Raw genomic sequence first — 57623 nt, 5'->3', positions numbered from 1 at the left:
TATTGTTTGAAATCACTCTTTTTCAAGAGTGGAAAACTTTAGCTGCTCAATCACTTCAAAGAACGCTGTTCGTATATGGCTATATGAACAATTCCTTATTCTTGCGGGGTTCCGATCGCTTCTCTCAGCCCTCCTTCGCCCCTGGACTGACCGCCGTTTTTTCAGCGGAAAGTGGTGCAAAGATAAACACTTTTTTTGAAACCTCCAAATCTTTTTTCAAGATTTCTTTTCGATTCGAAAACTTCCAGAACCCTCTCACTCGCATCTCGGCCATCGCTGACCTAAGCGCGGACTGCAAAGGTAAGAACCTTTTCCGAATCTTCCAAATCTTTTCGAAAGATCTTGTCAAAACGTCTCAGAACCTCGTCACTTCGGTCGAAATCCCGCGGCTGCAACCGCCGTCTCTCTCAAAGCGGGTGCAAAGATAAACACTTTTTCCCGTCCCCTCCAAATATTTTCCACACTTTTTTTGCCCCTCCTTTTGCCCAAATCGCAAACTCCCCTATCATTCAAATAGTTACTTATGAAAAAATTTTAGAAATGGAATCGACTACGAAGAGGCCAAAATCAGGATCGTATACAGGGAATCCGGGAAAAGGTTCCCTCCGCCTGTCGTCCGACTGCGTATCAAAAACGGAAGGGGCCCCAAATAAAAAAGGGATACAAACCAGTTGCACCCCTTTGCAATACGATCTCAAAACCTTAAAAAGCGGCTTGACGACGTCGCCAATTCAGCATCGGCTGCTAACGGATTCCGGTAGCGACAATGCAGTTGGGCACGCCGCGTTCTCCGGCATGGTCGAAACGGTGATTGTCGTACGGATGGTTGAGCACCCCTTCCCGCGAGGTCCAGAGGGTCGACGAGCCTCCGCCGTCGAGATTCAGCGCCTCGACCAGCCCCAACTGCCGCGCGATAAAGGCCTCTTCGGCAATCGTCACACCGTCGGCCTGTCCCTTGAAACGACCGTCGATGACTGCCATGACGACAGTACCGTCCGCCCGCTTTCCGATCAGCGTCCGGGGATTACGGCCCGTATAGAAGGGATCCTCCGAATCATAAACGACCACTCGGCCGTCAGCCACCAGCACGGGTCCGGCCGCCAGCGCCGAGCGGTAACGACGCATGACCTGGTCATAGTCGGCCGTATCGCAGCGGAAGATCTCCATGCGACGCCCCTTCCGGTCCTTGAAAGCCACCACTCCGTTTGTGCGCATCAGCTCTTCGGGAGTCGTGCGCCCCATGATCCGACCCTCGTTCCAGACGAAGGTCACCGGTTCGAAGGTCTTGACATTGAAATAGCCGCCGTTGACAGCGATATCGGCATCGGCCCCGCTGCCCAGTTTACTCGTGATTTCGGCCCGTCGTTCGAGGCAAAGAATCCGGGTCTTAAAACGCCGCGGCGGGTAGCTCACCACGGCAATACTCTGCCGCGAATCGAAAAGATCGACTTGCGCATAGCGGCTTTCAGCGCCGTTTCCCAGATCGGCAATCTGCCAGGCGGCCGACGCCAGGGCTGCCGAGTCCGCCGGAGTCTGGGCCTGCATCGAAAAAACGGAGAGGAGCGCCAGGGCTCCCAGGAAGAATCGCATCATGATGGCTGAAGATTTGGATATTAACGTCCACAAATTTAGGAATTAAAATGAATCCTCCAAATCGGCCGATTTTCCTGAAACAACCTTCGGAGCTGGCAACGCACCTATTGTCAACGGCTTGCACGCCTCGTTACAAAACCATGAATCCTGTCCTGACACCTCCATCGAGGCTGTGATCCGGTTGTCCGTCGGCCTTCGGGTGAAGAAAAACGATGCGGCGCGATCTTCGCATGGGAATTTTGCGTACTTTCGGGGAGCGAAACGACACGCCCCCCACAACGAGATGGACAACAAGATCGAAAAACTCACTTTTCATGCGCCGGATCTCTCCACCCGGCAGGAGATCCCCGTGGCGGGCGGCGAAGTGAAGGCCGGCTTTCCTTCGCCGGCCGACGATTTTCTCGACTCGCCGCTCGACCTGAACCGCGAACTGGTCCACAATCCCGCCTCGACCTTCTTCGTGCGGGTCTCGGGCGACAGCATGGCCGGCGACGGAATCGGCGACGGTGACCTGCTGGTGGTCGACCGCTCGGTGGCCCCCTACGACGGCTGCATTGCGGTCTGCTACGTCGACGGCGAGTTCACGGTCAAGCGCGTGCGACTCGAAAAGGGGTGTGCCTGGCTCCTGCCCTCGAATCCGAAATATCGTCCGATCCGCGTTGATGCGGGCAACGAATTCCTTGTCTGGGGCATCGTCCGCCACGTCATCAAAACCTTCAAATAGGCAACCATGTACGGGCTCTGCGACTGCAACAACTTCTACGCCTCCTGCGAGCGGCTCTTCCGGCCTGATCTCGTGGGACGTCCCGTCGTGGTGCTCTCGAACAACGACGGCTGCGTGCGACTTGTTGCCTGTGAAACAGATAAGCAGGCGTTTATCGACTCTGGTTGATGAATAACTGATAATCTGGTGTAGAGTGCGATTCTCTATCGTCTTGATGAGCGGACGAAAACACTTTCCCTATTGGTACAGGATGGCAACCTGTATCGGTGAAGCGGGAATGAAAGCGGGTAAGGCGTAATCCGGACGACGATCCCCGCAAGTGTGAAAGTATGCGTAAGAATGCTGAATCCATATAATCATCGATACGTTGACCAAGCCTACCCGGAATATCAGGCTTGCCCAAAATGGGAACGATTGCTGGACTGTGATAATTGCATGACCGATTACAGTCGCTCATCCACACGGCGATCCGGTGAACAGTGGGACGCTAACCTTTCGTCAAAACAGATTGTCGGAACAAGTTAACCATACGTCGGTTCTGCCCTTGGCAGTAGGCAGCCAGCCATATACCGGCGCAAGGGAGGATGGGGTAAGAAGCTAACGCTTGCGGGAAAGCCGCAGAATATGCAGACGTACCCCCGTTGTGTTTTCATAAATCTATCAAGTACCAGTTAAAACGATGAACACGGATACACATCCGATGTATGAATGGAAAACATTGCCTTGGAGTAAAATCGAAAGGTGTGTTTTCAAACTGCAAAAGAGGATTTACAAGGCATCTCAACGCGATGACATCTATCAGGTGCACAAACTTCAAAAACTTCTTATCAAATCCCGTTATGCCAAGCTATTGGCAATACGGAAAGTAACTCAGGATAACCACGGTGCGAAAACCGCCGGAGTGGATGGTGTAAAATATCTGACCGGCAAACAGCGCATGAGGCTATCCGAAGAACTCGGTCTGCATCATCGCGCCAAACCGCTACGCAGGGTATGGATACCCAAACCGAACTCGACCGAAAAGCGTCCTCTCGGCATTCCGGTTATGCGAGACAGAGTGCTTCAGGCGCTTCTGAAACTCGCTCTGGAACCAGAATGGGAAGCGAGATTCGAGCCAAACAGCTATGGTTTCCGCCCCGGGCGGTCGGCACAAGATGCGATCGCAGCCATATTCAACTGCATAAATCAACGTGCGAAATGGGTCCTCGATGCTGATATTGAAAAGTGTTTCGACAGGATAAACCACCAAAAATTGCTGGATAAGGTCAATACAATACCTTTATTCCGTCAAATGATTAAAGGGTGGCTGAAAGCCGGGATACTTGAATCCGATGTTTTTTCTGAAACCGAAGCCGGGACACCGCAAGGTGGGGTTATTTCTCCTTTACTTGCAAATATTGCCCTGCACGGAATGGAAGAATATCTTGGACGAATATTCAGGATCAGGAGGATCGGAAATGGCAAATTCAGTCAGAAGATCACATTTATCCGTTATGCCGATGATTTTGTGGTGATACATCAAGACCGGGAGGTACTTGAACAATGCCGTAAACTGTTGGATGAGTGGTTGGCAGAAATCGGACTGGCGATGAAACCGTCCAAAACACGATTAGTACACACCTTGCATTCAATAGACGACAGTAAGCCTGGCTTTGATTTTCTCGGAGTGACCGTAAGGCAGTTCCCTGTCGGACGTACTCATACCGGAACGGATCAGTGTGGCAATCCTCTGGGGTATAAGACGATCATCAAACCCTCGAAGAAATCCCAAACGCGACACTATCAGCGTATGAAGGAGATTATTTACCGGCAACGGGCATCTCCACAGGAATCACTTATACACGAATTGAATTCCGTAATACGCGGATGGTCGCTATATTATGCAGGACAGGTATCGAAAGACGTCTATTCCCGCATGGATTTTCTGTTATTCAAAAGTTTATACCGCTGGGCTACCCGCCGCCATGGAGGTAAACACAAGAAACGGATTGTCCGTAAATATTGGAGACTCGAAAAGGGACGATGGCAATTTGAAACCCGAAAAGAGGTTAAATTACAGTACCATAGTTCGACACCCGTTGTCCGTCATGTGAAAGTAAAAGGGAACCGTTCTCCGTTTGACGGAGATTGGATTTACTGGGGCAAACGACTCGGTAAATATGGCGGCCTCACGTCACGAAGGTCGTCGCTACTTAAACGGCAAAACTTCAGATGTGCGTATTGTGGGTTATCGTTTACGGCAATGGATTTGATAGAAGAAGATCATTTGTTACCTAAAATAGTGGGAGGTAAGAATGATTTGCGTAACTGTCAGTTGCTTCATCGCCATTGCCACGATCAGAAAACAACGGTCGATGGCAGTTATGAAGCTCGCGGTAGCGGAATACAACGAGGAGCCGTGTGAGGTGAAAGTCTCACGCACGGTTCTGAAGTGGCAGTCGGGAGAGTGATCTCCCGACTGACCATAACATCATCGCCCGATCTAACGAGGCCAAGGCCCTCGGCATCGGCATGGGGCAGCCCTTCTACCAGATCCGGCCGCTCGTCGACCGCGGGCAGGTCACGGTCTTTTCGGCCAACTTCGCCCTCTATGGTGACCTGTCGCGCCGCGTGATGGCGACGCTCCGCTCGCTGGTACCCGGCATCGAGGTCTACTCGATCGACGAGGCGTTCTTCGATCTGCGGGGCATGGCCGAGCCGCTCGACGAACTGGGCCGCACGATCGGCCGCACCATCCGCCGGAACGTCGGGATTCCCGTCAGCATCGGCATCGCCCCGACCAAAACGCTGGCCAAGATCGCCTCGAAACTGGCCAAGCAGTATCCACGCCTCAACGGCTGCTGCTACATGCACCGGGAGGAGGACATCACGAAGGTGCTGCGAAAATTCCCGCTGCAGGAGGTCTGGGGCATCGGCCGGCGTCATGGACGGATGTTCGACCGCATGGGGTTGCGCACGGCGCAGCAGTTCGTCGAACTGCCGCAGGAGTGGGTACGCGCCCGCATGGGCGTCACCGGGCTGCGCACCTGGAGCGAACTGCAGGGCGCGGAGTGCATCTCGTTCGAACATATGCCGCCCCGCAAACAGCAGATCACCATCTCGCGGAGCTTTCCCCACGAAATCTACACCCTCGAAGAGCTGGACCGCATCGTGGCCGAATTTGCGTCGATGTGTGCCGAGAAACTTCGTGGTGAAGGTTCGGTCTGCTGTGAAGTGCAGAGCTATCTGTTGACGAATCGGCATCGTGAGGATCAGCCGCAGCGCTATGAGACGAGCCTTCAATTGTTGCCGGAGTCAACCAACAGTACACTTGAAATTGTGCGACAGGCCCGCATTGCCCTGCGACAGGTCTTCCAGCCGGGCTACGGATACAAGAAGGCGGGCGTGATTCTCTCGCAAATCACACCGGCTACGGGAATGCAGCGGTCGCTCTTCGCCGGGGATTCGCACGAGAAGCAGGCGCGGCTGATGAAGGTGCTCGACACGGTTAACAAGAGCTACGGCAAGGGGAAAGTCGTCGTGGCGGCACAGGGGACCGAGCCCTTCCGCATGAACCGCGAGCACCTCTCGCCGCGCTACACGACCTCCTGGGACGAGCTGCTGGTGGTGAAGGCCTGACGGCCGCCGTCCGGGACCGTTCAGCGTAACCGCTCTCCATCGCGTCTCTCCTCCGACCATACCGATCCGCCGCCCCCCTCCACGCCGCCGCCCTCCACGAACGAGGCCGGCCCATTGCAGGGCCGGCCTCTGCCGTCTCCGGTCAGTTCTGCGGGAACCTGTCGGGATCAATCAACATATTCGATCTTGGCCGTATAGTCCTTGTCCACCGACACAGTCCCTTCCTGCGCACGACGCATCCTGATGACCATCTTGCCGTACTTGCAGTAGCGGGCCTTCACCGTGGTCAGGGCCGGACAATCCGAGACGTCGAGCAGCGTCAGCTGGGAGTTGTTCGACACGTCGACGGTCTGGAGTTTCGACGACGACACCCGCACGCCGCTGGAGTAGATCGGCGGACGCCCCTGCGTCATCAGGCTGCCCGACAGGCTCAGCGTCGTGAGGTTCACATCCCCGAGGATGATCTCCTCGAGCGGGTTGTAGGACATCACGACGGTCTGCAGTGCCAGGTTTTTGCTCAGATCCAGATGCGTGATCTGGTTCATGGCGCAATAGAGCGTTTCGAGATTCTCGAACGCCTCGATACCGGTCAGATCGGCGATCTGGCATCCCGGGATGAAGTTGATCGAGGTGGCGGCCAGACCGACCTCGGTCAGTTCGCACGAGGTGCTCGAGGCATCGAGGATGAAGCCTTCGCTGAACAGCGCATCGCGGAAGTTGGCATCGGGGATCTCGACGAGCTGCGCATTGGGGTTGAACTGGCTGATGAAGAGCGAAGCCTCCAGGTCACCGTCCGTCTGCCGGAAGGTCACCGTGGCATTGCGCGACGACTTGCCGGCCGCCACATCGAAGGTCAGCACTTTGGACTCCAGCGCCCGTGTTCCGGGCTGCTCGACGAGCGTCACCCAGTCGCACGTCTCGGGAATGTCGATCGTATAGGGGACATTGGCCAGCACCTTGACCTCGATCCGATGCGCCTCAATGTCCTGGAACTCGAAACGGTCGGGCGTAAGACGGATCCCGACATTCTGCTCTTGAGAGACATCGACCGTCACCGGCTCCATCCCTTCGGCCTCAAAGATGATCCGCGCCTCACGCGGCCCGTAGGTGTCGTTGGCCGGCACCTCGAAGTAAAGCCAATCCTCCGATACGCCGCGTGTCAGGTCGCCATTGTGGTCCACCAGCCAAGGAGTCTCGCTCTCGACGCGGTAGGTATAGTCGAGATTCGACGCTACGACCAGCGTCACGTCGCCGCCCTCGGGTCCGAATCCGAACTCGCGCTGCGACCCTGCATCGAACAAACTGCTCGGCTGCTGGCTGACGGTCAGATCGACCGTGCGGCTGCCGCAGACGAACGTGAAGGTTTCGCTGCGCAGGTCGTAACCGGAATTGGGATCGGCCGTGAAGGTGACCACATCGCCGTTCTGGCCGCGCTCCACCGAGGGGTGGCACCAGGTTTTGCGGCCGGCGAGCCGCCACTCGCCCTCCGACTGAACCGTGACGTCGAACGATTCGCCCGCCGCCTTGAAATTCAGCTCCGTACAGTCGATCCCCACCCGGCCGCCATTGTCGTTGGCGACCTTCGAGTCATCGTTGCCGCAGGCGGTGGACAGAAGCGCCGCGGTCAGGAAAAATATCCATTTTTTCATTGTCATTCGCAGTTTTAGGTCATTACTCCCAGTCTTTGGTGAACAGTTCGCCCGTGAAGAGGATCTCGTCGTCGTAGAGCTCCGCGGCCATCATGCCGAACATCTCCGTATAGTCGTAGGGGCGCATGTTGTAGAGCAGATTGACGCCGTAGCCGTCGTTACGGAGCTGACGCATGCGCAGTTCGCTCGGGATCTGGTTCGAGGCGCCGCTCGTGATCGAGATGTCGTACGGGAAGGGGCCCCACTGCGACTTCTCCATGCCGAGGAAATCCTCCCAGCCGTCCAACAACGTATTGCCGTACATCGAATAGTAGGCATAGTCGACAAAGTCGCCGGGGGTCATGCCGCCGATCCGCTCACTGAAGTCCATGTAGCGGCCGATGTGGTAGACGGTCAGCAGTTTGTCGGGCATGGCGCGCTTAACCTCATAGCACAGACGCGCGTAATTGGCGGCCGACGGCTCCTCGAGGCCCTCGGGAGCGGTCCAGTTCGAATCCTCGTAGTAGCTGGCATACTCGTCGTCGAAGTCAATGCCGTCGAGCCCATAGGCGTCAACCACGCTGCGCAGCTGGGCCGCAAAGTCGGCCGCCTGCGCGGCCGAAAGGTTTGCCGGTCCCACATCGGTGTGGTTGCCCAGAATCGAGAGGCAGACCTTGATGCCCAAACGCTGCAGCGGAGCGATGTAGGTCTCCCGATTTTCGAGAACATGGGTCACATTCTCGTTCATATGGATGTAGGCCCGCTTCGAGACGGCATCGTAGTTGATGTTCGCCGCGAAGATGTTGACGATATCGACGATGGGCTTGCCGCTGTTTTTCAGCGTATACTGGGCAGCATTGAGCGGCGAGCAGTCGTTGACCTCGACATAGACGATCGTCCGTATGCCGCTCTCCTTGGCGCCGTCGGGACGGGCGCCGCCGTTGCGCACGACAAGCAGATGCCAGTCGGCGCCTTCATCCATGGCCACCCCGTCGGTTGAGACACTCGCACGCAGCGGCACGGCATACTCCACGGCGGGATCCACCCGCTCGTCCGTACGAAGCGTCACCGCCATCGGATGGGGCCGTTTGCCGGGAGCGACAACCAACTGTCCGTCGTCCTCGATCGAGAGCAGCTCTGCGGGGAAAAGTTCGTAATCGGTCCCCTGCTCCTCGTTGTAGCTTTCGAGCAGAGAGGGGTCGAGCTCGAGGCTCGCATCCACGGCCTTGCGGGGATTGCCCGTCAGACCGAACTGGAATTCCACGACGGCCTTTCCGTCGTAGACCTCTACCGACGAGACGCTCTGCGAAGCATCCGAACGCCGCAGATAGCCGAAACTGCGATCCGTTTCGTTCCATCCCGCCGTATCGCCGCCCGGGAGCTGAATCTCCTCCGAGCAGGCCACCATCGCCACGGCCAGCAGCAGCATGAACCGCGCTGCTGCCGAGACGATTGCATTCTTATCTATTCTGAAGATCATGTTATGCTGTTTTAGGAAGTTTCCGACACACTATTTTTCGGGCAGTTCGACCTGCGTCCACTTCATTCCTTCGGGAGCCGTGGCATCGTTGCCGTAGGGCGACCAGTCGCGGACGACATTGCCGGCTCCGTCGTTGAATTTCCAGTAGGCCACCAGATTCTCCGAGGCGGGATCGACCGTATAGAAGTGGTCGGGCGCCGCGATCTCGTCGGCCGTGAGCACGCGGTTCCAGATGCGCACCTCGGCAATCTCACCGGCCAGTTCGCGTTTCCGCTCATAGGAGTATCCGATGTGGAAACCGCGCGTGGACTGCTCCTGATCGATGGCGGCATAGGTACCCCAGTTGACGGCGCCGTATCCGCACGTGCCCGAGGACTGGAGTTTTCCGTTGACATAGATGCAGAGCCTGCCGCTGTCGTAGGTCACGGCGATGTGTACCCACTCGTTGACCGGCAGGGCATTGGCGGCATTACCCACGGTGGGGAATTTGGCATAGGAGCCGTTGGTCACCTGAATCTGGTCCGAAGGGAACGAACTGTCACCGACGCGGATCAGGAACTTGCCCTCGACACCCATCAGGGTGGTGATCTCGCGGTCGAAGTTGCGGAAGCGGACCAGCGCCTCGGCCGTCATCTGCGTCATGGACGAGACGGGCGACGGATCCTTCCATTCGACATCGAGATAGCTGCCCTCGATATCGCCGACGACATTGATGAGGGCCGCTTCGCGGATCACGAAGAAGTTCACGCTGCGCGACGTGAGGATGTCGACGCCCGAGGCTTCGGTCAGCCGGACGGGAAGCACATAGGTCTGATCCTCGGAGAAATCCAGGGCGTCAAGGCCGACGAAGTTCACCGTACACTCCGAGGCGGAGACTCCACCGGCGGGGATCTCGGCCGTAGGATCGTCCATCCGGAAGTTCTCGGCCGGCAGCGGCAGGGCCGCGGCGGCATTTGCATCGTTATAGAGAGATACGAGGCTCTCGTCCGCGCTGTAGGTGAGCGCCACGGGCTCGTCGACGGGCTTGGCCGTGCGGGCAGCCAGAAGCCCCTCCAGTTCGGAGGTCTCTCGCTCGACGAGCAGCCGGACGGGCGTCACGTCGGTCATGAAGACGCGGTTGTCGAATGGCGTACGATCGGGATCCTCGCGCTTGCACCCCGACGCCAGCACGGCGGCCGTCAGCACGACCGTGCCACAAACAGTTGCATAGGATGATTTCATCGGATGAGTCAGTTATTGGGTGAAGGATTCAGGATGTCGATCGCCTTCCGCGTATTGCGGAAGATGAGTCCCGTATCGAAATAGTCGTTCTGGATGTTGTCGATCAGCATGCCGCCCTTGCGTCCCGTGCGGGAGGGTTCGAGCAGCCATTCGGCCGTAGCCGTCAGGGCGCTCTGCAAGCCGAACTCTCCGCCGGCGCCCAGCGCATCGGGAGCCGACACGGCCAACAGGATGCGGTCGGCCGCAAATCCGGCGTTCTCCAGCCGGAAGAAGGTCTCGGCGGCCGATCCCATGGCAGAGGCACCGCGGCCGTCGGCCAGCAGATAGTCGCAGCCGTCGGTCAGCGTGCGATCGTCGAGCAGATCAAGGCTGCCGCCCAGCAGCAGCAGTTTTGCGGCATGACCTTCGCGCCACCGGGTTACCGGACCCAAGAAGGCCTCGCGGCGCGCCTCGAGACGGGCTCGTTCAGCCTCGCCCACGAAGTCGAGCGACGGACCGTCGAACCAGACCACCACGCCGTCGTACCCCCACTTGTCGCACAGACCGAGCGCATAGTCGACATACTCCGCACAGAAGGCCGGGAATCCGTCCGTCTGCGGCTCATCGGCGGTCGGCCCGCCTTCCCCGTCTCCGTTCTCTCCATCGGCCGCGGACGTTTCGCCGTCGGGCTCCTCACCGGCATTCTCTTCGGGCTCTTCGGCCGCCTGAGAGTCGTTCCAGAGGGCCTCGACGTAAGAGTAGGCCACCTCGCAGAGATACTTCGTGGCATAGGCCTCGCGCATTTCGCGCATTTCATCCAGCTCCCGTTCGCACAACGAGTCGGGACGGGCCAGGATAACCATGTCGATGCTGTCGGGCAGCGCGTCAATATGCTGCGGACGCAGCGAAGGCACCTTCACCGAGTTGTCAAAACGGCCGAGCACCAGCTGGTGGTCCGAGGCGCGGAATTCGCGCACGGCCGCCTCGTACATGGCCTCGGTGGCCGCATCGGGGCGCTGCGATCCGGTATCGAGCGGACGGATCTCCGTCCAGTCATCACACGCGGAGAGGGCGACCGTCACCGCGAGCAACAGCGTTTGAGATATGATGTGTTTCAGATTCATAAGGGCAGAGTTTTATTGCTTGTTGGTCGTATCCCACCAGAGTCTCGTGGCCAGGTTGTCGGGACCTTTCAGGTACTCCGAAATGGCCTGCATCAGATACTGGCGGTTCTCCTGATATTCGCTCTCGGGGTAGCGCATCCGTCGGGCTCCGGCCTGTTTATCGGTAATCTCGCTGCCATAGCTGTAGACGGCCCCCATCAGACGGGGATAGCCCGTACGGCGGAATTCGGCCCAGCCTTCCTGCCCCAGCGGGAAGCAGGCGATCCACTTCTGGGTGATAATGCGTTCGAGATTCTCCTGCAGGGCGGCCTCATCGTCCCACTGCACACAGATCGACGTGCCGGGAGTACCGTTGTTGGCCGGAGTCTTCGGATCGATGTAGGCCTGGGGGGCCGTGGTCCCTTTCAGATAGTTGTCGGCACCGGCACTGCCCCACTGCTCGAACGAAAGCCGGACACCCGTCTCATACCAGTCCCGGGCGTCGGACGGAGTGCCATACCAACCGCGCAGCGCCGCTTCGGCCTTGAGGAAGGCCACCTCGGCGGCATTCATCCACAGCAGATGCGTATAGAGGAACGAGCCCTCCTCGATATTGACGTTCGAGAAGCTCTTGGCCTCGGAGTAGGTCGGCAGGCCGGTGCGCACCCCAATGTAGTCGTTCTCCTCGTCGGTGAAGGTCGAAAGGGTGAAATACTGCTCGCGGCGCGGATCGTTGTAGCCGTTCATGAAGGCCGTGATGTCGGCCCCGACACGCGAGTCACCCTTGTTGTACTCGTAGGCCACCACGCGCAGCGGGTGTTTGGTGACCGACATCCAGGCATTGTCGTCGTTCGAGCTCATCGTTCCGACCGAATGGGTGATGGCAGCCACGGCCTGGGTCTTTGCAGTCTCGGGCTCCACCGAGGAGAGACGCATGGCCAGCCGCAAGCGCAGCGAGTTGGCCAGCTTGATCCACTGGATAATTTTTCCCGAATAGACCTTGTCGGCATAGGCGCTGAAGGTTTCGTCCTTATGCGCGGTGAGGACCTCGATGGCATGGTTCAGCTCCTCGAAGAAGCGCAGGTAGACGTCGCGCAGCGAATCGTAGGGGGCCTCGGTCTTGCCATCGGCACCGATCTGCGAATAGGGAATCGGGCCGTAGATATCGGCAATGCGGTGCATGGCGGCGACCTTCAGGATGTCGGCCACGGCCAGCAGCACCTCGTTGTCGGTTCTCGACTGGAGATTGCCCAAATTGATGAAGACGTTGGGAATGGTGTTGTTGAAGGTGTACTGCACCCAGAACTGCTGCGGGTCGAAGGTCGAGAACTTGCCCGTCCAGGCTCCCGAGTCGGCCAGATAGCCGCTGTAGGATCCGCCCATCAGACACTCCACATACTGATAGTGGTTGGCGTCGGTGGGGATCACGCATCCCTGCATGGCTACCAGCGTCGAACGGAGCATGTAGTCGTCCTTGGCCATGTCGTCGGCCGTGGCCTCATAGGGATTGGTATTGTCGTCCTGATAGTTGGCCGTGCAGGCGCCGAGCAGCATCGCCGCACAGCAACCCGCCAGGGACCAACCGTATAATCGTTGTTTCATGGTCCGGAAGGTTTAGAATTTGAGACGGAGATTGAAGCCGATGTTCCGCAGCGAAGGCATCATGAAATAGTCGATGCCCTGGTAGTAGTTGCCCGTGGTGGCCACCGATTCGGGATCAAACGGCGCCTGGCAGTAGATCATCCAGAGGTTGCGGCCCACCAGCGACAGGGTGATTTCGCACACGTCGCCCAGCTTCTTTTTCGGGATGGTGTAGCCGATCGAGGCCTCCTGCAGGCGGAAGTTCGTAGCCGAGTAGGTATAGTACTGCGGTACGCCGTCGCCCTTGGCCACCGTATCATACCAGACGAAGGGCGAGATGCGGTCTCCGCCGTTGATCTCGACATAGCCCCGGTCGCGGGCCTCGGCCGAGGACTCCGAAACGCCGTAATAGTCCATGGCAGCCTGCGTACGCGAGAAGACCACGCCGCCCAGACGGGCCGAGAGCATGAATCCGAAGTTGAAGTTGCCCCACTTGAAGTCGTTGCGCCAGGCCATGTTGGCCTTCGGGAAGACCGAGCCGAGCTTGATGTCGTCGACGTTGTACTCCACCTCGATCGAGCCGTCGGCGGCCGTGTAGATGTTTCCGTCGCTGTCACGCTTCAGGTCGGCAATCGAGTAGAGGTCGCCCAGCGAACCGCCCTTCTTGAGGATGAAGCGGGCCTGTCCCAGACCGCCGATGTTGAGCCGGTCCTTGGTGATGAGCTGTCCGGTCTCGGGGTGGCGGTAGTTGTCGACCAGTTCGAGGATCCGGTTCTGGTTCGACGAGAGGGTGAAGTTCGACGACCAGGCGAATTTGCCCCACTCGTTGCTGTAGCCCAGCGCCAGCTCGACACCGCGGTTGCGCACCGATCCGGTCTGCACGTAGAGGGTCGAATATTTCGACGAGACGGAGATCTGCGGATCGAACGTCTGGTTATAGGTCTTCGTGTTGTAGTACGAGACGTCGAGGTTGAAGTGACGCAGGAAGCGCATCGTCAGACCCACCTCCCAGGAGTCCGTACGCTCGGGTTTGAGATCGTACATCGGGTAGTTCGACTTGTCGACCCACACCTTGTTGGCATTGTCCCACTCGTAGGTAGGGTTGGCCAGGAAGCGGGCGAACGGCAGACCCACCGAAGCCCACGATCCGCGGACCTTGATGTAGGAGAGCTCCTCGGGCATGTTCGGGATCAGCTGCGAGACGACCACCGAACCGCCGACCGAAGGATAGAAGAACGACGACTTGACGGATCGCGGGCCGGCCAGCTGCGAAGGCCAGTCGTTGCGGCCCGTGAGCGTCAGATAGTAGGTACCCTTGTAGCCCACCTCGGCCGAGGCGAAGACCGACTGCGTCTGTTCGGCCCATCCGGCCTGCGAACGCTGCGTGGTGGCGTCGTCCAGCTGGAAGACGTTGAACAGGTTCGGGATTCCGTCGTTGCGGATCGGGCCGCGGACCTTGTCGGCATCCTGCGACATCTTCGAGAAGGAGCCGCCGATGTTGGCATTCAGCGTCCAGTCGTCGCCGAACGACTTGTTGATCGTCACCAGCAGGTCGCCGTAGGACTGTTGATCCTGCGTGACGGTCTTGCCGTAGAGGCCGTTGTTCGACCCCTCGGTGATGGTCGTATTCGTCGAGGCGTAATACTTCTCCGTGTAGTTGTTCACGGCGTTGTCGATACGGATTCGCCCGGCTACCGACAGCCAGTCGAGAATCTTGTAGGAGAGCGAAGCGCTCAGCATGTAGCGTTTGCGGTCATTCTCGCGCAGGTTGCGGTAATTGATCCAGTAGGGATTCTGCATGGCGTAATCGTCCGACTGGACCCAGTTCTGCGTGTAGATCTTGCGCGAGGGGTCGTAGAGTTCGAAAAGACGCATGTACTCCCAGTCCTCGCCGCGCGGGAAGAGGTAGGCCGATACCAGCGGGTTCGAATAGACACCCTGATTGGTCATGTTGCGGTCCTGCTGCATGATATACGAGGCGCCGATGTCGAGCGTCATGCGGTCCTTGAGGAACGAGGTCGTATTGCGGGCCGTGAAGTTGTAGCGGTCGTAGGCATTGTTGGGCACCACACCGCGCGAATTGACGGCCGAAGCCGACAGATAGACCTGGTTACGGTCGTTACCCGTCGAGAAGGAGACGGTCTCGGTACCGATCACGCCGGTCTGGAAATAGTCCTCCACGGGGTCGTATCCCGAACGTTCGGCCGCCGTGAGGAGCTTGCCCCAACTGCGGTCGGTGCTGTTTGCGCGGGGGTCGCCCGTGCCGTAGCGGTTCTGGAAGGCGGGAGTGACCAGCGGCGAGGAGACCTCGGTGGTGCTCGTAACGGTCAGCGACGTAAAGCCGGCCTTTCCCTTCTTGGTGGTGATGACGATGGCGCCGTTCGAGGCGCGGCTTCCGTAAAGGGCCGCAGCGGCGGCACCCGTCAGCACCGACACCGATTCGATATCCTCGGGGTTGATATCGGCCACGGCCTCCGATGTCCCGGCCGAATCGAACTCCGTACCGCCCTCCCCTGCCAGGTTGTACATCGGCACACCGTCGATGACATAGAGGGCGTTCGACGACTGGTCGATACCCTTCGTTCCGCGCATGACGACCTTCGAAGCGCCGCCCACACCCGACGACGAAGCATTGATATTCACGCCGGCGACCTTGCCGTTCAGCGAGTTGATGAAGTTGACATCCTTGTTTGCGACGATATCCTCCGAGGCGACCTGCTGGACGTTGTACGACAGGGCCTTCTCCGAGCGTTTGATGCCCAGGGCCGTCACCACGACGGCATCGACCGTCTGGGCCTGTTCACGCAGGGTGAAGTTCACCTCCGAACGGTTTCCGACGGCCATCTCCACGGGTTCGTAGCCCAGGAAGTTGACCACCAGCACGGCGGGGGTATCCGATGCAGGGATCTGCAGTTCATAAGCGCCGTCGACATCGGTGCTCACACCCACGGTGGTCCCCTTGACAAGGACCGAAGCCCCGATGACGGGCATTCCCGTCACGTCGGTCACCACACCCCGTACGGATGCCGGGCCATAGCTCGGACGGGCCGAGGGCGAAAGCAGGATCACCCCGTTCGGTTTGATCTGATAGGAGATGTTCGTCCCCGCAAAGAGTTTCCCGAGAGCCTCCTCCAGCGGACAATCGGTTACATGGATGTCCACCAAACGACTGAGATCGATATCGGGATTGGGGACGAAATGGTAGTTGGTTTGCGACTCGATCTGCCGGATGAATTCCGTCAATTCGGTTTGGGTGCCCTGAAGAGTCACCCGGGTTTTGCGCTCCTGGGCGGCGGCTTGTCCACCGCACAACATCAGGGCCAGCAGACAGAATGGCATGAACAGCTGTTTGATTTGAAGAATCAAATTATTATTCATACTTTTGTATTAAAGTTCATTAGTAGGTTTCTCTTTGACTATTGGACCTTTTTTCCGCGCAGATCCCCCAATGTGACAGCATTCGGGGATCTGTTTTTTCCGACGGCGGGTCCCTTGCAACTCAACTCCGTCTATGCATAGGCAAATTCATAGATTATAGGTTCGACATTCATTTCGGGTATCTTCGTTTTTTCCATCCGACGCGGGGTCAGCGGATCACGATTTCATTGGTTTCGATATTGCGCGTATAGGTAAACCGGTAAGAGGCCTGAAGGATCTCCAGCGCATCATCCACACCGTCGGCAATGCGGATCTTGCCCCACTTGTAGCGGCGGTCGGCGCCTTCAATATGGCCCTGAACTTCGATCCGGGCGCCGAAGACCTGGCCAAACTCCTCGACAAGATCGTAGAAATTCTTGTTTTTCAGGTTGATATATCCTTCCGTCCAGAGGTATTCGTCCGGATCATCGATATGCGACAACCGAAGTTTGCCCTCTTCGAGGCTCACGACATCGTCGGGTTTCATGAGGATCTGCTGACCGTCGAAGCGGCTTGTGATGCGCACCTCGCCCCGCAGCAGGGCGGTCGAGAAACGGCCGTTCTCCTCGTCGGCCACAACATTGAACTTCGTACCGAGGACCTCAATGTCGCACGCATAGGTTTCGACGATGAAGGGATGGTCGGGATCCTTCGCCACGTCGAACATCACCTCGCCGGAGACCTTTACCCGGCGCTCCTTGCGACCGAAAAGAACCGGATATTCGACCCGGGCGCGGGAGTTGAGCCATACCTTCGTACCGTCGGAGAGCGTGGTATTCATACGCTGACCGGCCGGAGTCTGGAATGCGAGGGTCTGTTCGGCCAGCGTATCAATCCGGCGGGTATAGAGAAGCGTTCCGACCAGACACCCCATGACGATCACGGCCGCGGCCTGCAGGGCGATGCGTGCCACACGACGCCACGGAATCAGACGGCCCCGCTTCACGGGGGCATCCGCAACCGACGGTTCCACCTCGGGGAGGTGCCAGGTCAAAGCCAGATAGAGGCGGCGTTCCTGCTCCAGCTCCTTGAAATGCTGCGGATCGGAAGCCGCCCAATCGGTCACCAGCTTCCGCTCCTCGAAAGAGGCCTCGCCTCTCACGTAACGTCTTATCATCTCCTTTTCCACGCTTATAAGACAAGCAGCCGGACGGAATTCGCCGGAAAAAGGAGGGAAAAATGCAAATAAAATTTTTTAAGAATGCGAACAATGAAGCAACAGACTGATAACGTAAAGAAAATCAGGACGTTTTCACCGGCTAAAAAAGTGACGGGGCGAAGTGCCGCAGATCAGAAAGAATCCGTTCGACAAGCATCCCCGCCATCGAGCCGTATCCCAGCATGACGAGCAGTCGGGCCAGCGCCTCGCGAAGCATGCGGATCGCCTTTCGATTTTCGTGGTCGATCTTGGCCGTCGAGATCCCGAGCCGGGCGGCAATCTCCTTGTAGCTGCACCCTTCGTAGCGGAACAGCCGGAAGATCTCCCGCTGTTGATCGGACATCTGTTCGAGGGTTTGCCGGATGACCGTTTCGATCTCCGGGGCGAAAAGTTCATCGACATCCAAACCGTTCAACGAACGGATCTCGAGATCGATCTGACGGATTTGGTCATCGTACAGCTCCTGTACGATGCTCAAGGTACGTTTGCGGCGGTTGAGCCAGTTCAGACACTGGTTCTTGACAATGGCGAAGATATAGGCCGGGAGATTGGGACACGCTCCGATTCTGCCCTCCCGGGAGCGTTCCAGATAGATGCAGAAACTCTCCATGACCAGATCTTCGGCTACACCGGGGTCACAGACATAGCTTCGGGCCATGGCTTCGAAACGAGGTTTGCAACGTTCGAAAAGATCGGTAATTTTTTCAGGTTCCGTCATCTGCCGCAAAAGAGAGCAACACAAAGATACAATAAAAATCTGCAAACAAAGAATCGACATTCGACGGCAATCGGTATCATATCGAAACAAAAAAGCCTGAATCATCCGATTTTTTTCAGCGGAGGCGGACAAATTCAGCAAAACCATGCCATCTTTGCAGCGACATACGAATCATCAGACTTATGACCAAGAGAATTCTCTTTCTGCACGGCTTCTTCGCCTCGGGCAACTGCGCACCGGCCCGGGCTCTGCAACAATATTTCGACGGGAAAGCCACGATTCTGGCACCCGATCTGCCAGCCCATCCGAAACAGGCCATCGAACTCATCGACCGCATCTGCCGCACGGAGCAGCCCGATCTGCTGGTCGGCAACAGCAACGGATCGTTTCTGGGGCAGATCGTGGTATCGGAAAACGGGCTTCCGGCCCTGCTGGGGAACCCGCATCTGGAGATGACGAGCTTCCTCTCCGAACGAATCGGCAGCCACGAATACAAGACACCGCGGGCCGACGGCCGCCAGCAGCTGACCATCGACCAGGCCCTGATCGACGAATTTGCCGAGGTTCAGCTTCATCAGTGGGACCACTGCCGCCCGGAGTATCGTGATCGGGTATGGGGACTGTTCGGCGAGCACGACATGATAGCACACTACGAACCGCTCTTCCGCCAGCACTACACGCAGATCTACCACTTCCCGGGAGGCCATACCCCCACCGACGAGGAGGTTCGCACCTACTACGCCCCGCTGGCCGAACGGCTGCTCACCCTGTAAACACGGAAGCGAAAGAAGACCCTGCCACCGTCCGCGCGAGGGCTAAGTCGTACCCTCACCGTCCGCGATCCGGGAGACGTCCTTCAAAAAGGGGAGGAGCCTTCAGTTGAAGGCTCCTCCCCTTTTCATCCAACCGAGTCGATCAGATCTTTAGAGACTCGTCAATCCGCCGGAACATATAGCGACAAAACGCCTGAGAATCGGCATCCCGTGCCACGGTCATACCGCGGCGGTAAATCTCGCGCATTTCCAGCAGCAGATCATAGTAGATATGGTCCGAAAAATCCCTGGCATAATAGGTCATCCGGTATTTGTTATAGGCCTTCAGCATTTCGAGTATTGCGGAAGCCTCCCGCGGGAAGGCGGGAGCCATCTCCCCGAAGCCGGCATCGGCAAAAGCCTGAGAGGAGGTCTTTGCCGATTTGGGTTCGGCCAATACGTTTGATTTCCCGATAACTACTCCGACGAATGACTGTTGAAGCAGTCGGTCGTATTCGGAGAGCGATTTTCCGGTCTTCACCTTACGGAACACCAGCTCCGTGAGGTCGGAGGTCATCTCCTCGGGTGTATAGGCTCCGGGCAGAGCGGTCTGATAGCGGGTCAACGTTTCGAGCCGTTTGAAGAGCGTCATCAGGCAATCGTCGCGGAGCGATTGGGAGAGGTTGACCGCTTCATGCTTCGTCAACGGCGTGTCTAGCCACGAAAGATCCTCGATGAAGCGCAGCGTCTCCCGGACATACCGCTGCTGGTCCTCTTTGGGAACGACCCTCAACTGGGTCTGACCGTCACCGGCCCCCACCTCGGTATAATAGGCTCCCCCGATATAGGCCGCCAGATAGGAGATCACCTCCCGGACACCGGTTGCAATGGCATCGATGGCCTCCCGACGATAACTTCCGTCGAAATCCTGATCGGCGAGCCACTCCTCGGCATGAAGGACCGTTTCGCGCAGATTCCGCAACCGATATTCACAACGCTTGACGGGATCGTCACCCAAATTGGTGTAGGCCAGACGCACATCGCCGAAATAGTAATCATACCAGAAATTGCCGTAATAGAAGGCCGGATCGGCGGCATGGCTGCGCAGCATCTCCGAGAGATACGGGCGCTCCTCTTCGGGCGTTTCGGCTCCGGAAATCTCCCCATAGAGCCAGGCAATGGCGAAATAGTCGTATTTGCCCAGGCAGTCATTAACCAGACGCACCCCCTTGTCTTCGGGCTGAGCCAGATAGTTGTAGCTGTTCAGGGCCGTGATCGACGAACAGAGCCCCCATTCGCGGGTGAAGGAGGCCGAGCGCAACGAATCGGTCGGATAGGCCGAAGCCCCGGCGTAGTTGGTAGCCAGGCCCAATATCTGCGCCACGCCACGGGCCGTGTAGACGGCCAGTGAAGAGACGAGTTCCCCGTCGTCGATCCGCATCTCCCGGGCCCGTGGATCTACGGCCGCAAGGTCCAGGAAACGGCGATTGCGGATCTCGTCCCGAAGCGATTCACTCAGGTGGATACGGCCTCCGGTGATCTCGCCGCTGCGCGGATCCGTCACAACATTTACGGTCACCTTGGGATTGGTCGAAGCCACATACTTCACACAGAACGTGCCGGGGCTGTCGGCATCGAACCCCGAGGCGGGATAATCGGCTGTCTGCAGGACATCTCCCATGCCGATGCGCCGGAATGCCTCATTCCACAATTCAACCCCCCGGCGAACTCCCTCCCGCCAAAGGGGAGAGAAGAGCGTATCGACATAAAAGGTGACGGGACGGATTTCGCCCTCTTTCCGGAAATTGATCCGCGAAGCGAAATAGGCCGGACGCGAGCCCTGTCTGACGGAGAAACGCGTATAGGGAACAGGAACCACACCGATTCTCGGATCGGCGATGCGAGCCGGTGCCGTCCGCTCGGGGAGCATCGTGATCGTACGCCGGGCCAGCGCCGTGAACGGCACATCCTTGCGGATGGTGAAGATGAAATACTGCGTGGTCACGTAATAGGTCAGATCGCTGACGACCGACGAATAGCCCTCGCCACCGCCGATGTCGCGCAGCAATGACAGATTCGACTTGTAACTGGCCCGGGAGACATGCAATGGCGTCATGCCGTGGGCCTCGAAGGCCATGAGGTGCTCGTTATCACTCATGAACAGGTCGGTATTCTCGATCACGACCGCCGTCGAGTCGGCATTGTAGGCCTTGACGGGATAGGAGGCAACAATCGGCCGGAGGGAGTTGATCTTCAGGGCCTGTTCGATCGTCGAGCCGCTTTCGGCCAGCACACGTTGCGGAACCTCATGCATGCAAACCGTCGAATCGCGCAACGAGAAGGCGACATGATAGGGCGGAATGGGCTGCTGCCCGGCCAGTCCATAATCCGCCATCGACGACTCCTCGATCGTGGTATGGATGACAAACTCGCGGTTCAGCAGCGCCAGTGGAATCTCCGTATAGATTTTCCCGTCGACAAGATGGAGTTTGAAAAGTCCGTCGACGCTTTTGTGCGTTTTGTCCTTGAAGAGTTTTTCGTAGGGCGACAACTTGGGGGCCGTTGCAACGGACTCACTCTTTTTTCGGTTCTTGCGTCCCTTGTCCGCAGCCTGGGAGGTTTCGGGCAAGGCCACGGTCAACAACAGGGCAACGATCAGCAGGATGCCGATCGAGGCGTGTTTCTTGCTCATCATGCGGTTCTTCATTTATCAAGCGCTTTGTCCAGGTTGTACAACAGATAACGGTAATGCTTGCGTGTCTGCCCGGAGGCCGACGCCACCCTCCGGCGCAACAGATCACGGATCTGCAGGATATCGTCATAATAGGTCATCGCAAGGCCTTTCTTGGTGAAATACTGGAATTTGGGAGCCCCGAATCCGGACAGTTCCTCCACCGGAGAACCGGCTTCGGGACGTGTGAAGCCGACATGCTCCGTGTCGGGGTCGTCACCGGACAACCAACGATCGAGGCCGTTGCTGCCGGACGCCGTCAGGGCGAACGTTGAGGAGGAGCTGCCTCCGCCCGCATACTCCTTCAGACCGGCCTGCGCGGCGGCAACCTTGAGGAATTCGCGCTGAATGGCCATCTCATCCTCGGTCAGCGAGCGGTTGCGCCGCGTGGGCTCCCAGACAAAATCGGAGACATCGCGGTAACAATCCTCGGGTGTATAGGCCTTCGTTCCGGCGAGCTGGGCATTGATCGAAAGGGTCTGTTTGGCCGGAGCGTTGACCACAGCCCGGATAAGAGCCTCACGAACGGCACTCCGCGGCGAACCCAGGATCGAAACCTTCTTCAACAGCGCTTCGTTGTCGAGCCACTGCAACTGCTTGAGTTCTCCGAGGATGAACTGCAGCGCCCGGCGCTGTTTCTCCCGCGGAACGCACACGACGGCCTGAACGGGATCGCCCTCCATCCGTTCATTGAGATAGATGCCGCCGATATTGGCGTAGACGTGTCCGATATAGGTGACATACTGGTTGATGATATTCGAATACATGTCGCTGCGGCAAGTGTAATCGTCATCACCCTCGGCATACCAGCGATCGAGATTCGCCAGAATGTAGCGCAGGTTTCGGATTCCGTACTCCGATGCAGCCACGGCGTCATTGCCCAGATCTTCGGTCTGGGATTTGGGGTCGACGATGCTTCCGAACTGCTGTTTACCGTAGCGATAGACTGAATCGGCCGAGGCTTCGGTAATCCAGCGGGAGGTGATTTCGTACTCCTCTTCGGGCGTACGAGCCTCCGGCAGAGGCATGTAGAGCCACTTGACGGCATAGGCGTCATAGATGCCGAAACGCGGTGGAGTGAGTTTCACGCCCCGTTCCACGTCACCGGGCTGAGCCACGTAGTTGAAACGCGCATAATCCATGATGGAGGTGGTGGTTCCATATTTGCGGGTGAACGACGGCGAACGCAACGAATCGACCGGGATGACGGCCGAGGCGCTCATATTATGCATGAAGCCCAGACAGTGGCCGACCTCGTGTGCCAGGACATACCGCAGGCCGTCGAGAATCACCTCGTCGGGGATCTGGACCCGCCGTACCCGCTCGTCAGCCTGAGCCGTCTGGACAAACAGCATGCGGTTCAGCATCTTGATGACGTCATGAAAGACATACACCGAGGCGTTGATGATCTCTCCGCTGCGGGGATCGACCCATGAGGGACCCATGGCATTGGCGATGGGGACGGGGGCATAGCGCAGACAGGAGTATTTGATGTTGTCGGGATCGAATTCGGGATCATCCTCCGGATAGGGGCGCGCCTGCACGGCCTCCTTGAAACCGATCTTCTCAAAGAGTTCGTTCCATTGGGTCACCCCCTCGTAGATGGCCGGCTTCCAGGACTCCGGGAAATCGGGATCGACATAGAAGACGATCGGTTTGAGCGGAGTCACCCGTTCGCCGCGCTTCCAGGCCTCGGGATCCGAGGGTTCGAGCCGCCAACGGTTGGCCAGATAGACGGCCTTGACACGCTGTTCGCGATCGCTGTAGAGGTACTTTCCGGTGGGGAAGACCGACATGCGGCTGTCGGTGAGCCGGGGTCGGTAGGGGGTCTCGTCGAGCAACACCAGCGTACGGGTCATCAACGCCGTAAAAGGTTTGTTGTCGACGATTTTCTGTTTGGTTTCGGGATGGGTGACCGAATAGGTATAGCTCAACGTACTCTTGACCGTCAGGTTGTCGGCAAAGGACTTGATCTCGCCCAGCGAAGAGAGCTCCTTGCGGAACGATTCGCTGAGCGTCGAGGACCCCGAACCGCCGTAAACGCCCAGATAGGAGAATGGCGAGAGCTCCTTGACATGACCCACGAAGAGATCCGTCACATCAAAGACCACGGCCGTCGAATCGGCATTACAAGCCTCAATCTTGAAATTCCGGAAAATCGTCGGCGTGTTGTTTCGATCCAGAGCCCGAAGGATGTTGCCGGCCACCCCGAGGGTGTAGTTTTCGGAATTGATCACACGGATCTGGACGTTCCGGTCCGTACGGGTGAAGCAGATGTGAAGCGGGACATAGGACTTCGAACCGGGAACGCCCGTCAGGTTATCCGAGGTTTCGGAGATGACCGAACCGAGGAGCATCTCCCGGTTGAAGAGCAACTGCGGAAATTCGAAATAGAGTTTCCCGTCGATTTTGTGGAGCTTGACCATTCCGTCGGCCACCTCATGCTTCTTTCCGAGGAGTTTGTCGTAATCGCTTTGTTTGGGAGCCGGGGTTTCGGTCTTCGCCTTGTCCTGCTTCTTTTTGTTTTTGGCCGAAACGGGAGCGGCGGCGATCATGCTGCAGAGCAGCAGGGTTAACATTCGTGTGAACATAGATCTGATGTTGGATATCGGTTTGCGGGTTTTCTCAAGGTTGAATTGAGATCAGAAATAACGGTGTACGATGCGGATCTTCCGCGAACGGGACATGTCGCCGGGATTCGTACCGGGCACACCCTCGGGAATTTTGCAGTCGAAGCGTTTGAAATGCTCGATCCAGAGCGGACTGACCTCTCCCGAGTTTTTATCCCGGAAGGTCATTGGAGCCGACCGGAAGATCGGTTTTCCATTGGGCTTCAGATAACAGGCCTGAATCAGCTCGCTGCAATAATAATCGTCGTCATCGGGATCGAAGACGAAGTCGTAACGCTTACCCAACAGGGCCTTGATGCGATCCATAGCCTGCGGGATGCATCTCCGCAGACGGGGTTTGAGACGTCCGACCACGACAACAGGCTTTCCGTCGGACATCAGCGACTGACGGAAGAAGGTCTCGATCGGGCTTTTGACCACCCCATAGGGGATGGCTTCGAGCACATAAATCTTCCCGTCCTCGATACAGACCGCACCCACATGGGTAAATTCCAACCGGTCGATACCGGTCGTCACGTTCCGGATCGCCTCCGTATAGGCACTCTGGCCGTTGACCTGAAACAGCAGGTCGCCGGTCTCAAGCGGGAAGGCATCCTGAGCCCGGCAAATGCCGACGGCCGCCATGGCCGTCGCTAGGATCAAAAGGGTTTTACGCATGATCACACCTGGAAACGTTCAAAGATGCGGACCGGCCCTTCATGAAGCGGGACGATCCGCATCCGGATTACTCAATTGGCCCGATAGGCGACGACCTTACCGGGGATTTCGGTTTCGACCTCGGAGAGGATCTCGGCATTGTCGGAGGTAGCATCCAGCACGTACATCTTCGACGTTCCGGCCGTCTGGTCGTAGGTGAAGAGCGCCGTATAGAGTTCCGTTGCGCCGCTGGGCTGCTGAGGACTGCTGCTGACCACTTCGACGACAGTGATCGGTTCGGCGAACGAACGGATGATCTGCGGATCGGCCTGCGACTCGTAGCTCGTCCGCCACAGATCCGCACCTTTGGCAATGTACAGGTAGTTGAGCGGCATCTCGACGCTGTTGGTGAACATACGGCAGTCGCCGGTCATGCCTCCGGCCCAGGCCGATATGTCCCGCTTGGAGACGAAGGTGATCATATCCTTCACGCCGCTGCTCTGCTCATAGGTGTAGGTGTAGAGCTGGCAGGAGGTCCCCTTCATCACCGCAACGAAGAGTTTCAGAGCCTTTTCGCTGCTGCTGGGTTGTCGGCAGACGCCCACAATCCGGTCGGCCGAGAGCGTCGAGCCGTCCTCCTCGGGCAACGGCTGGCAGAGATAGCCCTGGTTTTCGTTGTAGCGGTAGTAGCAGATCTCGCCAGAAGTGCGACGCAGCACGGAGAAGTGCATCAGATTCATGTAAGGCGTCGCACCCATGATCTGTGCCACACCGGATTCGGTCGGTTCGGCTCCGTGAAGGATCATCTGGTAGGAGGACTGCGCCGAGTAGATGAAGAGCGACGTACCGACGAGCAGTTCCTGCATGAATCCCGGATAGAAGGACTGTCCGTTGATGACCGCCTCGGGCTCGCCGTCGAAAATCAGATCACCGACCGTGCCCTGAAGATATCCGAGCGGATAGCTGCCCGTTTCGGAGGTTTGGATGACGGCTCCGCAGGCGGGTGAACGATCCGTATAGATAATCAGGTCGGACGATGTATAGGTCACACCGCAGACGCTACCCTCGATGGTTTTCGGAGCATTGTAACGCTCGAAGATTCCGGTGTAGAGTGACGTGAAGGCCTCGGGCGTCGCGGGATTGGACCCCTTGACCGATCCCCACTCGACCGTTCCGTCGGGCTGTTCGTAGACGAAGACGCCGATTTTCGGCGTGATGGCCTGCACGATCTTCACCTTCAGGATGGTTCCCGTGGAATTCTGCAGATAGTAGCACCAGCTTTCGCCGCTCGACACATTGTCGATGGCCAGCCAGAAGTCGGTCTCCTGATTCGAATTGAAGAACATCTTGTTGGTGCGCTCGACCACCCAGTCGAGTTTGAGCCCCGAGGCGATGGTATCACCGCCCATGACCCAATGGAACGAGAAGTCCGAGGCATCGACTCCGGGTTTGAACCGTACCACGGGGTCGATCGTCAACGGCTGCTCCTCAATCAGATCAAGCGTATAGAGATTCTCGGTTCCGGGCAGCGACACGCCCTCGATCGCTTCGATCTGACTCCACATTCCGGTGAAGTAGCTGCCCTTGTCCTCATAGCAACCGCCCGCAGCGAAAGCCGTCAGAAGCAAAGCGGTCAAATATTTATACATTTTCATCATCGTGGCTTTTATTCGTAATTGATACTGCCCTTGAATTCAACCCGGCCTCCGTCGGCGTCGCAGGTCGGATTGTCGCGGAACCATTCGTAGGTTCGTTTGCCGTAGGCATAGAGTTGAGCGTTGCTATCGCTGCGCCATTGGGCCGAGGTGATGCCGTTGAGTTCAGCGAACTTTTCGGCCTTCACGGAGAGATAGGTCCCGCCATAATCGGTAAGCTTGTTCAAGCCCCAGAAATAGGGTTCACGCAGGAAGTCACCGCCCGAGATCTCGACACCGATATTCCGGTAGTCATCCAATCCGGCAACAAAGTTTCCGTCAGGAACCAGTTCGACCACCAACACCCCTGCGGCACGATCCGCCCGCAGGCGGTCGAGATGGAGTTTCACCACCACCGAATCGGCATACTGTCCGGCGTGCAGGGTCTGCTCGGCGGGCAGCGTGTAATGCACCCCCTCGACGAGATTGCCGTAACACTTCTCATCGACCAGACGCACCCGATAGGTACGATCGTAATCCGCCACGGCTCCGGAGAGATAGACCGGGAGCTTGCACTCGCCTTCGCTCAGCCCGGGATAGAAGACCGCATGTACGCGCACGGTATCCAGTTCGGGATCACTCAACGACCCGGGGATGAAGAAATTCTTGACAAAGTTCAGCGATGGGTGTTCCGAGTCGTAGACCGGCACCTCCACCTTGTTGCAGGCCGCCAGCAGGACGAGTACGGCCACAACCGGGAAAACATATCTTTTCATGACAATCGTCGTTTAATAGGTTCGACCCGCGTTGAACTCCTTATCGGGGATGTCGGGCGTATACTTGTTGGCGTCCATGGTGAAGTAGTAGGTGTAGTCGGGCGTCTGGTAGAGGGTCGTAAGCCGGGGTTCGTTACGGCGCTTGTAGGCATAGAAGAGCTGCCCGTCGCCAAGCGTTTCACGCCGATACTCCAACAGAATCTCCTGACGAAGGCCTTCGGGGTCGGACGAATTGTAGATGCCACCCTGGCGCGCCGTCTGCAACTGCTGAAGCAGTCGCAGCCCCTCAGCCGGACTGACGGCATCGATGGCCGCCTCGGCTGCTATGAGGTAGGCTTCGCCAAGTTTGAGCAGGGTCACGGCCTGTTTCGGATAGAGCGCCACATCCTCGGCCTTGCTTGACTCGCGGATGTACTTGCCGACCATGCCCGAGGGGTAGACGGTGCGCTTCCAGAGACTGATTCGGATATCGCCTGCGGCCGAGAAGAAGGCCTCGGGAGTCATGTTCGGAGTGGCACTCAACCAGTTATTCGAGGCAATGCGTCCAAAATACCCCAATCTCGTCCCGGACGGACTGACGGCATCGCGCATATTCTCGTCCAGTTCATCCGTAAGCACGGCAAAGAGGTTCTCCATCGGGCAACTGCGATCCACCGGGGTTCCGTTGCTGTCGACCTTGGCGCGCTCGGCATCGGTAATGAAGTGGATTCCGACCCCCTGCGCCTGTTCGATGACCTCCATGGCCGCATCATAAGCCTGCTTGTTCAATCCCCGATAGAGGAACGATCGGGCCTGCAGCAACTTGACGGCGTAGTAATTGAGCTTGTAGCGCCGGTCGGTCGTAAACATGGTCGTGTAGTAGCTCTTGCCCGAACTGATCGGATCGTTCTCCTTCATGATCCGGGCCGCCTCCGCCAGATCGGCATCCACCTTGTCGAGGATTTCATCGGTAGTCGACGACGGGGTGAAGGTCAGCGCATCAAGCGTATCCATATAGGGGATCCGCCGGGCCGTACGGCCGTTCTCAGAGAGATAGGGAGGCTGGAACAGACGCACCAGGTCCAGATGCAGATAGGCTCGGACAGCCAAGGCCTCGCCGCGGAGCAACTCCTTGACACCCGTCTCGAACATGCCGTCCTCGGCCTTGTCGAGCTCCTCAAGCAACAGATTGGCATTGGTGATCGTATTGTACATCTTGGTCCAGATCTGTTCGAGGGTCGCATCCGTGTTTTCGGTCCGGATCTGGCCGCGGGTATAGTTGAAGGCCGGGAACTGCAGCGGAGCAACCATGGGACCATACATGGGATCGGCGTAGAAGTTATTGGCCTGATAGGTCAGCATGTTTCCGGCTCCGGTAAAGACGGCTCCTCCCATCATGTCGAGATAGCCGCACGTAAGGTCGAAACCGTAGAGGTTGTCGTCGGCCATCTTGATGTAAAGACCGGCCAATGCCGAGTAGAAACCGTCCTCGGTGTCGAAGACCTTGTTGGAGGTGATCTCCGACCGGGGATAGACATCGAGCCACTTGGTGCACGAGACGGTGCCGGCGGCCAACAGGAGAATCACAGATAGGTATTTTGTTTTCATAAGCGTTCCGAATTAGAAGTTAGCCTGGAGAGTGAGCGTGAAGGTACGGGCATAGGGATACGAAAGGCCCCGCTCCTGCCGGATGGTGGATACGTAGAAGAGATCGTTGGCCGAGAGGGCGATCCGGAGCATCGACATACCCAGGAAGCGTTTGTCGGGCCGGTTGAGGTTGTACATCAGTCGGATCGAGTTCAAACGCCAGTAGTTGTTCTTCTGCACGAAGCGCGAGCTGGCATAGGTCTTTCCCGAGACGTTTGCGCTGCGGTATTTGGCCACGTCGCCCGGTTGCGTCCAACGGTCGTAGAGCGCCCGACGGTCCATGTTGTAGGCGATACTGTTGCTCGACGAGTTGATCGAGGTATTTTCGATACGGTCGACGAGCGTCTGGTTGTACATCTCACCGCCGAACGAATATTCGAAGCTGGTATTCAGCGACCACTGCCTGTAGCTGAGGTTGATGCCGAAATAGCCGCGCAGATCGGGTTCCGTATCCCCCACGACCACCTGATCGGCAGCATTCCACGTGAAGGTCCGCTTGCCATCCCGGGTGATGAAGATCTCCTGGCCGGTACCGGGGTCAATGCCGGCCGACGGGACAGCGTAGATGGCCGTGAGCGACTTGCCCTCTTCAAAGAGGAAGACGTTTTCGATCTTGGTACCGGAGGCTTCGGTCTGCTGCTCCATGACCTGCTTGTTGTAATCCTTGAGGGCCTCCGAGAGGTTGGTCAGCTTGTTGCGGTTGTGCTGACCGTTGACGAAGAAGTTCAGCTGCCAGGACTTGGTGCGAAGCGGCGTAACCGAGAGGCTGAAGTCAAAACCGCGGTTGGCCACGTCACCCTGATTGGCCGTGTAGGAGGAGAATCCCGTCGACGGCAGGATGTCGACCTGAGTGATATTGTTATCGGTCGTATTCCGGTAATAGTTGAACTCCAGATTGATACGGTTATCGAGGAATCCGAGTTCCACCCCGATATTGCGTTTGAGCGTGGTCTGCCACCGCAGATCGGGATTGGCCAACGACATGAGCTCGGCACCCGTAATACCGTCATACATGCTGAGATAGCGGTACATGTTCAGGATCTGGCTCAGTACGAAGTTCGAGTTGCCGGTGGTACCGATATTGGCCTTCAGGGCCAGGTTGTTGAAGAGGTCACGGTTCATGAACTTCTCGTTCATCAGATTCCAGCGCACACCCACGGCCCAGAACGACGACACGCGCTGTTTGCTGGCGAAGTTCGACGAGCCGTCAAGTCGATAGCTGCCGTCGAGCATGTACCGGTTGTCGAACGAATAGTTGACCGTAGCGAAGGTACCCACCGTGCGGACGATGCTGCTGGCTCCGCCCGGGCCACCCGACAGAGGATACTGGGCGGCATCGGAGGGGAAGGTCTGGGCATCGTTGAGGAAACCCACCACCGAATAACTGTCGCTTTCGGTGAGATCCTCCTTGATCTCTCCACCCAGCACAGCCTGCACGGTATGACGTCCGAAACTCTTCAGATAGGAGAGGTTGACCATGCCGTAATAATCCGTCGACATGCTGCCGTTGCGGTTGTAGGATCCGCGGCGGTAGAGCTGTTCGATCGAGTTGTTGTCCAGACCGTCGGAGATGGCCGAACTGAAGGGCGAAACATACTTCTCCGAGGTCTGCTCCTGACGGTTGTAGGTGAACGATCCGCGCACGCGGAGGTTATTGACGATCTCCCAGTTCAACCCCAGCTGATAGGTCAGTCCGAGGTTGTGCCCGCGGGAGAAGCTGTTCAGGTGTTCGGCTTCATAGAGGGGATTGATCTGCGTACCGAGGATCGACGTACCGATGTCGGTCCAGGGATAGTTGTCATAGAGGGGGATGTTGGCCGCCGAAAGCGTCGGGAAGAGTTCGCCGTTGCTGTCCTTGATCCGGAAGAGCGGCAGGAGTTGCGTATAGGTCGAGAAACTGCCGTAGGGCGAATCCTGCGTATTGGTGAATTCGACCTGCAGATCACTCGTAATCTGTAACTTGCGGGTATCATAGATCAGTTTGGCACCACCCCCGTAGGTATTGCGCAGCGAGCCCTTCATCACACCGTCGGAGAAGTTTCCGTTCAGGTTGATCTGATAGCGCAGGGAGCGTCCGGCCTCGGGGCGTCCGACATCCGTACCACCCTCGAGGAAGAGCGAGTGAGTATGCTGGAAGGAGGTTCGCAGCGGCTGGGCGAGCCAGTAGGTATCCACCCCGTTTGCCGCCTCCATCTTGAGCATCGTCAACAGATTCCGCCGTTCGGGATCCACCTCGCCGATGGTGACGTTTCCGCGGGAGAAGATATTCAGTTTCTCGTAGTACTGCACCAGTTCGCTGGCGTTCATGAGGTTATAGGAGGAGAGATCCGGGGTTTCGATCGCGGTATTGAGCGTGTAGGAGACCTGGATGCTTCCCTTTTCGGGCATCTTGGTGGTGATCACCACCACGCCGTTGGCGGCCCGGGAGCCGTAGATCGACGATGCGGCGGCATCCTTGAGGATGGTGACATTCTCCACGCGGTTGATGTCCAGGTTGTAGACCTTCTCGACATCGACCTGGAATCCGTCGAGAATGAAGATCGGCAGCGTGGTATAGGTCTGCAGGGTATTCTCCGAGATATCGGGCATGCTGTTGGCACCGCGAATCTCGATCCGATCGGGGATGTAATTGGGGTTCGAGCCGAATTCCCCCGTGATGTCCGACACCACGAACGACGGATCGTAGACCTGCAGGGCCTGAAGCATGTTCGTCGGATTGACCTTCACCAGATCCTCGCCCTTGACCTGGGTAGCCGTACCCGTGAAGCTGTTCTTGGCCTTGGGGACGTAACCGGTGATTACCAGCGCCTCGGACTCGATGACGTCGGACTTCAGCACCACGTTCAGCACCCCGCTGCCGACGGGCAGCGTCTGGGTCTTCATACCGACCATCGAGAAGACGACATGGGTTTCGTCGGTCGGCACATTGAGCGAGAAGGAGCCGTCGGCATTGGTCGACGTACCGCGCCGCTTGTCCTTGGAGGCCACCACCGTAACCCCGACCATCGGCACGCCGGACTCATCCTTCACCGTACCGGAGACCTTGCGTACCGGAACGGCGCGGGCCATGACCCCCGAAGCGGGTTCGGCAACCTTGGAATCGCGCGAAAGCACGATCGTATTGTTGATGAACTGATAAGTCAGCCCCAGTTTCGGGAGGATACTTTTGAGAATCCGGCTGACCGAAACCTGTCGGGCCGAAACGCTCACCAGACGGGTCGGATCCACCTTGTTGTCGCTGTAAAAGACCTTGTATTCGGTCTGTTTCTGAATCTCCTGGAGCAGCGCGGAGAGCGGCGCCTCCTGAAGCCGGACCGAAACCTTTGCCTCCTGGGCACGAAGGATCCCGAAGGGCATGCAAGCCAGCACGACCAGCAGCAGACACCTCCGCAGACGGCGGAAATTGCCCGATCCCGGGATTTTGTATGATGTGATGTAACTCATCTGCTTGATATTTTGTTATTGAACAATGGGGAGATACTTTTTCCCGACTTCAGAGATCTGCGAGCCGTCAAAAGCGGTGATGGTCTTGTCGAGGCGCTTGCAGAAATGGAACCGGACGCCTTCGCCCATGAATTCGTAACGATACTGGAGATCGACAGCCTCCATGAGTTGATCCAGCGAAGCATCCTGGGCCAGAACCATCGAAGCGCTGTTGCGTTCGGTCATGAAGTTGTTGAAGCGGGAGATACCCGACACAAGGTCGCCGGACTTGGCGGCAGCCTCGGCTGCCAGGAGGTAGACCTCGCCGAGTTTGACCATCGGGATGGCAGGCGCCGTCTCCCAAAGATCAATCTTGCTGGTCGGCGCAAACTTCGTGCGCATCGTATTGTCGCCATCGATCCATCCGCGCCGGCGATCGTCGGGGCTCAGGTCGTCGAGGCTGATCTGCGACGAAAGCACAACCCCCTTTCCGCTCGGGCCGAAGAGCTCCTCGGAGAGTGCGCAGAAACCCTTCTCGTCCGACGGCAGAGCGAAGATGAACTCCTGGGAGAAGGAGTAGTCGCTGTCGGAGACCGTCCGCACGAATTCATAACCGCCCTTTTCGATGACCGATCCAAGCAGCGTGGAGGCCTCCCGGCAGTCCGACTGTGCGCCCCGGAACATCAGCGCCCGGGCCTTGACCACGGCTACGGCATAATAATTGAGTTTCCAGCAGCGGTCCGCGGGCGAGGTTCCCAACAGCGACATGTCGTCGTAGCCGACCCCCGTTACAACGGGATCACAGGCTTCGAGTTGCACCAGCGCGGCATCCAGTTCGGAGAGGATCCGATCGAGCAGCTCGGCCGAAGTCATCGTCACCGCAGGCCCGTCAACGGAGCCGATCCAGGGAACGAAACTGGCCGAAGCATCCACGGCATATGCCGGGCTGAAGAGCCGCAGGAGTTCGAAATGCAGGAAAGCCCTCAACGCCCGGGTTTCGGCCATCATCATTTCGCGGGATCCGGAGACGAATTCCACGTCAGGATTCCGGTCAAACTGCCGCAGCAGATCGTTGCAGCGATAGATGGCGGCGTAGAGTCCGCCGTAGGCCTTGCGGGCGATCGTGCGGGCCATATCGCTGTTGAAATCCATGCGGGTCCAGGCTTCGGCTCCGGTATAGAGGACGAAGGTCTGTGCAAGGAATTCCACGCCGCCCAGCGTCAGGTTGCCACCGTAGAGATCCCGCGAACGCAGATCGGCATAGATTCCGTTCATGTAATCGCGGAAAGAGGCTTCGTTGTTGAACAGTCCGTTGCCGGAGGTACCCTCACCCTTGGGTTCGACATCGAACCACTGGTCGCACGACACGAAGGTAAGGAGCATAAACGCCGTGTATATGAGTCTTTTCATGGGGGAAACGCGTTTAAAAGGTTGCTTGCAGAGAGAGGATGAAACTCGAGGCATAAGGATAGTAGAGACTCCGGGGAGTCTTGACCGAGGAGACGAACCAGACATCGTCGCACGTCAGACTCACCTTAAGACCCTGCATGCGCATGGCTGCGGCGATCTTCTTCGGGAAGGCATACCCTACGCGCACCGAAGCCAGCGAAAGCGTATTGCGCTTCGACACGAAGCGCGACGAGGCGTAATGCGACGGATTGTCTCCGCCCTGGAAGGCGGCATCCGGATGACTCGGGCTCCATTTGTCGAGAGCTGCGGTCGGGACATTATCGGCCGTCGAGGCCCAGTCGACCGCCTGCTGCGTATAGATATCGTAATATGTTCCGCGCAGCGAATAGGCGAACACCACTCCCAGATCGAGGTTCCGCCAGGCTGCCGTTGCGCCGAAACGGCCGCGGAGTTTGGGCGTCCGGGATCCTTCGAAGACCAGATCGCTGCTCTGCGGGGTGTCGGTCAGCGAACCGTCGCGACTGTAGAAGAGCTCCCGTCCGGTATCGGGATCAATGCCCGCCGAAGGCAGCACATAGATACCGTCGGCAGCATCACCCCGAACCATCCCGACACAAGATCCCTCGGCAAGGGCCTGGGCAAGGAAAAGATCGGACGAATAATCGGGCAACGCGGTAATCCGGCTGCGATTGGCCACCCCGTTTACAAAGAGGGTCAGATCGACTCCGTTCCGGTTGTTCAGGATCGTTGCCGCAACAGCAAATTCGACGCCCGAATTGCGGATGGCTCCCCGGTTCGTATAACGGATCTCCGAGCCGAACACCGGCGACTGACTCTCAACGGTCATCAGATTTTTCGAAAGCGAGTTGTAATACTTCAGCGTGAGGTCGATCGGTCCGAACCGGCCGTCAATACCGACGTGAGCGCTGCGGGTGGTCTTCCACCGGAGCGCCGGATTGTAGACGTTCGAGTGGAACAGGGTAACCAGACCTTCGCTGTAATCCGACGAGCCCAAACCGTTCAGATAGGGGTTGTCGAAATCATAGGCGTAGAGTGGATTGACCTGAGCATAATCGAACTGATAGCCGGCCGTGGCGCCGTACCCGGCCGACAGACTCAGCCGACTGATGAAATCCGACTCGGGCAGGAAGCTCCGCCGCAGATCGTAGCGAGCCGTTATGCCGTAGGAGCCGGCGGTGCGTTTTTCGGGAGCCAGCCGCGAGGACCGGTCCAGACGCCCCGAAAGATCGACAAAGAGCTTTTGGTCGAAGTTCCACGAGAGGGTTCCGTAACCGCTCAACACCCGCTCGGCCATCTCGACACCTTCGGGGCGCTCCTCGGCATAATACTGGGCAAAGGAGACGTAATCCATGTGGTCACTCGAAATACCGGTCCCCCGGAAGGAGTTATCGGTGTAAGTGGCCGAGTAGATCTCCATGCCAAGCGAAGCCCGCAGCGAGTGACGATTCCACTCCTGCCGATAATCGGCCCAGATCCGCTCCTGATAGCTCTTCAACTCGTTGCGACGAATCCGGTAACTGCCCACCTTCGTAGCCTCATCGGCGGTGTATCCCCGGTAGACGAGCGACGACGGAGAGACAAATTCCGAACGGCGGTCGTAATCGTGCGTCAGGTTGAACTGTCCGGCGATGCTGAAGCGGGAGTCGATCTTCCAACGTACGGTCAGGTTGTTGTTCACCCGAGCGATCTTGTCTTCGGCGAAACTGTTGAGCGACATCTCGTACAACGGAGACCCCTGCTCGGAGAAGGTACCGCTTCCGAGCACGTCATACGGAACTCCACGTCCATCGGTCGCTACATAATAGGGATCCATCCGGGCCCATTCGAGGATGGCTCCGGCGGTAGACTCTCCGGCATCGAACAGGTCGACATTGAGTTCGTTGGAGATCTGGAACGATCGGGTCGTATATCCGATGAAGGCCGAACCGCCGTAGGATTTCCGCTCCGAGCCCTTCATGACCCCCTTGACGGGATTCAGGTAGAGCACGCCGCGATAGCGCAGGCTGCTGTCACCGCCGTCGACGGAGACACGGTGCCGATGCGAGAACGAGGTTCTAACGGGCATGTTGAGCCAGTCGGTCGAACCGTTGGCCCGCACGTCAGCCATCCGCTGATCGTAGAGGGCTTCGTTACCGTCGTAAGCACCCGTACTTTTTTCCCAGTCGAGTTTCTGTGCGGCATCCATCAGATCGAAATTGCGCAGGGAGGCCTTCTGGAACATACCGTCGAAACGGTAGGTCAACTGCAGGCGATGCGCTTCGGGAGTCCGGGTTCGGATCAGGATGGCCCCCTGTCCGGCGCGCACACCCAGCAAAGCGGTTGCCGAAGCATTCTTGAGCAGCGTAACGCTTTCGATGCGCTGCATGTCGAAATCGCTCAGCCGATCCATCGATTCGCTGTGGCCGTCGACAATGACCAGCGGCAGCGCATCCGCCTGGCTCAGATTCCAGGCAAAGGAGCGTGTTCCCTGCAGACTCAGAGACTGGGGTACGGCATTCGGATCGGAGCCCTGATCCGGATCAAATCCGCACAACGAAGGATCGGCCAGTTCGAGCGCACGCAACAGATCGGTCGGATGGAGTTTGCGCAGATACTCGCCCGAAAGGGTTGTTTCCGCTGCATCCGACACCGGCAGACCGTAATTGTCCCGGATGAACCGTTCCTCCTGCGGCCCGTCACCTTGACCAAACAGAAACGATGGGGCAAGGGAGAGCAGGGTCGAAACCGCTGCCGGAAGGATCCATATCCGCCACGTTCCCGGTGTTGGAACGCCCTTGGGATGTTTCCGTTTTTTCGTTTGTAAAGGTTTCGTCATAATGGGAAAAGTTTAGTGGGATTATTTCAGCGTGATACGTTCTCCGTCGTAGTCGATCTTTATGTCGGTGCCTGTAGAGGTAATGATATCGAGGATCCGGTCGAGTTCGCCGCAGCGGGGGAACTGCCCCGTGAAGCGGAACCGGTCGAGATACGGAGCCACCTCATAATCGAAGCGATACCATCGGGAGAGCTCCTCGAGGATTTCGGAGATGGTGGCGTGCGAGAAGATAAAGGTTCCGGAACGCCAGGCAAGGGCCTGCGAGGGGTCGACCTGTGTCACCTCGATCGGTTCATCCGACTGCCGCCGGTAGACAGCCTGCTCGCCGGGCGAGAGTCGGACACTCTGCTCGCCGGAGTCGGATGTCACCTCGACGGAACCTTCCACCAATGTGGTATAGACTGCCTGAGCGGCATCATAGGCCTTGATGTTGAAATGGGTTCCGAGAACCCGGATCCGCTGTCCGCCCGACACGACGACGAAGGGACGGGAGGCATCATGCGCCACCTCGAAATAGGCCTCTCCTTCCAGCATGACAATCCGTTCGCTACTGTGGTTGGTCGTAAAGAAGCGCAGCCGCGAGGCAGCATTCACCCAGACCCGCGTACCGTCGACCAACGTCACGTCGTACATGCATCCGCGGGGTGTAATGAGTGTATTATAGACCTCCGCGAGGGGTTCCGAACGATCCTCACGATCGGAAGAAGGCTCCGGACGGTAGGTCAGACTGTTTTCTCCGCTGATACGGGCATTGCCGAGATCCGCCGTTGAATCCGCCCGACCGAGTTCCACGCTTTGGCCATCGGCCAGATAGAGGGTTGGCTGTGCACCTCCGGGACGGATCTCGGCGATTCGGGCCATGACCCGCTTCCGGTGTCCGGTATGCGAATCGTAAATGATGCCGGCAGTCAGGAGCAGTACGACAAGTACGGCAGCCGCACTTTGCAGTTTGAACATGTAACGCCGGATGCGGGCCCTGCTTTTTCGCTCACGGAGGCGGACCTGCACCTTTCGCCAGGCTTCATCGACATCACACTGTTCGCGGATGATCCGGCGGTTCTCCAGCTCCTCTTCATCGAGGATCCGACGGAAGAGTGCGATCTTGTGCTCACGATTCCACTCCCGGAGTCTGAGTTTGAGTTGTTCGCGCTCCTGATCGGAGGTTTTCGAAACCCAAAACCTCCCCAGCAAGACAGCCGTCCTGACAAATGATATGATATTCCCAACTAACACCGTTAATATAACACTTTAGAAACAAAAAAGGATGACATAAGATCAAAAAAAATTGCAAGATGCTTTTAATGTGCACCTTGCAGAGATAAATAATCGTAAGTCCAAAGACCTGAACAGAAACGACACGGAGAGGAAAGGTCTCTCCTTAGAAAATCATCCACTGATTCGAAAGAATCATGCGCAGTATTTTGTAAGCCCGTGCCTTATGCGTACGGACCGTATTGACCGAAATGCCCAACACATCTGCAACTTCCTGATTGCTAAAACCATCTACAGCCAGGCTGAGCACCCGCCGACCCATTGCCGGGAGGGATTCGATGGCTTGTGCAATAATTACCGAGGACTCCTCCTGCATGATGGCGTCTATAAAGAATTCTTCCGATTGTTTCTGCTTATGACGAGCAATCTGCAATTCGGAATAACGGTTCCGAATCTGTTCATGTCTCAGATGATTGAGACATTTATTGCGAAGTGTTTTATAAAGAAATCCCCTGACAAGATATTCGTTCTCAAAGGTATAACCCTGCTCAAGCAGGGTTGCGAACGCCTCCTGCACCAAATCTTCACACGTTTCATGACTCTGCACGAAATTGCGGGCAAAAGAGACAAACATCGGATAATAAGTCCGGAAGAATTCGGGAACCAACTCCTTCGTCTTTTCATCCGATTCCTTGTATGTATCTTTCTTGCACATGATTTTGTCAGGCTTTGCTGCGACGAAACAATCTGTGACAGCCACTACACACGGGCTCAAAAATAAAAGGTTTTTGTAAAAATTGCAACATTTTTTTCAGCAGAATCCAGTCATCCAGGCCCTCAACGAGCCATAGGTGAACAATAACAACCTACAAATAAATACCTTACACAATTGCAACCTATAGTTTTCATCTGTAATCATTTTCAAAAATCAATCAGGAAAAGATTGTCTCTGTCGAATCGGGACGCGATTCACTCCTACAGACAGGCAATCCGTTTACAGCGATTTTACAGCCTTACCGCTTTTTTTTCGGCTGAAAGGCTCATTTTTACAATATATTATTTTATATTTGCAATAAATATTTGTTAGCCAATTCCAACAGCCAGGAATCAGATCAACGGAAAGGAGCGATTTATCTCCTCAGCCGAAGCCCCTGGCCGGAGACAAAACAGGAATCAGACTGCCAGCAAGCAGTTCCGCCACCCACCCGGTCCGGCTTCGAGCCCCCCGGATTCGGTGCAAGGACCGGCCTGCACGAAAAAGACCACCAAAAATGAAAGATATGTACGTACCCAACCACCTGAAATGGCGAATTCTTCTGGCGCAAGAGCTGAAACAGGTCTACTTCGAACGCGAGAACTCACACCGCAACTGCAAACGGATCTTCGAACTTTACGGCCGTTACCTGCTGGGAACGACCTACGACACGTTTCTGACCTACCTCAACCAGCGGAAATACCGGATCGACAATCTCCGGCTGCCGCCCTACATCGTGGCAGCCATCGGACTACTCGAGCCGCTGCGTATCGCCAGCGAGCGTCTGCGATTACGCAAAATGGGTTCTCCGTGGACCCTGCAGGAGATTGTCGAGGAGACGCTGACGATTCTCCGCGAACGCTCCTCAACCCCGCTGGACCGGCGGATCGGACAGGCGCAGCAACACGTCGAATAAGCGACGCTCGGGACCTGTACGACAACCGGCCCCATCAGCCGACAAGGCATACCCACCCGCAACGGGAGGAGCTGCCAACAGAGCACGTGTTCACGGCGTACCTTCACCCCGACAACAGCCCACGGGATATTGTCGCACCCCCTTCCACCTACCGGAAGCGGCGCCAAACACGATGCCGCACTACTCTACCGTCGACCGGAATCCACTCCGGTCTTCGGTCCCGCGCCATCTGCTCCGGGAGGAAACCGGGCAAACGCCGCATATGAGAACAACCAAAAAAAGCGTTGCAGAAATTCTGCAACGCTCTTCACAAACGTACCTTCGAGCGGAAAGAAGGGGATTCGAACCCCTGAAACCCTTTTGAGGTTTACTCGCTTTCCAGGCGGGCCAGTTCAACCACTCCTGCATCTTTCCGTGGGGATGGCGCAAAAGTACGCAATATTTCCCGATTCTGCAAATGACGGCGATTTTTTCTGCACGGCGCCGCCGGGCACGGATTCGGACAGGCTCGAAAGAAAAGTCAGTCCCGGCATGAAAGGCCCGGTCCCAAGTCCGATTCGTGCGCCCCGCGACCCGACTAACGGATAAAACTCGTCATGATGCGGGGTTCGGCTTCGGGGATGTTCTCCGTAGCGAGCAATCCGGACTTGAGCACGCGGGCCATGTTACGCCCCAGCACACGCATCGTCTGCAGACCTTCACCGTCCTGACTGGCCTCGCCGGGAGTCCGTCCATGGACGCTGTTCCAGTATTTCGACGAGACGACCGGCATGTTCGTTATCATGAAATACTTGTTCAGACGGTCGAACGCGGCGCTGGCTCCTCCGCGGCGGCACACGACCACGGCAGCAGCCGGTTTATAGGCCAGGCGGTCGACGCACGAGACAAACAGACGGTCCAGCAGCGCACACAGCGAACCGTTCGGGCCGGCGAAGTAGACCGGCGAACCGACGATCAGGGCGTCGGCCGTGGCCAGTTTTTCGCGGATCAGCAGGTAGAGATCGTCGTTGAAGGCGCAACTGCCGGTCTGGGCACACTGCCAGCAGCCGATGCAGCCCGGAATGGGTTTGGTACCGATCGAGACGATTTCGGCCTCTACGCCCTCGGCCTCGAGCGTGCGGGCAACTTCGTTCAATGCGATGAAGGTATTGCCCTCGCGATGGGGGCTTCCATTGATAAGCAGGACTTTCATAGCTGATATTTTTTAATGTCGTTGGTTTTCGCCACCCAAAGATACAAAAAAAGGGGATGCGGAGGAGATCGCATCACCCGATTTTATCGGAAGGCCGCCTGCGCAGACGCCTCCGCCCGTCTAATCTCGGGGAGGGGGGGGGCGGACTGCAGCCGCACGTTCCGATCCCGAGAAGACAAAAAAAGGGGAGATTCCCTTCGAGAAATCTCCCCAATCTTCAGAGGGCAAAATTATTTTGCAGCCTCAACCGTCTCGGCAGCAGCCTCGGTAGCGGTCGAATCAGCCTGCTCGCAAGCAGCCGTCGAATCGCACTTCTCGGTGCAACCCTCGCAAGCCGAAGCCTCGGTAGCAGCAGCTTCCGTAGCAGCGGCATCAGCAGCTGCCTTCTTGTTGGCGTTTCCACCACAGCTAACCATGGCTACGGCAGCCAGAACGATGACCAAAGAGAAAATCTTTTTCATAGCGTCAAACGTTTAATTAACACTTCTTAAACGCCACAAAGATAGATATTCGCCGAAACAAAGCAAAGAAAAATCAAAAAATTTTCAAAAACAGCCGCAAATCACTCCAGAAGGTCGCTCACGGAGATCACTTCGTTCTTCAGAAAGGCCTTCGGGAAGATGGCCGAGACCTTGCCTTTCAGTATGATAGCCTCTTCGGAGGTCAGGCAGTTTCCGACCGAGACCGAGAACCACGGGCTTTCGTAAACCATGTAGACCCGGATACCGGGAAAAGTCTCTTCGAAGAGTTGTTTGGCTGCCAGCGCACCGTTGCGGGCATCGGGGCCGTTGTCGAAGAAGATGCAGACGCGATGGCCCTTGTAGGAGAGGCGCTGGGCACTGCGGGCGGCATCGGCCACGGCGCGGGCGGCATCCCCGTGTTCGGTGACCACGACGCGAGCCGGATCGAACAGCGCAGAGCCGGCTGTCGGTTGGGCCAGACGCTGCTTGAAGGCCTCGAGCGACTGGGCTCCGGCAACCGAAGCGACCATCAACAGAGCGCAGGTAAGGATCAGCGTACGATATTTCATAACTTCAGATAATTTTGCACATCCTGAACGGAGAGCCCAAAGGTAGTCAAAAATTCGGACAAAGGCATCTTTTCGCGGGAAAAACGGAGCGGAGCCGGGCCGCCGCGGCCCTCGATCTCGAAGGAGAGGGCGATACGGTCCAACTCACCGGCCTTCACCTTGCGGTAGAGGACGAAGAGGGTCAGCGGATCGGAGATCTGCAGCCGCCAGAGCGTCCGGATCGAGGCCTGCGTCCGACGGTCGATCTCGACGGGCTCCTCGAGAATCAGCCGTCCCACGACCGCATCGGCGTAATGGATGTCGATCCGGGCCGAGGCGAGCTGGAGCCGATGGGCCGAGCCGTTGTCGATCCGGGCGACCACCTCGGCGGAGGTCAACCCCTGCAGCTGCACCCGTTCAATTCCCTCGAAACGAATCTTTTGAGCCGTCTTCTCAATCGAGCGCCGGCAGGAGCCCATCGCCAGGACGGCGAAGAGTAGCAGCGAATAAAAGAACAATCGTTTCATCGTACACCAATATATATTTGGGCAATGCCGCAACTCTGGCTGCGGGCCTTGCAGTCGTGGAATCCGGCCGCCTCGAGTCGCCGCAGAAATTCGGCCGGGCGGGGGAATTCGCCGACCGAGGCCGGGAGATACTCGTAGGCACGGCGATCGTGGGAGACCATGCCGCCGATGCGGGGCAGAATCCGGTAGGTATAGAATTCGTAGAGGGTGCGGAACAGCGGGTTCGAGGGTCTCGAGAACTCCAGGATGACGACCCGCCCGCCGGGGCGCAGCACCCGGGCCAGTTCGCGCAGCCCGGCATCCAGATCGCCGAAATTGCGCACGCCGAAGGCGACGGTGGCCACGTCGACCGACGCCGTCGCCACATCGAGGTGCTCGGCATCGCCGTGATCCAGCACGATGCGGCCGTCCAGACCGCGGGCCTCGACCTTGCGGCGGGCTACGTCGAGCATGCGCTCCGAGAGGTCGACACCCAGGACGTGAGTCTCTCTGATGCGGCGGGCCATGGCGATGGCCAGGTCACCCGTTCCGGTGGCCACGTCGAGGATGCGGCGGGGTTTCACACGGCACACGATCTTCACGACATGACGGCGCCAGAGACGGTCGATGCTCATCGAGAGCGTATGGTTGAGCAGGTCGTACTTCGGCGCGATGTTGTCGAACATCTCGCGGACCTCCTCCTTCTTGGACTGATCGGTATTGTAGGGTTTCATTCGTAACGAATCGTTTCTTCGGGTTTGATGCGGGAGACAATCGAGGCGGGGATCATCAGCAGGAGGACAATCACGGCGATGAAGCCGGCATTGAGTGCCAGCCACCACCCCCACCCCAGCGATATGGGGACTTCGGAGAGGAGATACCCCTCCGGGTTGAGTTTGACGAGATGGGTCGTGTGCTGCAGCACGCAGAGGCCCAGACCGACGAGGTTGCCCCACCCCAGACCGCGCAGCGCCACGAAAGCGGCCCGCCAGAGGAAGACGGCGCGGATCTGCCGGCTGCGCATGCCGAGGACCTTCAGCAACCCGATCATGCGCGTGCGCTCCAGGACGAGGATCAGCAGCGCCGAGGTCATGTTGAAGAACGCCACGACGAGCATGATGCCGATCACCACGGCTGCATTGACATCGTGGGCCTTCAGCCAGTCGAAGATGTTGGCGTAACGCTCGGTGACGCTCTCGACGGCCAGGTTCTCGGTGCCCTCACCCTCGTCGTAGAGCAGCGTGCGGTCCAGCGTCCGGGCAAAGGCCGGAGCCTCGTCAAGCGAACGGACCCGAATTTCGTAGCCCGAGACCTCGTCAGCGCACCAGTCGCAGAGGCGCTGCACGTTCCGGATGTCGGTGAAGACCATCGAGCGGTCCATCTCGTCCAACCCCGAGGCGTAGATTCCCGACACCTTGAAGCGGTCGCGGCGGGGGCGTTCGCCGCCGTCGACGAACAGCATCTCGATGCGGTCCCCGACGCCGACCTCCAGCCGGTCGGCCAGCAGCTGCGAGAGGAGAATGTCCTTCGTGCGGATCGAATCGCCGATGCGGGGCATCTGCCCCCGGACGAGCCACTCCCCGAGCAGCGACGTGTCGTAATCCGGTCCGATGCCCTTGAGCACCACCTCGCCCACGGCATCCGCCGTGCGGACAATCCCGCCCTTAAGCGCATAGGGGGCCATCGCAACAAAGCCGTCGGTCGAACGGATCAACGCCTCGAGACGGGCGCTGCGATGCACGGGCCGGGAATCGAGCGCATCGACCCCGCGGATGTCGGTCACCGTGACGTGCGAGGCAAACCCCTCCATCTTGCGGGCGACCTCGCGCTTGAAGCCGATGACCACGGCCAGCGTCAGAATCATCACCGCCACCCCGAGGGCCACCGACCCTACGGCAATGCGGTCCATGACCCCGGGGCGGTTTCCGGGCGTCGGACGGGCCGTACGGCGGGCGATGAAAAAGGCGAGATTCACGGGTGCTCTATTTTGTCCTGAAATTTATGCAAAGAAACATATAAATTTCGTATTTTTGTCCGAAATACGGGATTTTCATGAAAAAACGGGCTCTCATCACGGGTGCGACCTCCGGAATCGGCCGCGCAACGGCCCTGCGACTCGCCGCCGCAGGCTATGACATCATCGCCACGGGACGCCGTGCCGAACGGCTCGCCGAACTCAAGGCCGAGATCGAGGCGGCGGGCGGGAACTGCACGACACTCACCTTCGACGTCCGCTCCGAAGAGGAGGTTCGGCGCAACCTCGAACCCCTCGAGCAGATCGACCTGCTGGTCAACAACGCCGGACTGGCCGCCGGACTCGAACACATCGACCGCGGCGACACGCGCGACTGGGACGCCATGATCGACACCAACGTCAAGGGGCTGCTCTATGTCACGCGGGTCATCACACCGAAAATGGTGGCCGCAGGCCGCGGACACGTCATCAACCTGGGGTCGATCGCCGGCACGGAGCCCTACGAAAACGGCGCGGTCTACTGCGCCACGAAACACGCCGTGCACGCCATCTCGCAGTCGATGCGCGCCGATCTGCTCCCGGCCGGGATCAAGGTGACGGAGATCCGCCCCGGCATGGTCGAAACGGAGTTCTCCGAGGTGCGTTTCCACGGCGACCGGCAACGTGCCGCAGCCGTCTACGAGGGGGTCGAGCCCCTCACCGGCGCGGATATTGCGGAGGCAATCGCGTGGGTGGCACAATTACCGGCCCACATGAACGTTAATGACATGGTACTGATGCCGAGCCAGCAAGCCGGTTCGTACTACACGTATCGCAAGAAACAGTAAACACTTACGACTATGTATCAACCCCTTATCACCCTGCTTCAGGCAGGTTACTACGCAGAGCCGCATGCCGCACGCTACGACGCCGCCACGATGGGCATGTTCGTGCTGATCATCATCATCGGCGTCATCGGCTTCGTGGTGCAGGCGCGCCTGCAGTCGGTCTTCAAGAAGTATTCGAAGGTGCAGTTCCCGGGCGGCCTGACGGGCGCCGAGGTGGCCGAGAAGATGCTGCGCGACAACAACATCCATAACGTGAAGGTTACGCACGTGAGCGGCCAGCTCACCGACCACTTCAACCCGCAGACGATGACCGTCAACCTGAGCGACGCGGTCTACTCGTCGACGAGCGTGGCGGCAGCCGCCGTGGCGGCCCACGAGTGCGGCCACGCCGTGCAGCATGCCCGGGGCTATGCACCGCTGGTGCTGCGTTCGCAGCTGGTTCCGGTGGTTCAGTTCGCCTCGTCGGCCGCCACGTGGGTCATCATCCTGGGTCTGGTGATCCTGGCCACGACACAGAACGAGGTGCTCTGCTGGATCGGCGTGGGACTGATCGCCATGTCGGCCCTCTTCTCGATCGTGACGCTGCCCGTGGAGTACAACGCCTCGGCGCGGGCGCTGGAGTGGCTGCAGGCCAGCCGTACGATCCAGGGCGTGCAGCTCTCGCAGGCGCGCGAAGCCCTCTCGTGGGCAGCCCGCACCTACCTGGTGGCGGCACTGAGCGCCATCGCGTCGGTGCTCTACTACGTCTTCCTGATCCTCGGACGACGCAACGACTGACAACGCGGAATGAACACTCCGGAGAAAGACTACACCCATCGCACCTGGCTGGCGGCCGCGGCACTCATCGCAGTGCTCGTGGCCGTAAGTTTCATACCTCCGCAGAGTATCGGAGGCATCCACCTGCGGCGCGCAAACATCCTCTCGGACCTCATGACGTTCGACGATTCGGCCCCGGCGGAGCAGGAGGCCGCCACGGGGCTCTACGACGAGGAGGAGTTCCGCGTCGATCTGGCGGAGGTGGCCTCGCGCATTGAGGCCGACACCGCGCACCAGGAGGCCCCGACCATCTATGAATGGCGGCTTGCGGACGACACGCCGGCCGACGACCGCTATGCGCCGCGCAAGGCGGACACCACACGATGGGTCGCCACGCTGACTCCGATCGAGGATTACAGCGACAGCGGCCGTCTGCGGGCCTTCTGCGACACGCTGCTGCTGGCGCGGCGTCCGGTGCGGATTGCCGTTCTGGGCGACTCGTTCGTCGAGGGCGACATCCTGACGGCCGATCTGCGCGAACGCCTCCAGACCGCCTACGGAGGACGTCCGGGCGGCGGTACGGGTTTTGCCCCGATGGCCTCGCCGCTGACGGCCTTCCGCCGCACCATCAAGACGCAGTCCAAGGGGTGGGCCACCTACAACATCATGCAGCGCAAGGCGGCTCCGGATTTCCTGCGCGAACACTTCTACATTTCGGGCTGGGTGAGCCAGCCCTCGACCGACGCCTCGACCCGCTGGGAGAACACCGACTTCCGGCAGCAGCTCGATGCCGTGACCGACGCCCGGATCCTCTTCCTCTCCCCGGCGGAGAGCCGCGTGGAGGTGACGCTGAACGACACGCTGCGGCATGAATTCACGGTCGAGGGCGATGCCACGGTGCGCCAGATCGCCGTTTCGGCACCGCACATCCACTCGCTGGGCTTCCGCGTTCTCGCCGGGACGAAGGATTTCATCGGCTACGGTGCGATCTTCGAGGGGCACGGCGTGGTGGTCGACAACTACTCGGTGCGCAGCAACAACGGCCAGGCGATGTTCTGGACCAATCCGTCGGTCAACGCCCGCATCCACTCCTTTGCACCATACGATCTGGTGATCCTCCAGTACGGGCTGAACATCATGCAGGCGGGCGTGACGGACTATCGCGGCTACGCCTCGCAGATCGAAAAGATGGTGGCCTACGTACGGCAGTGCTTCCCGGGTGCCGCAGTGCTGATCCTGGGCGTGAGCGACCGCTCGGTGAAGACCGACTCGGGATTCGAACCGATGGACGCCGTTCCCTACATGACCGAGAGCCAGCGCACGGCGGCCCGCAACACGGGAGCCGCCTTCTGGCCCACGAGCGACGCGATGCGCGCCCAGGGCGGCATGGCGGAGTTCGTGCGCAACGGCTGGGCCGGCAAGGACTTCACCCACATCAACTACGCCGGCGGACGGCGTGTGGCGTGGGCGCTCTACGATGCGCTGAACGAGGAGATCCGCAAGGCCTACACGGAGATCCTCCTCACGCAGCGCCGCCAGGCCGAAGCCGCGGCCGTGATGGACTCGCTGCAGCGAATCCGCCTGCAGCGGGAGCTGCTTCCGGAGCTGACGCCCGAACCGCAGGGGCTTCCGGTCCCCGAATCCCTTAACCTGCCGCAACCATGACACTCCCCACAACGGACGGCATCTGGGAACGGCTCACGGCGCTGCTGACCTACGACGCCACCTCGCCGCTGATCTTCAGCAGCGGTCTTTTCCTGTTTCTGTTTGCGGGCTTCCTGCTCGTCTACAGTGCCTTCCGGCGGGCGCCGATGGCCCGCATCATCTATGTGGTACTCTTTTCGCTCTACTTCTACTACAAGTCGAGCGGCATCTACTTCCTGTTGCTCATCTTCACGGCGACGAGCGACTTCCTGATCGCACGGGGGATCTTCCACACGCAGAGCCGGCAGACCAAACGCTGGCTGGTGGCGCTGAGCGTGGCGGTGAACCTCGGCATGCTGGGCTACTTCAAGTACACGAACTTCCTGATCGACATCTCGAACCAGCTCTTCGGGCAGGGTTTTCTCCAGTTCCAGAACATCTTCCTGCCGGTGGGCATCTCGTTCTTCGTCTTCCAGTCGATGAGCTACACGATCGACGTCTACCGCGGACAGCTGCGCCCGCTGACCAACTGGCTCGATTATCTCTTCTACCTGTCGTTCTTCCCGCAGCTGGTCGCCGGCCCCATCGTGCGGGCCCGGGACTTCATCCCGCAGATTCGCCAGAACCCGATCCGCATCACGCGCGAAATGTTCGGAACGGGGGTCTTCCTGATCCTCACGGGTCTCTTCAAGAAGGCGATCATCTCGGACTACATCTCGCTGAACTTCGTCGACCGGGTCTTCGACGAACCGCTGCTCTACTCGGGCTTCGAGTGTCTGATGGGCATCTACGGCTACGCGCTGCAGATCTACTGCGACTTCTCGGGCTACTCGGACATGGCCATCGGCATCGCGCTGCTGCTGGGCTTCCGCTTCCCGAAGAACTTCGACGCACCCTACAAGTCGGCCACGATCACCGAATTCTGGCGGCGGTGGCACATCTCGCTCTCGTCGTGGCTGCGCGACTACCTCTACATCTCGCTGGGCGGCAACCGCAAGGGACGGCTGCGCACCTACTGGAATCTGCTCCTGACGATGCTGCTCGGCGGATTGTGGCACGGTGCAGCGGTGCGCTTCATCCTCTGGGGCGGGCTGCACGGCGTGGCACTGGCGCTGCACAAGCTCTGGCTGAGCGTCGTCCCGGGCGCCAAGGTGTCGGGCGCACAGATGCACTGGTGGAGCCGTGCGGCGGGTATCTTCGTGACGTTCAATCTGGTCTGCTTCGGGTGGCTGATGTTCCGCGCCGAGTCGATGCAGACCGTCTCGCTGATGCTGCATCAGATCTTCGAGAACTTCAACCCGGCGATGATCCCGCAGGTGGTGGCCGGATATGCCGGGGTCTTCGCCCTGATTGCCGCGGGATACATCCTGCACCTGATGCCGGGGCGGGTCGATGCCCTGGCCCGGCAGGTGGTGGTCAACGCCCCGCTGGTGCTGCAGGTGGTGATGGCCGCCGCGATGATCTGGTGTGTCATGCAGATCAAGTCGAGCGACATCCAGCCCTTCATCTACTTCCAATTCTGACCCGACGATGCAGAACCTCGACCAACAACTCTTTCTGGCGCTGAACTTCGACGGCGGACCCGTGTGGGACCGCATCATGCTCACCCTTTCAGGAACGACGATGTGGATTCCGCTCTACGCGGTGATCCTGTGGCTCGTCTGGCGACGCTCGGGCTGGCGGGGGATGCTGCTCTTCCTGGTGCTGATGGCCGCAGCGGTGGCACTGGCCGACATGGTGGCCGGGATCTTCAAACACAACGGACTGCTGGGCGGTCTGCTGCCCGATTTCGAACCGCGCTGGCGGCCGATGTTCACCCCTTCGCTCGAGGGGCTCGACATCACGCCCGACTCGCTGCGGACGCTGCGCTGGCTCTCGCCCGAGGAGCTTGCGGCGGCCGGGTATTCGGGGCATTGGACGGTACACGTCCCCATCGAAGCGGTCAGCGGCCGCTACGGAAGCGTCTCGGCCCACGCCGCGACGATCGTTGCGTTGGCGCTCTTCTCGGCACGGGTCATCCGCCGGCGGTGGTTCACGTTGCTGATGATATGCTGTACACTGGTTGTCTGCTACTCGCGGATCTATCTGGGCAAACACTTCCCGATGGATCTGGTCTGGGGCGCTCTGGTCGGTGCCGTGCTGGGCTGGGCGGCCTGGACACTCTACCGGCGTTTCGCACCCCGCAGCAAGGCGGCAAAGTAACCCCAGGAGGGGGGGGGCAAAAGGCCCACACGAAGGAGACCGGGCACAGAAGGCCGGACACCGGAGACCGCATGCCGGGGATCGCACACAGCTCCGGAACCTTCCGAATTGAAACCAACGAGGGGAGTGCCATCCGGCACTCCCCTCGTTTCATACGGCCGAAACCGGTCCCGGCTCCGGTCAGAATCCCCAGTCGGAGGGGTTGCACTGCTCCTTGACCTCGTCGGGGACATCGGGGAAGAAGGTGAAGCCGGTCTGCTCCTCGATCCACTTCACGGACTTCATCTGTGCGGCGCCGAGCGTCGGGATCGTGGCATTGCTGTCGTCCGTCCCGTCGCCATTCTCGAACCAGAAGCCCACCGCCTTGAGTTCGCTGGCCGAACACTCCTGAATGGCCTTGCGGGTGTTTCCGGCGCGCGTCCGCAGAATCAGCTTGTAGTAGTGGGTCGGGACCTCACACGGCTTTGCCTCGTCGATACTGCCCCTCACCTGGGCGTTCTGGTTGACCCAGCTGCCGTCATGGGCGGCAATGGCCCCCTCGCCGAAGTGGGCACCCGAGACACAATAGAGCGTGTCGGCGCAGACGTAGTAGTCCTGGATGCGCCATTCGGCCTGCTGCCACAGATCGCTGAAGACCTCACCGCCCTGCGGCGCAATGTTGCACGAATAGAAGGTCTGCACATTGATTTCCGCGGGGTTGTTTGCATCGCCGCAGCCGCGATAACCCGAAGCCAGCATGTGCCCGCGTCCCCAGCGGTAGAGCGGCGACTCCGAAACGACATACTTGTCGCGGTTGTCCCCCGGCCATACCCAGATGATCGCCTGTTCGGCCTGCGTCATGTTGGGATCGGCGGCCCAGGGCTGCGTCTCCGGGCGGGTCCGTCCGCCCTCCTCGTAGCAGGCGTGCTGCGGATGGGCAATCCAGAGCGGGCAGTGGCGTTTCGTATCATAGCAATAGGTGTAGTTGCGCAGATGCTGTTTCGTCGAGACGGTCGTCGACCAGAAGGTGTAAATCTTCCTGTTGGTCATGTCGGCCGGCGTGGCGGGAAGCTCGGCCCAGCGGTACTCCTTGCCGGACGCACCGAAGTCGATCTGCTGACCGCCGCCACCGGTCGTCAGCACGATGTCGTCAAAACTCAATCCGTACTCCCGCTGCACCCCCGTCACCGAATACCGGATCGAGAGGCTCGGGACCGCATCGGTCAGCGTGAAGCCCACGCTCGCCTTCGTCCAGGTGTTGTAGGCGGAGGCACCCTTGTAGGTGAGCCTTTTCCACGACGAACCGTCTGCACTCACTTCCAGATTCATGTCACCCTCAGGGAAGATCGTCCCGAACGAAAGCGTATAGGCGGTCTGTCCGGCCGGCAGCGTGATGTCCCGGATCGTAAAGTAACCCGGATCGCCGTCCGTGAAGATCTTGGCGTAGGCCTTGCCCGAGGCTCCGGCATAGCGTCCCGAGGAGCCGAAATTGTCGTTGTTGATCCGCATGCGGGAGGTGTTGTAGGAGACCGTCGAGGCGCCCGTACCGCTCTGGGTCTTCCACTCCTCGTTGGTATCGGCCCAGATGCCGCCCGTCCCGTCGCCGAAATCGAGGCTGAACACAGTCTCCCCGGCGGGAGTATCGCCTCCGTCATCCCCGTCATCGCCGCCCGGACCGGACGTGCGCGTCACCGTCACGAACTGCGAGGCGGTCTTTCCCGAGGCGGTTTTCACACCGAATTTCAAGGTTTGGCCCGCCGGCATGTCAGCCACATAAAAACTTCCGTTACCCGATCCGGTCGCCGGAGATACGGATACGCCCGAAGTCTCCGGCGTCCAATAGACCGTCCACTCCGTATTGGCCAGTACCTGGATTACATTCTTTGTGGGATCATTTTCGTTGAAGGTGAACGACGCCGCCTCCACGACGGCATAGGTGCCATCCTCCGCACCATCGTCGCCGCCGCACGCCGTAAAAAACGTCAGCAAAAGCACGAACAATCCCGGCAACAAAGTCGGGAATTTCCAAATACGGCGCAGTGTGAAACAAATAGACGAGTGAGTGAAAGTTTGTTTCATAAACACGTTTTTTTGGTTAGACATGAGGGGTTAAATATAAAAATATTTTCCGAACAAACAAAATCGCCCGATGTTTGAACGCCCCGGCGAGTTGCTAATTTGCCCGTTTTTCACTACTTTTGCAGGGATATACCACGAAACATCAAAAACAGACGATATGGCAATCGAACTCAGCGAACAGGAACAGCTTCGCAGACAGTCGCTCAACGCCCTGCGCGACCTGGGCATCGAACCCTACCCCGCCGCACGCTACGACGTAACGGCCACGGCGCGCGAAATCGCCGAGGGTTACGACGACAACGCGAAGAACTTCCAGGAGGTCCGCATCGCGGGCCGCATCATGTCGCGCCGCATCATGGGCAGCGCCTCGTTCTTCGAGTTGCAGGACCACACGGGACGCATCCAGGTCTACATCCGCCGCGACGACATCTGCCCCGAAGGGGACCCGACGCTCTACAACACGGTCTTCAAGAAGCTGCTCGACATCGGCGACTTCATCGGCGTGGAAGGGTTTGCCTTCCGCACCAACACCGGCGAACTCTCCGTACACTGCAAGGCGTTCACCGTGCTCTCGAAGTCGATCCGCCCGCTGCCCGTCGTCAAGGAGAAGGACGGCAAGACCTTCGACGCCTTCACCGACCCCGAGATCCGCTACCGCCAGCGCTACCTCGACCTGATCGTCAACCCGCAGGTCAAGGAGGTCTTCATCAAACGCGCGAAGATCATCTCCACGATGCGTGAGTTCTTCGACTCGCAGGGCTACATCGAGGTCGAAACACCGATTCTGCAGCCCATTCCGGGCGGCGCCGCGGCGCGTCCCTTCATCACGCACCACAATTCGCTCGATATCGACCTCTACCTGCGCATCGCCACGGAGCTCTACCTGAAGCGGCTGATCGTCGGAGGCTTCAACGGCGTCTACGAGCTGGGCAAGAACTTCCGCAACGAGGGAATGGACCGCACCCACAACCCCGAGTTCACCTGCATGGAGATCTACATCGCCTACAAGGACTACCGCTGGATGATGGAGTTCACCGAGCGGATGCTCGAACGCATCACCACGGCCGTCAACGGTACGACGGAGCTGGAGATCGACGGACGGCAAATCTCCTTCAAGGCGCCGTTCCGCCGTGTGACGATGACCGACGCCATCCGCGAGAAGACCGGCTACGACATCACCGGCCAGTCGGAGGAGCAGCTGCGCGAAGCCTGCAAGCGACTCAACGTCGAGATCGACGACACGATGGGCAAGGGCAAGCTGATCGACGCCATCTTCGACCAGTACTGCGAGGGCGACCTCATCCAGCCGACCTTCGTCTGCGACTACCCGATCGAGATGTCGCCGCTGAGCAAGCGCCACCGCGACAACAAGGATCTCACCGAGCGGTTCGAACTCTTCGTCAACGGCAAGGAGCTCTGCAACGCCTACTCGGAGCTGAACGACCCGATCGACCAGCTGGGCCGCTTCCAGGAGCAGCTGCGCCTCTCGGAGAAGGGCGACGACGAGGCGATGTTCATCGACATGGACTTCGTCCGTGCCCTGGAGTACGGCATGCCGACCTGCTCGGGCATGGGCATGGGCATCGACCGTCTGGCGATGTTCATGACGGGCCAGAACTCGATCCAGGACGTGTTGTTCTTCCCGCAGATGCGCCCCGAGAAGAAGGCCGCGACGGATCCCGTCGAGGCCTATACGGCCATCGGCGTTCCCGAGGAGTGGGTGCCCGTCATCCAGAAGATGGGCTACCTGACCGTCGATTCACTGCGCAAACTCGCCCCGGGCAAGTTCTTCAACGACCTGTGCGGTTTCAACAAGAAGAACAAACTCGGGCTGAAGGCCCCCTCGATGGAGGAGGTCAAGGCATGGTGCTCGGCCGAATAAACGGCTGCTACCGCCCCGCCAACATGTGAACACATACAAGGACTTTTAACAAAACAATACCGTTATGAGAAAGAAAATCGTAGCCGGCAACTGGAAGATGAATACGCTTCCGGCCGAAGGAGTCGAACTGGCAAAAGGCGTCGTAGCAGGACGCGGCGAGGTATGCTCGTGCGTGAACTTCATCGTCTGCCCGCCCTTCACCCACCTCTCGATGGTGGCCGAGGCCCTCAAGGGTTCGGACATCGAACTCGGCGCCCAGAACTGCGCCGCCGAGGCAAAGGGTGCCTACACGGGAGAGGTCGCAGCCTCGATGATCGCCGCCCTGGGTTGCAAATACGTCATCCTCGGCCACTCGGAGCGCCGCCAGTACTACGGCGAGACCTCCGCAACGCTCAACAAGAAGATGGAGCAGGCCTATGCCAACGGACTGACCCCGATCTACTGCGTGGGTGAGAACCTCGAGGAGCGTGAGGCCGGCAAGCACTTCGACGTGGTGAAGGCCCAGATCGAGGAGGTTGTCTACAACCTCACGGAGGAGCAGTTCAAGAACCTCGTCATCGCCTACGAGCCCGTATGGGCCATCGGTACGGGCAAGACCGCCACGGCCGACCAGGCACAGGAAATCCACGCCTACATCCGCAAGGTGCTGGCCGAGAAGTTCGGTGCCGCAGCTGCCGAGTGCCCGATCCTCTATGGAGGCTCGTGCAAGCCGGCCAACGCCGCCGAAATCTTCGCCAAGGAGGATGTCGACGGAGGTCTGATCGGCGGTGCCGCCCTGAAGGCTGCCGACTTCCTGGCCATCGGCAAGGGATTCCAGAAATAGTCTCCCGACCGGGAGTGCGGGAAAGAGGGTGAGGCATTCATGCATCGGGGGCCCCGTGAAGGATGCGCCACACCAAGAAACCCGCCATCGAAAAGAGGGTGTTCGATCTACGGTCGGACACCCTCTTTGTTTCATCCCGGCAATCGTATCCCGCACTTGACAGACAAGGGCCGGACATCGACGGATTCGCGAAAAGAGTGTTTAAAAACGGCCTGACACGGAATCAAAACGACGCACGATCAGAAAGTTTTTCTATCTTTGCAGAAAACAGCAATAACAACCATGAGCCGACTGATTATCCACGATTTCGATGATTTTGCCCGCTACACGGGCCAGGAGCTGGGCATCTCGGACTACCTGAAGATCACCCAGGAACAGATCAACCTATTTGCTGACGCCACGCTGGACCACCAGTGGATCCACGTCGATCCCGAACGGGCCCGGGTAGAGAGCCCCTACAAGACAACCATTGCCCACGGTTATCTGACCCTTTCGCTGCTGCCCTACCTGTGGGGACAGATCGTCGAGGTGCAGAACGTGAAGATGCTGGTCAACTACGGCATTGAGAAGCTGCGCTTCAACCAGGCGGTGACAGTCGGCAGCGAGATCCGGCTGCGCGCCACGCTGGTGTCGATCACCAATCTGCGCGGCATAACCAAGGCCGAGATCAAGGTGGCACTCGAGATCCGCGACTGCCCGAAGACGGCCATGGATGCCACGGTTATCTTCCTCTACCACTTCAACAAGTAGCCGGAGGCGATAAAACCGGACAGAGAATCCCAACCCTTCCCCACACTCTCAACTCCCGACCAACCAAAAACGGACTCTTCCCTGACGGGAAGAGTCCGTTTTTATCTCCGCGAGAATCGTGCGGTTGCGGGGGGTTCACCGTACACGCGATTCCCGGAGCGTTGTCCGAATCATTCGTCAATGTCAATGACGCGGAAATTCCGGTCAAACTTGATCTCGAGTCCGTTCGTAAGCTCGATCTCCCACGTATAGGCATTGCGCTCGATCTTGCGGATCTCCTGGCTCGGAAAGTTGCTCTTGGCTACGTAATCGGTGATCTGCTTCGGAACGATTGCGGCGGGAATGGCCGTATACTTGCGTTCTACCGAGGTCCATTCACCCTTGGTATCGAACTCTACCTCGGTACGGTCGGTGTAGGTCACCTCATACTCCGAACCGGCAAACTTGGGATCCTCCACGGCATAGGCCACCGTCAGGTCGGAGAAATAGCTCTTCAGGAAGTTCTGGGCTGCGGCGGGCAGTTTGTCAACGGTGATCGGGCGATCGTTTCCGGCCAGCGTTACGGTGATTCCTGCAAGGAGAAGGGCTGCGGTCAAAAAAATCTTTTTCATGGTTTTAAAGTTTTTTAATTGAACATTCGTTTTTGATTACGATACAAAGGTCGGAAGGAATTCTGAACGGAATCTAAAATTTACCTTTCCAACACCTTTTTTTCTGCAAATATTTCTCCAAACCGCCCCCACATGGGGCTCAAACCCGCTTGCAGGGCGTCCAGATTCGTCCTGCATCAAGCCCCATCTTCCCGCTGGCCGGGGATCGTCTCCTCCGGGCTGTCTCCCTCCCTGACGGGAATCAACACACAGTCAGCATCAGGCGAACCAGCATCGAAATCCTTTTCGAGGCAGACAGGCATTCCCGTTCCCGATGAGGCAATCGGCGCGCTGTCGTTGCGGCAAACGCTACCCCGAACAAATAAAAAATTCCCGAAGAGAGGCCCGGTTGGACACCTCTTCGGGAATTTTGATCCGCAGTCTGGAACGGAATTCGAAGTGAGTTGCGGAGACCGCGGGGCAGACCCGCTTATTCTCTCCTTGTCTCCAGCTTTTTTTCCTCCCCCCCCCTCGAATTGCGCTCCCTGCGCGGGACTACATCTTCTTGCCGACGTTGGTCTTCTTGGCGGCCTTCGGAGCAGCCGTCTTGGCGGCGGCAGCCTTCGGGGCCTTCGGAGCCTTCGGGGCAGCGGCCTTCTTGGTCTCGCCCTCGACTACCGTAGCGTCTTCTACGGCATCGGTCTTCTTCGCAGCGCTCTTGCGCGAACGACGCGTCTTGGGTTTGGCCTCCGTGGCGGCAGCCGGCGTGATGCCCAGCGTGTAAGCCTCGTTGAAGTCCACGAATTCGATAATGCACATCTCGGCGGCATCACCCAGACGGAAGCCCGTCTTCAGGATGCGGGTGTAACCTCCCGGACGCTCGGCAACCTTCGGGGCGATCGTACGGAAGAGTTCCGTCACGGCCTCTTTCTGCTTCAGGTACGAGAAAACGATACGGCGCGAGTGGGTCGTGTCCTCCTTCGACTTGGTAACCAGAGGCTCTACGAACATCCGTACGGCCTTGGCCTTGGCAACGGTGGTTTCGATGCGCTTGTGCAGAATCAGCGACGATGCCATGTTCGACAGCAGGGCCTTGCGGTGACCTGCCTGGCGGCCGAGGTGGTTGTAATTCTTATTGTGTCTCATTTAATTAATCTTTGTCAAGTTTGTAGATTGATACGTCCATTCCGAACTTCAGGTTCAGGGAGGCCAACAGCTCGTCAAGCTCCGTAAGCGACTTCTTGCCGAAGTTGCGGAACTTGAGCAGGTCGTTGCGGTTGAGCTTCACCAGGTCGCCCACCGTATCGACGTCGGCTGCCTTCAGGCAGTTCAGCGCGCGGACCGAAAGATCCTGATCCGAAAGCTTCGTCTTCAGCAACTGGCGCATGTGGAGCACATCCTCGTCGAACTCTTCCGTACCGTTCGTGTCTTCCATGTTGACGGTGATCTTCTCGTCGGAGAAGAGCATGAAGTGCTGGATGAGGATCTTGGCAGCCTCCTTGAGTGCCTCTTTGGGGTGAATCGACCCGTCGGTAGTAATTTCCAAATTCAGCTTCTCGTAGTCGGTCTTCTGCTCGACACGGTAGTTCTCGATCGAGTACTTCACGTTCTTGATCGGCGTGAAGATCGAGTCGATCGGGAGGGTTCCGAACTCGCAGTCGGCAGGCGTGTTCTCCTCGGCCGGAACATAGCCGCGGCCCTTGCCGATCGTGAGCGTCATCTGCATCTTCGTCCCCGGGGCCAGGTGACAGATCACCAGGTCGGGATTCAGAACCTTGAAGAACGACAGGTAATTCGAGATATATCCGGCAGTCAGCTCCGTCACACCCGCAACGTTAATGGACACTTTTTC

At 58.5% G+C, this 57623-nt stretch carries 44 protein-coding genes, 1 tRNA gene and 1 pseudogene; 15 read left to right on the top strand and 31 right to left on the bottom strand.

Annotated elements, in window-relative coordinates; all coding sequences use genetic code 11:
- The coding region (locus tag PUQ42_RS06150; protein WP_273371987.1) for a hypothetical protein at nt 1-428 on the top strand (428 nt) is incomplete at its 5' end.
- A 316-nt stretch (nt 429-744) separates the two neighbouring features.
- Here the strand turns inward: PUQ42_RS06150 and PUQ42_RS06145 are convergent.
- Entirely contained in the window at nt 745-1593 is an 849-nt protein-coding gene (locus PUQ42_RS06145; RefSeq protein ID WP_273371984.1) for a phosphodiester glycosidase family protein, read from the bottom strand.
- A gap of 283 nt (nt 1594-1876) precedes the next feature.
- Here PUQ42_RS06145 and PUQ42_RS06140 point away from each other — a divergent pair, with 283 nt between their 5' ends.
- From PUQ42_RS06140 to PUQ42_RS06125, 4 genes and pseudogenes are all read left to right on the top strand, one after another.
- Nucleotides 1877-2317, top strand: coding sequence for a LexA family protein (locus PUQ42_RS06140; protein ID WP_273371982.1), 441 nt, complete (start codon nt 1877-1879; stop codon nt 2315-2317).
- Nucleotides 2318-2323: 6 nt separating this feature from the next.
- A pseudogene (locus PUQ42_RS06135) lies at nt 2324-2434 on the top strand (Y-family DNA polymerase); the annotation flags it as partial.
- A gap of 562 nt (nt 2435-2996) precedes the next feature.
- On the top strand, nt 2997-4721 hold the full coding sequence (ltrA, locus tag PUQ42_RS06130) for a group II intron reverse transcriptase/maturase (RefSeq protein ID WP_273371980.1): 1725 nt from the start codon (nt 2997-2999) through the stop codon (nt 4719-4721).
- A 65-nt stretch (nt 4722-4786) separates the two neighbouring features.
- On the top strand, nt 4787-5935 hold the full coding sequence (locus PUQ42_RS06125; RefSeq protein ID WP_337956028.1) for a Y-family DNA polymerase: 1149 nt from the start codon (nt 4787-4789) through the stop codon (nt 5933-5935).
- Nucleotides 5936-6102: 167 nt separating this feature from the next.
- Here the strand turns inward: PUQ42_RS06125 and PUQ42_RS06120 are convergent, their stop codons facing one another.
- From PUQ42_RS06120 to PUQ42_RS06085, 8 genes are all read right to left on the bottom strand, one after another.
- Entirely contained in the window at nt 6103-7584 is a 1482-nt protein-coding gene (locus PUQ42_RS06120) for a BACON domain-containing protein (protein WP_273371979.1), read from the bottom strand.
- 22 nt (nt 7585-7606) lie between these two features.
- Nucleotides 7607-9043, bottom strand: coding sequence for a BT_3987 domain-containing protein (locus PUQ42_RS06115; protein ID WP_273371976.1), 1437 nt, complete (start codon nt 9041-9043; stop codon nt 7607-7609).
- 30 nt (nt 9044-9073) lie between these two features.
- Nucleotides 9074-10264 (bottom strand): LamG-like jellyroll fold domain-containing protein, encoded by a 1191-nt coding sequence (locus tag PUQ42_RS06110; protein WP_087405318.1) that lies wholly within the window; start codon nt 10262-10264, stop codon nt 9074-9076.
- Between the two features lie 8 nt (nt 10265-10272).
- Nucleotides 10273-11367 carry a glycoside hydrolase family 18 gene (locus PUQ42_RS06105; protein WP_273371973.1) on the bottom strand — a complete coding sequence of 365 codons (1095 nt, stop codon included), beginning with the start codon at nt 11365-11367 and terminating at the stop codon, nt 10273-10275.
- 12 nt (nt 11368-11379) lie between these two features.
- Nucleotides 11380-12948: a SusD/RagB family nutrient-binding outer membrane lipoprotein gene (locus tag PUQ42_RS06100; protein ID WP_273371972.1), complete on the bottom strand. Its 1569-nt coding sequence runs from the start codon at nt 12946-12948 to the stop codon at nt 11380-11382.
- 12 nt (nt 12949-12960) lie between these two features.
- Nucleotides 12961-16305: a TonB-dependent receptor gene (locus PUQ42_RS06095; RefSeq protein ID WP_420534951.1), complete on the bottom strand. Its 3345-nt coding sequence runs from the start codon at nt 16303-16305 to the stop codon at nt 12961-12963.
- A 208-nt stretch (nt 16306-16513) separates the two neighbouring features.
- Nucleotides 16514-17461, bottom strand: a complete 948-nt coding sequence (locus PUQ42_RS06090; protein ID WP_273371970.1) for a FecR family protein — start codon at nt 17459-17461, stop codon at nt 16514-16516.
- Nucleotides 17462-17603: 142 nt separating this feature from the next.
- Nucleotides 17604-18221, bottom strand: a complete 618-nt coding sequence (locus PUQ42_RS06085) for a sigma-70 family RNA polymerase sigma factor (protein WP_273371967.1) — start codon at nt 18219-18221, stop codon at nt 17604-17606.
- A 182-nt stretch (nt 18222-18403) separates the two neighbouring features.
- Here PUQ42_RS06085 and PUQ42_RS06080 point away from each other — a divergent pair, with 182 nt between their 5' ends.
- Entirely contained in the window at nt 18404-18994 is a 591-nt protein-coding gene (locus tag PUQ42_RS06080) for a YqiA/YcfP family alpha/beta fold hydrolase (RefSeq protein ID WP_273371965.1), read from the top strand.
- Between the two features lie 142 nt (nt 18995-19136).
- Here PUQ42_RS06080 and PUQ42_RS06075 read toward each other — a convergent pair whose 3' ends face one another.
- The 11 genes from PUQ42_RS06075 to PUQ42_RS06025 form a co-directional block, all read right to left on the bottom strand.
- Entirely contained in the window at nt 19137-21668 is a 2532-nt protein-coding gene (locus PUQ42_RS06075; RefSeq protein ID WP_273371963.1) for a DUF5117 and DUF5118 domain-containing protein, read from the bottom strand.
- A gap of 8 nt (nt 21669-21676) precedes the next feature.
- Entirely contained in the window at nt 21677-24295 is a 2619-nt protein-coding gene (locus PUQ42_RS06070) for a zinc-dependent metalloprotease (protein ID WP_273371960.1), read from the bottom strand.
- 51 nt (nt 24296-24346) lie between these two features.
- A complete protein-coding gene (locus tag PUQ42_RS06065; RefSeq protein ID WP_232009138.1) occupies nt 24347-24976 on the bottom strand; it encodes a YiiX/YebB-like N1pC/P60 family cysteine hydrolase in 630 nt (209 codons plus the stop codon).
- An 86-nt stretch (nt 24977-25062) separates the two neighbouring features.
- A complete protein-coding gene (locus PUQ42_RS06060) occupies nt 25063-26607 on the bottom strand; it encodes a hypothetical protein (protein ID WP_162992833.1) in 1545 nt (514 codons plus the stop codon).
- 29 nt (nt 26608-26636) lie between these two features.
- Nucleotides 26637-27380: a DUF4843 domain-containing protein gene (locus tag PUQ42_RS06055; RefSeq protein ID WP_273371955.1), complete on the bottom strand. Its 744-nt coding sequence runs from the start codon at nt 27378-27380 to the stop codon at nt 26637-26639.
- Between the two features lie 12 nt (nt 27381-27392).
- Nucleotides 27393-28946 carry a RagB/SusD family nutrient uptake outer membrane protein gene (locus PUQ42_RS06050; protein ID WP_232009137.1) on the bottom strand — a complete coding sequence of 518 codons (1554 nt, stop codon included), beginning with the start codon at nt 28944-28946 and terminating at the stop codon, nt 27393-27395.
- Between the two features lie 33 nt (nt 28947-28979).
- On the bottom strand, nt 28980-32450 hold the full coding sequence (locus PUQ42_RS06045; RefSeq protein ID WP_273371951.1) for a SusC/RagA family TonB-linked outer membrane protein: 3471 nt from the start codon (nt 32448-32450) through the stop codon (nt 28980-28982).
- 15 nt (nt 32451-32465) lie between these two features.
- The gene (locus tag PUQ42_RS06040) at nt 32466-33839 is read right to left on the bottom strand and encodes a RagB/SusD family nutrient uptake outer membrane protein (RefSeq protein WP_273371949.1); all 1374 of its coding nucleotides are present in this window, start codon (nt 33837-33839) and stop codon (nt 32466-32468) included.
- A 13-nt stretch (nt 33840-33852) separates the two neighbouring features.
- Entirely contained in the window at nt 33853-36489 is a 2637-nt protein-coding gene (locus tag PUQ42_RS06035) for a SusC/RagA family TonB-linked outer membrane protein (RefSeq protein WP_273371946.1), read from the bottom strand.
- Nucleotides 36490-36696: 207 nt separating this feature from the next.
- The gene (locus PUQ42_RS06030) at nt 36697-37866 is read right to left on the bottom strand and encodes a FecR family protein (protein ID WP_273371944.1); all 1170 of its coding nucleotides are present in this window, start codon (nt 37864-37866) and stop codon (nt 36697-36699) included.
- Nucleotides 37867-38053: 187 nt separating this feature from the next.
- On the bottom strand, nt 38054-38602 hold the full coding sequence (locus PUQ42_RS06025) for an RNA polymerase sigma-70 factor (RefSeq protein WP_273371941.1): 549 nt from the start codon (nt 38600-38602) through the stop codon (nt 38054-38056).
- 556 nt (nt 38603-39158) lie between these two features.
- On the opposite strand from PUQ42_RS06025, the gene PUQ42_RS06020 reads away from it, so the two are divergent.
- Entirely contained in the window at nt 39159-39557 is a 399-nt protein-coding gene (locus tag PUQ42_RS06020) for a hypothetical protein (protein WP_273371939.1), read from the top strand.
- A 326-nt stretch (nt 39558-39883) separates the two neighbouring features.
- On the opposite strand, the gene PUQ42_RS06015 is transcribed toward PUQ42_RS06020, so the two are convergent.
- From PUQ42_RS06015 to PUQ42_RS05985, 7 genes are all read right to left on the bottom strand, one after another.
- Nucleotides 39884-39971, bottom strand: a tRNA-Ser gene (locus PUQ42_RS06015).
- Between the two features lie 163 nt (nt 39972-40134).
- Complete coding sequence (locus PUQ42_RS06010; protein WP_273371936.1) at nt 40135-40749, bottom strand: flavodoxin family protein; 615 nt, start codon at nt 40747-40749, stop codon at nt 40135-40137.
- Between the two features lie 230 nt (nt 40750-40979).
- On the bottom strand, nt 40980-41192 hold the full coding sequence (locus PUQ42_RS06005; RefSeq protein ID WP_273371933.1) for a hypothetical protein: 213 nt from the start codon (nt 41190-41192) through the stop codon (nt 40980-40982).
- A 119-nt stretch (nt 41193-41311) separates the two neighbouring features.
- Entirely contained in the window at nt 41312-41779 is a 468-nt protein-coding gene (locus tag PUQ42_RS06000) for a hypothetical protein (RefSeq protein WP_232009136.1), read from the bottom strand.
- Nucleotides 41776-42285, bottom strand: a complete 510-nt coding sequence (locus PUQ42_RS05995; RefSeq protein ID WP_087405338.1) for a hypothetical protein — start codon at nt 42283-42285, stop codon at nt 41776-41778. Before PUQ42_RS05995 ends, PUQ42_RS06000 begins: the two co-directional genes overlap by 4 nt.
- Nucleotides 42282-42998, bottom strand: a complete 717-nt coding sequence (ubiE, locus tag PUQ42_RS05990) for a bifunctional demethylmenaquinone methyltransferase/2-methoxy-6-polyprenyl-1,4-benzoquinol methylase UbiE (protein WP_087311284.1) — start codon at nt 42996-42998, stop codon at nt 42282-42284. Before ubiE ends, PUQ42_RS05995 begins: the two co-directional genes overlap by 4 nt.
- A complete protein-coding gene (locus PUQ42_RS05985; RefSeq protein WP_087311283.1) occupies nt 42995-44239 on the bottom strand; it encodes an ABC transporter permease in 1245 nt (414 codons plus the stop codon). Before PUQ42_RS05985 ends, ubiE begins: the two co-directional genes overlap by 4 nt.
- A 77-nt stretch (nt 44240-44316) precedes the next feature.
- Between PUQ42_RS05985 and PUQ42_RS05980 the strand changes: the two genes are divergently transcribed.
- From PUQ42_RS05980 to PUQ42_RS05960, 5 genes are read left to right on the top strand one after another with little or no spacing between them, the layout of a single operon-like run.
- Complete coding sequence (locus PUQ42_RS05980) at nt 44317-45066, top strand: SDR family NAD(P)-dependent oxidoreductase (protein WP_122120161.1); 750 nt, start codon at nt 44317-44319, stop codon at nt 45064-45066.
- 12 nt (nt 45067-45078) lie between these two features.
- Complete coding sequence (locus PUQ42_RS05975; RefSeq protein WP_087311281.1) at nt 45079-45843, top strand: zinc metallopeptidase; 765 nt, start codon at nt 45079-45081, stop codon at nt 45841-45843.
- 9 nt (nt 45844-45852) lie between these two features.
- Complete coding sequence (locus tag PUQ42_RS05970; protein ID WP_087405341.1) at nt 45853-47487, top strand: SGNH/GDSL hydrolase family protein; 1635 nt, start codon at nt 45853-45855, stop codon at nt 47485-47487.
- Entirely contained in the window at nt 47484-48989 is a 1506-nt protein-coding gene (locus PUQ42_RS05965) for an MBOAT family O-acyltransferase (RefSeq protein ID WP_087311279.1), read from the top strand. The genes PUQ42_RS05970 and PUQ42_RS05965 overlap by 4 nt, the downstream gene beginning before the upstream one ends.
- Nucleotides 48990-48996: 7 nt before the next feature.
- Nucleotides 48997-49668, top strand: a complete 672-nt coding sequence (locus PUQ42_RS05960) for a phosphatase PAP2 family protein (RefSeq protein WP_273371923.1) — start codon at nt 48997-48999, stop codon at nt 49666-49668.
- A 180-nt stretch (nt 49669-49848) separates the two neighbouring features.
- Here PUQ42_RS05960 and PUQ42_RS05955 read toward each other — a convergent pair whose 3' ends face one another.
- Nucleotides 49849-51642 (bottom strand): DNA/RNA non-specific endonuclease, encoded by a 1794-nt coding sequence (locus tag PUQ42_RS05955; protein WP_420534952.1) that lies wholly within the window; start codon nt 51640-51642, stop codon nt 49849-49851.
- 241 nt (nt 51643-51883) lie between these two features.
- Between PUQ42_RS05955 and lysS the strand changes: the two genes are divergently transcribed.
- The 3 genes from lysS to PUQ42_RS05940 all read left to right on the top strand — a co-directional run bounded on the left by lysS (nt 51884) and on the right by PUQ42_RS05940 (nt 55181).
- The gene (gene lysS, locus PUQ42_RS05950) at nt 51884-53608 is read left to right on the top strand and encodes a lysine--tRNA ligase (RefSeq protein ID WP_273371919.1); all 1725 of its coding nucleotides are present in this window, start codon (nt 51884-51886) and stop codon (nt 53606-53608) included.
- Nucleotides 53609-53672: 64 nt separating this feature from the next.
- Nucleotides 53673-54431 (top strand): triose-phosphate isomerase, encoded by a 759-nt coding sequence (gene tpiA, locus PUQ42_RS05945; protein WP_087311275.1) that lies wholly within the window; start codon nt 53673-53675, stop codon nt 54429-54431.
- Between the two features lie 282 nt (nt 54432-54713).
- Nucleotides 54714-55181: a MaoC family dehydratase gene (locus PUQ42_RS05940; RefSeq protein ID WP_122120156.1), complete on the top strand. Its 468-nt coding sequence runs from the start codon at nt 54714-54716 to the stop codon at nt 55179-55181.
- A 170-nt stretch (nt 55182-55351) separates the two neighbouring features.
- Here the strand turns inward: PUQ42_RS05940 and PUQ42_RS05935 are convergent, their stop codons facing one another.
- From PUQ42_RS05935 to rpoA, 3 genes are all read right to left on the bottom strand, one after another.
- Nucleotides 55352-55792 carry a PepSY-like domain-containing protein gene (locus PUQ42_RS05935; RefSeq protein ID WP_273371915.1) on the bottom strand — a complete coding sequence of 147 codons (441 nt, stop codon included), beginning with the start codon at nt 55790-55792 and terminating at the stop codon, nt 55352-55354.
- Between the two features lie 534 nt (nt 55793-56326).
- Nucleotides 56327-56917: a 50S ribosomal protein L17 gene (gene rplQ / locus PUQ42_RS05930; protein ID WP_087404961.1), complete on the bottom strand. Its 591-nt coding sequence runs from the start codon at nt 56915-56917 to the stop codon at nt 56327-56329.
- Between the two features lie 4 nt (nt 56918-56921).
- A partial coding sequence (rpoA, locus tag PUQ42_RS05925; RefSeq protein WP_273371911.1) for a DNA-directed RNA polymerase subunit alpha occupies nt 56922-57623 on the bottom strand: 702 nt, incomplete at its 5' end.

This window comes from Alistipes megaguti (genome assembly GCF_944320325.1).
GTDB classification, from domain to species: Bacteria; Bacteroidota; Bacteroidia; order Bacteroidales; family Rikenellaceae; genus Alistipes; species Alistipes megaguti.
This window is presented reverse-complemented; position numbering and strand designations above follow the sequence as displayed.

Coding starts and splice junctions, on each gene's coding strand:
- PUQ42_RS06145 (WP_273371984.1), bottom strand. CDS start 1,593: ATGATGCGATTCTTCCTGGGAGCCCTGGCGCTCCTCTCCGTTTTTTCG.
- PUQ42_RS06140 (WP_273371982.1), top strand. CDS start 1,877: ATGGACAACAAGATCGAAAAACTCACTTTTCATGCGCCGGATCTCTCC.
- ltrA (WP_273371980.1), top strand. CDS start 2,997: ATGAACACGGATACACATCCGATGTATGAATGGAAAACATTGCCTTGG.
- PUQ42_RS06120 (WP_273371979.1), bottom strand. CDS start 7,584: ATGAAAAAATGGATATTTTTCCTGACCGCGGCGCTTCTGTCCACCGCC.
- PUQ42_RS06115 (WP_273371976.1), bottom strand. CDS start 9,043: ATGATCTTCAGAATAGATAAGAATGCAATCGTCTCGGCAGCAGCGCGG.
- PUQ42_RS06110 (WP_087405318.1), bottom strand. CDS start 10,264: ATGAAATCATCCTATGCAACTGTTTGTGGCACGGTCGTGCTGACGGCC.
- PUQ42_RS06105 (WP_273371973.1), bottom strand. CDS start 11,367: ATGAATCTGAAACACATCATATCTCAAACGCTGTTGCTCGCGGTGACG.
- PUQ42_RS06100 (WP_273371972.1), bottom strand. CDS start 12,948: ATGAAACAACGATTATACGGTTGGTCCCTGGCGGGTTGCTGTGCGGCG.
- PUQ42_RS06095 (WP_420534951.1), bottom strand. CDS start 16,305: ATGAATAATAATTTGATTCTTCAAATCAAACAGCTGTTCATGCCATTC.
- PUQ42_RS06090 (WP_273371970.1), bottom strand. CDS start 17,461: ATGATAAGACGTTACGTGAGAGGCGAGGCCTCTTTCGAGGAGCGGAAG.
- PUQ42_RS06085 (WP_273371967.1), bottom strand. CDS start 18,221: ATGACGGAACCTGAAAAAATTACCGATCTTTTCGAACGTTGCAAACCT.
- PUQ42_RS06080 (WP_273371965.1), top strand. CDS start 18,404: ATGACCAAGAGAATTCTCTTTCTGCACGGCTTCTTCGCCTCGGGCAAC.
- PUQ42_RS06075 (WP_273371963.1), bottom strand. CDS start 21,668: ATGATGAGCAAGAAACACGCCTCGATCGGCATCCTGCTGATCGTTGCC.
- PUQ42_RS06070 (WP_273371960.1), bottom strand. CDS start 24,295: ATGTTCACACGAATGTTAACCCTGCTGCTCTGCAGCATGATCGCCGCC.
- PUQ42_RS06055 (WP_273371955.1), bottom strand. CDS start 27,380: ATGAAAAGATATGTTTTCCCGGTTGTGGCCGTACTCGTCCTGCTGGCG.
- PUQ42_RS06045 (WP_273371951.1), bottom strand. CDS start 32,450: ATGAGTTACATCACATCATACAAAATCCCGGGATCGGGCAATTTCCGC.
- PUQ42_RS06040 (WP_273371949.1), bottom strand. CDS start 33,839: ATGAAAAGACTCATATACACGGCGTTTATGCTCCTTACCTTCGTGTCG.
- PUQ42_RS06025 (WP_273371941.1), bottom strand. CDS start 38,602: ATGTGCAAGAAAGATACATACAAGGAATCGGATGAAAAGACGAAGGAG.
- PUQ42_RS06020 (WP_273371939.1), top strand. CDS start 39,159: ATGAAAGATATGTACGTACCCAACCACCTGAAATGGCGAATTCTTCTG.
- PUQ42_RS06010 (WP_273371936.1), bottom strand. CDS start 40,749: ATGAAAGTCCTGCTTATCAATGGAAGCCCCCATCGCGAGGGCAATACC.
- PUQ42_RS06000 (WP_232009136.1), bottom strand. CDS start 41,779: ATGAAATATCGTACGCTGATCCTTACCTGCGCTCTGTTGATGGTCGCT.
- PUQ42_RS05995 (WP_087405338.1), bottom strand. CDS start 42,285: ATGAAACGATTGTTCTTTTATTCGCTGCTACTCTTCGCCGTCCTGGCG.
- ubiE (WP_087311284.1), bottom strand. CDS start 42,998: ATGAAACCCTACAATACCGATCAGTCCAAGAAGGAGGAGGTCCGCGAG.
- PUQ42_RS05980 (WP_122120161.1), top strand. CDS start 44,317: ATGAAAAAACGGGCTCTCATCACGGGTGCGACCTCCGGAATCGGCCGC.
- PUQ42_RS05975 (WP_087311281.1), top strand. CDS start 45,079: ATGTATCAACCCCTTATCACCCTGCTTCAGGCAGGTTACTACGCAGAG.
- PUQ42_RS05970 (WP_087405341.1), top strand. CDS start 45,853: ATGAACACTCCGGAGAAAGACTACACCCATCGCACCTGGCTGGCGGCC.
- PUQ42_RS05965 (WP_087311279.1), top strand. CDS start 47,484: ATGACACTCCCCACAACGGACGGCATCTGGGAACGGCTCACGGCGCTG.
- PUQ42_RS05960 (WP_273371923.1), top strand. CDS start 48,997: ATGCAGAACCTCGACCAACAACTCTTTCTGGCGCTGAACTTCGACGGC.
- lysS (WP_273371919.1), top strand. CDS start 51,884: ATGGCAATCGAACTCAGCGAACAGGAACAGCTTCGCAGACAGTCGCTC.
- tpiA (WP_087311275.1), top strand. CDS start 53,673: ATGAGAAAGAAAATCGTAGCCGGCAACTGGAAGATGAATACGCTTCCG.
- PUQ42_RS05940 (WP_122120156.1), top strand. CDS start 54,714: ATGAGCCGACTGATTATCCACGATTTCGATGATTTTGCCCGCTACACG.
- PUQ42_RS05935 (WP_273371915.1), bottom strand. CDS start 55,792: ATGAAAAAGATTTTTTTGACCGCAGCCCTTCTCCTTGCAGGAATCACC.
- rplQ (WP_087404961.1), bottom strand. CDS start 56,917: ATGAGACACAATAAGAATTACAACCACCTCGGCCGCCAGGCAGGTCAC.